Here is a 56,533-nt window from a genome sequence, read left to right as displayed (position 1 = left end):
ATCGAGCGCACGGTCCTGCGCGGGCGCCAGGTAGACGGCGGTCAGGCCGGCGAGCCGGACGGTGACGTGGAACGGCTGGTTGTTCCAGCCCTCCTCGACGGCGTCGAAGACCAGGTCGGCCTGGCTCGGCGTGCTGTGCTGGTCGTACCCACTCGTGTCGAGGATGACCCGCCACTGCCCGCCGAAGGGGACACCGACCCGCAGCCACTCCTTGGAGTCGCCGCCGAAGTTCACGACGCACGCGACGACGTCGCCCGACTCGCGGGCGGGGTCCTCGAAGCGGACGAACGAGTAGGTGTTGCCGCCGTTGTCGTCGGCGTCGAGCCACTCGAACCCGGCCGGCTCGGAGTCGAGGGTCCACAGTGCCGGGTGGGCGCGGTAGACCCGGTTGAGCTCCTTGACGAGGTTGTGGACCCGGTAGTGCGCCGGCTGGTCGAGCAGCCACCAGTCCAGGGACTTCCCGTCGGCCCACTCGCTCGGCTGGGCGAACTCGGTGCCCATGAAGAGCAGCTGCTTGCCGGGGTGGGCCCACATGTAGGCGAGGAACGCGCGGACCGTGGCGAGCTGGTCGGTCCGGTTGCCCGGGGCCTTGTTGACGAGAGAGCCCTTGCCGTGGACGACCTCGTCGTGGCTGATCGGCAGGACGTAGTTCTCGCTGAACGCGTACATCAGGGCGAAGGTCAGCAGGTGGTGGTGGTACTGGCGGTCGATGGGCCGCTCACCGAGGTAGCGCAACGAGTCGTTCATCCAGCCCATGTTCCACTTCAGCCCGAAGCCGAGGCCGCCCTCGCTCGTCGCCTTGGTGACGCCGGGCCAGGAGGTGGACTCCTCGGCGATGGTGACGATGCCGGGGACCCGCTTGTAGGCCGTGGCGTTGGTCTCCTGGAGCAGCCCGATGGCCTCGAGGTTCTCGCGTCCGCCGTGGACGTTGGGAAGCCACTCGCCGTCCTTGCGCGAGTAGTCGAGGTAGAGCATCGAGGCGACCGCGTCGACACGCAGGCCGTCGATGTGGAACTCCTCGAGCCAGTAGAGCGCGTTGGCGACGAGGAAGTTGCGCACCTCGAGCCGGCCGAAGTCGAAGATGTGGGTGCCCCAGTCGGGCTGGTCGCCGCGCCGCGGGTCCGGGTGCTCGTAGAGCGGCAGCCCGTCGAAGCGGGCCAGCGCCCACTCGTCGCGCGGGAAGTGGCCGGGCACCCAGTCGAGGATGACCCCGACCCCGGACTGGTGCAGCCGGTCGACGAGGTACTTGAAGTCGTCCGGGGTGCCGAAGCGCGACGTCGGCGCGTAGTAGCCGGTCACCTGGTAGCCCCACGACGGGCCGTACGGGTGCTCCATGACGGGCATGAGCTCGACGTGGGTGAAACCGAGGTCGACGACGTAGTTGACGAGGTGCTCGGCCATCTCGCGGTAGGTCAGCCCCTGCCGCCACGAGCCGAGGTGGACCTCGTAGACGCTCATCGGGCCGCTGTGCGGGTTGCTCGCGTTGCGGGTGTCCATCCACGCGGTGTCGGCCCATGTGTGCTCGGCCTCGTCGACGACGGAGCCGGTGCGGGGCGGGAGCTCGGTGCGGCGGGCCATCGGGTCGGCCTTGGTGCGCACGACGTCGTCGGCGCCGCGGATCTCGTACTTGTAGACGGAGCCGGCCCCGAGGCCCGGCACGAACAGCTCCCACACGCCGCTGGACCCGATGAGCCGCATCGGGTGGACCCGGCCGTCCCAGCCGTTGAAGTCACCGACGACGCGTACCGCCTTGGCGCGGGGCGCCCAGACCGCGAACGAGGTGCCGCGCACGGTCCCCATCGGACCGGTGTACTCGTGCACCCGGGCGCCAAGGACCTTCCAGAGCTCCTCGTGCCGGCCCTCGTTGACGAGGTGGAGGTCCATCTGACCGAGCGTCGGGGCGAACCGGTACGGGTCGTCCTGCAGGTGCTCGATGCCGTCGCCCCAGGCGACGAGCAGGCGGTAGTCCATCGTCGCGGTGGCACCGGCGCGCACGGCGGTCCAGACGCCCTCGGCCTCGTGCTCGAGGGTGAGCTCCTCACCGTCCTCGAAGCGCGCGCGCACCGAGGAGGCCATGGGTCGCAGGACGCGCACCCTCAGTCCGTCGTCCTCGAGGTGCTGGCCGAGGAGGTCGTGGGGCTGCTGGTGGCGGCCCTGGATGAGGGCGCTGATCGCGCCGCTGACTTCGTGCGCGGGTGTGGGGCTCACTCTGCGTCCTCCTGTGGTGCGGTCGTGGTGGTCTCGAACCCCGATGCCAGGCGCTCGATGGCGGCCAGCGGGATGTCGACCCACGACGGTCGGTTGCGGACTTCGTAGACGACCTCGTACATCGCCTTGTCGAGCTCGAAGGCGGCGAGGAGCGCAGGTCGGCTGCGCGGGTCCTCACCGGCGGTGGCGGCGTAGCCGTCGAGGAAGGCGGACTGGGCGCTGGTCACCCAGGCCCGTGCGGACACGTCCGGCGCGTCGCTCGCGTGCTCGACCGCGCCTCCGGCGTAGTCGAAGCTGCGCAGCATCCCCGCGATGTCGCGGATCCACTGGTCGGGCTGGGTGCGCTCGGACAGCGGCCGCAGCGGCTCGCCCTCGAAGTCGAGCAGGACCCACCCGCCATCGGGCGTGTGGAGCACCTGCCCGAGGTGGTAGTCGCCGTGGATCCGTTGCAGCGCAGGCCAGCCCACGTGCTCGGCGGCGTCGAAGATGGCCGAGACCGCGTCGTCGTGGTCGTGCAGCGCCGCCACCTCGGACCCGGCCGAGGCGTAGCGCTCACGCATGCCGTCGAGGATCTCGCGGGCAGTGTCGGCGCCGACCGGCGTGGTCCCGAGAGCGGTCGCGAGCATCGAGTGGACCTCCGCCGTCGCCTCGCCGAGCGCGCGGGCCGGACCGCTGAAGTCCTCGCCCGAGCGCAGCGCGGCCAGCGCGACGCGCCAGGCGTCCTCGACGCCGGGCAGGAACTCCTGCGCGAAGGCGAAGTGCCCGTATGCCGTGCGCTCGCCCTCCGTGCCCGCCTCACCGTCACCGTCCGGCTCGGGCCACTGCCCGGCGACCGACCCGACGACGGCGGGGACCCGGCGCGAGCCGGCCTCGACGAGCGCGGACTGGAGGACGACGTCGGGGTTCTCGCCGGCCGACAGCATCCGGAACACCTTGACGATGACCGGGACCGGCTCGCCGGTGGCGTCGACGCAGTCGAGGATGACCGAGGTGTTGGACTGCTCGCCGGAGAGGACCATGCTCGAGCGGACCGTCACGGCCCGGGTCCATGCGCGTCCCGGCTGCGCGACGACGGTGTCGTCGAAGGCATCGCTCGCGGCGGTGGACTCGGCGCGCACCCGGCCCTGGACGAGCTCGAGCAGCTGCGCGGCATACACGGGGTCGTGGGGTGCGTCGTAGACCCAGCGGCGGCCGAGCACAGAATGCTCCATGACGCCGACGAGGGCGTGCTCGAGCTCGGGCACCGCGGCGCCGCGGTAGGTGAGCGGCACCTGGTAGACGACCGGTGCGGGCCCGGAGTCGTCGGCGACGATGAGCGTCTCGACGCCCACCTCGCCGGCGGGGTCACCGAGTCTCCACGACGCGAGGCGACGCACCGAGGGCGAGGTGCCCTTGGCGGCATACCAGCGCTGTGAAGCCATCCACGCCTGGACGAGCTCGGGCTTCGTCGGCGTGATCGTGGCGCCCTTGTGCAGCTCAGCCACGGGTCTCCGCACCGACCCGGAGCCAGAAGAAGTCGCGGCTGCCCATCGTGAAGGTGACCCGCCCGTCCTCGGCGACCCACGGGAAGCCCGCGCCGCCGAAGAGGTCGAACAGCTCGCGCTGGCCCAGCTCCGGTGGCAGCTCGATGGTGCCGGCCTGGGGCTTGTCGGAGAGGTTGTTGACGCAGAGGAGGGTCTCGCCGGGGTGGTCCCGGTCGCCGCCCCAGGCGCGCGTGTAGGCGAGGATCGACTCGTTGTCCGTCGACGCGATGGTGAGGTCACCGAGCCCGAACGCCGGGTGCAGCCGCCGGACGTTGAGCATGCCGCGCAGCCAGTGCAGCAGCGAGTGGCCGGTCGCCATCTGCGCCTCGACGTTGACGCCGTTGTAGTTGTAGACGAGCGAGGAGATCACCGGCAGGTAGAGCTTGCCCGGGTCGGCCGCGGAGAAGCCTGCGTTGCGGTCGGGGGTCCACTGCATCGGCGTGCGCACTGCGTCACGGTCGTTGAGCCAGATGTTGTCGCCCATGCCGATCTCGTCGCCGTAGTAGAGGCACGGCGAGCCCGGCAGCGAGAGCACGAGCGCGTGGATGAGCTCGATCTCGGGGCGGGAGTTGTCGAGCAGGGGAGCGAGCCGGCGCCGGATGCCGACGTTGGCGCGCATGCGCGGGTCGGGGGCGTACCAGCCGTACATCACGGCGCGCTGCTCCGGGGTCACCATCTCGAGGGTGAGCTCGTCGTGGTTGCGCAGGAACGTGCCCCACTGGGTGCCCTTGGGGATGTCCGGGGTCGCGGCGAGGACGTCGATGATCGGCTGGGCCGTCTGCTCGCGCAGGGAGTAGTAGAGCATCGGCATGACGGGGAAGTGGAACGCCATCTGGCACTCCGGCGCCTCCTCGGTGCCGAAGTAGTCGACGACGTCGTTAGGGGGCTGGTTCGCCTCGGCGAGGAGGATCCGGCCGGGGTACTCCTCGTCGACCATCTTGCGCAGCCGGGCGAGGAACTCGTGCGTCTTGGGGTGGTTCTCGCCGTTGTGGCCCTCCTCCTCGTAGAGGTAGGGGACCGCGTCGAGGCGGAACCCGTCGATGCCCATGTCCATCCAGAAGCGGACGACCTCGAACATCGCCTCGTGGACGGCGGGGTTCTCGAAGTTGAGGTCCGGCTGGTGCCCGAAGAAGCGGTGCCAGAAGAACTGGCGCCGGATCGGGTCGAAGGTCCAGTTGGACGTCTCGGTGTCGATGAAGATGATGCGCGCGTCGGTGTACTTGTCGTCGGTGTCGGACCAGACGTAGAAGTCCCCGAAGGGACCCTCGGGGTCGCTGCGCGAGGCCTGGAACCACGCGTGCTGGTCGCTCGTGTGGTTCATGACGAAGTCGGTGATGATCCGGATGCCGCGTGCGTGCGCCTCGGTGACGAGCTGCTGGAACTCCGGCAGCGTCCCGAACTCCGGCAGCACCTGGGTGTAGTCGGCGATGTCGTAGCCGCCGTCACGCAGCGGGCTGGCGTAGAACGGGGGGAGCCACAGGCAGTCGACACCGAGCCACTGGAGGTAGTCCAGGCGGTTGATGACGCCTTGGAAGTCGCCGGCGCCGGAGCCGTTGGAGTCACCGAAGGCCCGCACGAGCACCTCGTAGAAGACCGCGGTCTTGAACCACTCGGGGTCGTGCTTGAGCCCCGGCTGGTGCAGTCCGAGTCCTTGGGTCGCCGTCACGGTTCTCAGTACCTCTTCAGCTCGATGATGTGGACCGGCTCGTGGTCGGGACCCAGATGGACCATGCTCTCGCGCAGGAAGTCCCACCACTGGTCGGTGATGAGGTCGTGCGCGCGGAACCCCTCGTCGGGGTGCAGCCCGAGGGCGGGCATGTCGAAGACGACGCGGCTCCAGCGGGTGCTGTGCGGGTCGAGGTTGGCGATGACGATGACGACGTCCTCGTGGGCCGGGGTGCCGGTGCGCGCGTCGGCGGGCACCACCCGGCGCTTGCTGAACGTCATGATGTTCTCGTCGTCGACGTGGTGGAAGGTCACGTTGCGCAGCCACTGCAGGGCGGGGTGGGCGCGGCGGATCTCGTTGAGCCGCCGCAGGTACCAGGCGAGGGACTGGCCCTCGCGTGAGCCCCCGGGCTCGAAGTCCTCCCAGCGGCGGTTCCGGTACTGGTACTTCTCGTTGTCGATCTGCTCCTCGGCGCCCGGTCGGGCGACGTGCTCCATGAGCTCGTAGCCGGCGTAGATGCCGTACGTGGGGACGAGCGTCCCGGCCAGCGCGGCGCGGAGCTTCCACGCCGCCGGGCCGCCGAACTGCATGTAGGGCGTGAGGATGTCGTGGGTCGTCGGCCAGAACGACGGGCGCATGTAGTGCGCGGTCTCGGTGGCCAGCTCCTCGACGTACTCCTGCAGCTCGGGCTTGGTGTTGCGCCACGCGTAGTACGTGTAGCTCTGCTGGAACCCGACCTTGCCGAGGGTGCGCATCATCGCCGGCTTCGTGAACGCCTCGCTCAGCCAGATGATCTCCGGGTGGTCGCGTGAGACGTCCTGGATGAGCCACTGCCAGAACTCGACCGGCTTGGTGTGCGGGTTGTCGACCCGGAACAGCGTGACCCCGTGGTCGATCCAGACCTGCACCATGCGGCGCACCTCGGCGTAGGCGCCGGCCGGGTCGTTGTCGAAGTTCATCGGATAGATGTCCTGGTACTTCTTCGGCGGGTTCTCCGCGAACGCGATGGTCCCGTCGGCGCGCGTCGTGAACCACTCGGGGTGCTCGGTGACCCACGGGTGGTCGGGCGAGCACTGGAGCGCGATGTCCATGGCGACCTCGAGCCCGAGCCCGCGCGCCTGCTCGACGAAGAAGTCGAAGTCGTCGAAGGTGCCGAGGTCGGGGTGGATGGCGTCGTGGCCGCCGTCTGGGGAGCCGATCGCGTACGGGCTGCCCGGGTCCTCGGCGCTCGCGTCGAGCGTGTTGTTGGGGCCCTTCTTGGCGGCCTGCCCGATCGGGTGGATCGGGGTGAGGTAGATGACGTCGAAGCCCATGCCCGCCACGGCCTTGAGGCGCTGGGCGGCCGTGCGCAGCGTCCCGGAGCGCCAGGTGTGCGTCTCCTCGTCGTAGACGGCGCCCTCGCTGCGGGGGAAGAACTCGTACCAGGCGCCGCACAGGGCGAGCTCCCGCTCGACGAGCAGGGGGTATGCCGTGCTGGCGCTCACGAGGTCGCGCACCGGGGTGCCCAGCAGCTCGTCGTGGACCGGTCCGTGGATGATGGCCGACAGGCGCACCTGCGGAGGTCGGGTCTCGTCGCGCAGGGCGGCGACCCCCTCGAGCAGGACCGCGGCCCCGGCGGGGGTGCGCTCGGGGGTCGCGGCGGCGCGCTCGAGGAAGAGCGCGCCCTCGGCGAGCATGAGGTCGGTGTCGACGTCGGCGCGGACCTTGATCGTGGCGTCGTGCTCCCACGTGCCGAACGGATCGGACCATCCCTCGACCCGGAACGTCCACATGCCGGGACGATCCGCACGGACCGTGGCCTCCCAGATGTTGAGCCCGACGTTGGTGCAGGCCATCGTCGCGACGTGGTCGACGCCGTCGGGATCCGTGAGGACGACGGACGCGCCGACGGCGTCGTGGCCCTCGCGCAGGACCGTCGCCGTGACGACGAAATCCTCTCCGACCACGGACTTCGTGGGTCGGGCACCTCCGTCGACGAGTGGCTCGACGTCGACGACGGGGATCCGGCCGATGGGGGACTGGGGAGCAGTGCTGAGCGGCGTCGCGGTCACAGGGCGACGCTACCGGTCAGCCGCCCTCGCGCACGACTTGTCGGGCTCGCGGAACTCGCGGGGGGTAAACGTTTTCGCGGAGGCGGCCACGTGACCTTAGGATGCGCCTCGTGAAGGCCATCCGTCGCTTCAGCGTCCGCCCCGTCCTCCCTGCCCGCATCGCCCCGCTCGGCGATCTCGCGATGAACCTGCGCTGGAGCTGGCACCCGCCCCTGCGCGACATCTTCGAGAGCATCGACCCCGAGCGCTGGGTGTCCGTCGGGGCCGACCCCGTCGCGATGCTCTCCGCCACGCCGGTCGAGGAGCTCGACGCGCTCGCCGCCGACGACGCCTTCGTGGCGCGCGTGAGCGCCGCCCAGCAGGCCTTCGAGCGCTACCTCGGGGAGGACCGCTGGTACCAGCAGTGGACGGAGGAGCAGGGTGAGGCCGGGGCGCCCTCGGCCATCGCCTACTTCAGCCCCGAGTTCGGCATCGCCGCGGCGCTGCCGCAGTACTCCGGGGGCCTCGGCATCCTCGCCGGCGACCACCTCAAGGCGGCCTCGGACATCGGCGTGCCGATCGTCGGCGTCGGCCTGTTCTACAAGACCGGCTACTTCCGGCAGAGCCTCAACCACGACGGCTGGCAGACCGAGACCTACCCCGTGCTCGACCCCGACGGCCTCCCCCTCTCGCTGCTGCGCGAGGAGGACGGCACGCCCTGTGTCATCACGATCAACCTCCCGGGCGGTCGTGAGCTGGGCGCCCACGTGTGGCGCGCCCAGGTCGGCCGCGTGCCGCTCCTCCTGCTCGACTCCGACATCCCCGGGAACGACGAGGGCGCCCGCGCCGTCACCGAGCGTCTCTACGGTGGCGGCGGTGAGCAGCGACTTCAGCAGGAGATGCTCCTCGGTGTCGGCGGCGTGCGCGCGCTGCGCCTCTGGTCGCGCCTCACCGGTGCCCCCACGCCGGACGTCTACCACTCCAACGAGGGCCACGCCGGCTTCCTGGCGATCGAGCGGATCAGCGAGCTCGTCACCGGCGAGGGCCTGCCCTTCGAGGCGGCCCTCGAGGCCGTGCGCGCCGCGACCGTCTTCACGACGCACACGCCCGTGCCCGCCGGCATCGACCGCTTCGAGCGTCGCCTCATCGAGATCTACTTCGGCGGCGACCTCGCTCCCGCCGGTGTCCCGATCGACAGCCTGCTCGAGCTCGGCAAGGAGACCTACGAGGGCGGTGACTCGTCCATGTTCAACATGGCCGTGCTCGGTCTGCGGATCGCCCAGCGCGCCAACGGGGTCTCCAAGCTGCACGGTGTCGTCAGCCGCGACATGTTCGACGGGCTGTGGCCGGGCTTCGACGCCGACGAGGTGCCGATCACGAGCATCACCAACGGTGTCCACGGCCCGACCTGGGTGGACCGCAAGGTCTATGAGATGGCGCGCAAGCACACCGACATCACCGACCTCGACACCCGGGCCTCCTGGGAGGCCATGGCCGACATCCCGCGAGACGTGGTGTGGGCCACCAAGCGCGAGCTGCGCCAGCAGCTCGTCACCGAGGCCCGGGCCCGCGTGCGCGCCTCGTGGGTCGAGCGCGGTGCGTCGCCGGCCGAGCTCGGCTGGACCAAGGACATCCTCGACCCCGACGTGCTGACGATCGGTTTCGCCCGTCGCGTGCCGACCTACAAGCGACTCACTCTCATGCTGCGCGACCCCGCACGGCTCAAGAAGCTGCTGCTCGACCCCGAGCGCCCGATCCAGATCGTCATCGCCGGCAAGTCCCACCCGGCCGACGAGACCGGCAAGCAGCTCATCCAGCAGATGGTGAAGTTCGCCGACGACCCCGAGGTCCGTCACCGGATCGCGTTCCTGCCCAACTACGACATCGCCATGGCCCAGCACCTCTACCCGGGCTGCGACGTCTGGCTCAACAACCCGCTGCGTCCGTTCGAGGCATCGGGCACGTCGGGCATGAAGGCCGCACTCAACGGCGCCCTCAACCTCTCGATCCTCGACGGCTGGTGGGACGAGTGGTTCGACGGCAACAACGGCTGGGCCATCCCCACCGCAGACGGGGTCGAGGACCCCGAGCGTCGTGACGACATCGAGGCCAACGCGCTCTACGACCTCATCGAGGGCCAGGTCGCGCCACGCTTCTACGACGTCGACGACGACAACCTGCCGCAGAACTGGCTCGCCATGGTCATGCACACCGTCACCACGCTCGGCCCCAAGGTGCGCGCCAGCCGCATGGTGCGCGAGTACACCGAGCGCCTCTACGTCCCCGCGGCGCGGTCCGGCTGGGCTCTGCGCGACGACGACTTCGCCGGCGCGCGCGAGCTCGCGGCATACAAGTCGAAGGTGCGCACGGGCTGGGACCAGGTGCACGTCGACCACGTCGAGTCCTCGGGTGTCGGGGACAGTCCCGAGATCGGCGAGACGCTGCACGTCGGCGCCTACGTCTCGCTCGGCGCGCTGTCGCCCGACGACGTCGAGGTGCAGATCGCGCACGGTCGGACCAACCACCGCGGGGACGACCTCCACGACGTCACGACGCTCGCGCTCGAGCACACCGAGACCTACGAGCAGGGGCGCCACAAGTTCGCCGGCGACCTCAAGCTCCAGACCAGCGGCGCGTTCGGCTACACGGTGCGAGTCCTCCCCAAGCACCCCGGGCTGGCCTCGGCCGCCTCGCTCGGCCTCGTCGCCAACGCCTGACCGAACCGACTGATGGCGCAGTCGCACCTGTGGCGCGTCTGCGGGTGAGCACTGGGTTTCTGCTGTGCCCGCGCGCCGGCTCAGGCACGGTTCGCGTCCTGCCTGAGCGCCCCGGCTTGTCCTGGGCCCGCTCGCTCGGCCTCGTTGCCAGCGCCTGACCCCCGACTGATGGCGCATACCGGGCGGCAAGGCTCCGGACTTCCCGACTGATTGCGCACTCCGGTCGGCGGGGGCGCCTGGTCCCAACCGACTGATTGCGCATTCCGGTCGCGCAGCGGGCTTCCAGCCCGCCGCGTCTCGGCCGGAATGCGCAATCAGTCGCACCCTGTGGCGCGAGCGGATGAGTATCGGGTGGCTGCATTTGCCCTCGGCGGTGACGGGTGAGGGGTGGGGTGCGGCGAAGATGGGCCTTTCGCCCAGAGACACGGGCGCGGACCGTGGCTATCGTGGCGGGATCACGGCCTCGGGGGCCTGTGGACAACTCGATGGGTACGAGTGCGGGTTCTGCTTCCATGAAGGTGGCGGGTGCACCTGCGAGACGGTGGCGGGCGACGGGGCGCGTCACACGGAGGAGGTCACATGGACGCGGTCCGGACGGTCGAGGCCGAGGTTCGTGAGCTGATTCGCCGTTCCGGGCTGGACCCGGCCCGCGAGCCGACCGCGGTGCAGCGGCTCGTGCGTGACGCCGTGGCCGACTACGACCAACGCTCGATGCACGGCGGCATGCCGGTGCTTGAAGACGTGGCCAGGGCCGAGAAGTCGGTCTGGGACACGGTCGCCGGCTTTGGTCCGTTGCAGCAGTACTTCGACGACCCCACGGTCGAGGAGCTTTGGATCAACGAGCCGACCCGCGTGTTCATCGCTCGCGGGGGTGTCGCCGAGCTGACGACGACCCTGCTGACCCACGACGAGGTCCGCGACCTGGTCGAACGCATGCTCAAGTCGTCCGGTCGGCGGGTGGATCTCTCGAGTCCTTTCGTCGATGCCGTGCTGCCCGATGGCTCCCGCCTGCACGTGGTGATCCCGGACATCACCAGGGAGCACTGGCACGTCAACGTGCGCAAGTTCATCGTCAAGGCGGACGACCTCGAGGACCTCGTGCGGCTCGGGACGCTCACCCGGCAGGCGGCGGCGTTCCTCGAGGCCGCCGTCGCGTCCGGTCTCAACGTGCTCGTCGCCGGCGGAACGCAGGCCGGGAAGACGACGATGCTGAACTGCTTGGCGGCGGCCATCCCCGCGCGGGAGCGGGTCGTGACCTGCGAGGAGGTCTTCGAGCTGAAGATCCCGCTGCGCGACGTCGCCTCGATGCAGTGCCGCCAGCCGTCGCTCGAGGGGACGGGGGAGGTGCCGCTGCGCCGGCTGGTCAAGGAAGCCCTGCGGATGAGGCCGTCCCGGATCATCGTCGGTGAGGTCCGCCAGGCCGAGAGTCTCGACCTCCTCATCGCGCTCAACTCGGGCCTGCCGGGCATGTGCACCATCCACGCCAACAGCGCCCGCGAGGCGATCACCAAGATGTGTACGTTGCCGCTGCTCGCCGGCGAGAACGTCGGTAGCCGGTTCGTCGTGCCCACCGTCGCCGGGTCGATCGACATCGTCGTGCACGAGGCGCTGGAGCGCGACGGCACCCGAAGGGTGCGGGAGATCGCCGCCGTGCCCGGTCGGGTCGAGGGCGACGTGGTCGAGATCGCCGACCTGTTCGTCCACCGTGGTGGCCAGCTCGCGAGGGCGGACGGGTACCCGCCGCACCGCGAACGGTTCGAGCGGGCGGGCTACGACCTGCCGGCGTTGCTGGCGCAGGGAGCGGCGTGACCGGCGTGGTCCCGGGCCTCATGTTCGGCACCGGTCTCTTCCTCGTCTGGTGGAGCTTCTGGGAGCGCGAGTCGGCTCCGCACCGACCGAAGGAGCCGCCGGCACTCGTCCGCGCCCTGCGGGACGACCTGGTGCAGGCCGGCTACCCGTCGGTCACACCGCGGGCGCTCCTCGTCGGCTGCCTCACGGCGTTCCTCCTGGTCTTCCTCGTCGTGCACGCCGTCGTCGGCGTTCCCGCGATCGGCTTCTGCTTCGCCGCGATGGCGGCGTGGGGTCCCTACGCGTGGGTGCGGATGCGCGCCCGTCGACGGAGAGGGCGGCTGCGCGACCTCTGGCCGGACGCCGTCGACAACATCACGTCGGCGGTCCGGGCCGGGATGTCGTTGCCCGAGGCGGTGTCGCAGCTGGGTCACCGCGGACCCGAGGAGCTGCGTCCGGCCTTCGCCGCGTTCGCCCAGGACTACCGCATCACCGGTCGGTTCCACGACTGTCTCGACCGGCTCAAGGAGCGGCTCAGCGACCCCGTCGCGGACCGCCTCATCGAGTCGCTGCGGATCGCCCGCGAGGTGGGCGGCAGCGACCTCGGTCGACTGCTGCGAACCCTGTCGGTGTTCCTGCGGGAGGACTCACGCACCCGTTCGGAGCTCGAGACCCGTCAGGCGTGGACGGTCAACGCGGCTCGGCTCGCGGTCGCCGCCCCGTGGATCGTCCTCGCCATGTTGTCGAGCAGGCCCGAGTCCGTGCAGGCGTACTCCTCGACCACCGGCGCCCTCGTGCTGCTGTCCGGGGCGGTCCTCACGGGCATCGCCTACTGGCTCATGGTCCGGATCGGACGCCTCCCCGAGGACGAGCGGGTGCTCCGATGACCGACCTCGTGCGGTCGGGCGCCATCCTCGGCTTCCTCGTCGGCGCGGGCCTCCTGCTGGTGTGGGTCGGTCTGCCCCGCCACCGCCAACCCGGTCTGGCCGACCGGGTCCTGCCCTATCTCACGGACACGCCGCGACCGTCGAGCCTGCTCGCCGGCGACCGCCCCAGCGCCGGGCCCGTCGCGACCCTGTTCGGTCCCGTCGTCCGGGAACTGTCCGACCACGTCGAACGCCTCATGGGTGGCGCCGCGTCGGTGCGCCGTCGGCTGCTGCGCGCCGGCCTGTCGCAGGACGTCGACCGCTTCCGCGCGCAGCAGGTCGTCTGGGGCGTGAGCGGCGGTCTGGTCCTGCTGGCCGTCGGCACCCTCTCGGCCGTCACCAGGGGCTCCAGCCCGTTCCTCGTCGTGCTCCTCACTGGTATCGGGGTGATCTCTGGTGTCACCGGTGCCGACTGGTTCCTCAGCCACCGCGCCACGAGGCGCGAGCAGCGCATGCTCGCCGAGTTCCCCACCGTCGCAGAGCTGCTCGCGCTGGCGGTCGGGGCCGGTGAGGGTGCGGTGGGCGCACTCGAACGCGTCTGCCGTCTCTCGCACGGTGCCCTGTCCGACGAGCTCCGCCGCTGCCTGGCCGACGCGAGAGCCGGGGCCAACCTCCCCATCGCCCTCCAGGGGCTGGCCGACCGCACCGGGCTGATCAGCCTGACCCGGTTCGTCGACGGGATCGTCATCGCCGTCGAGCGTGGCACCCCGCTGGCGGACGTCCTCCGCGCCCAGGCGCAGGACGTCAGGGAGGAAGGTCGCCGCTCGATCATGGAGGCCGGGGGCAGGAAGGAGATCGCGATGATGGTCCCGGTCGTCTTCCTCGTGCTCCCGGTCACCGTCCTCTTCGCCGTCTACCCGGGCTTCTCGTTCCTCAACTTCACGATGTGACACCACGGAAAGGGCCACCGCCATGCATCTCCTCCATCGCTTCCTCCTCCGGGCACAGCTCGCGGCCGTGGGCCTCCTCGTCGAGGCGGGTCGCCGCCGGGAGCGCGGCGACGTCCCCGGGTGGGTCCTCATCACCCTCATGACCGCCGGTCTCGTCGCGGTGCTGTGGACCGTGGCCGAGGACCAGCTGCAGGCGATGTTCCAGCGCGCCATGAACAGCGTCAGCCGCTGACGTGGCCGGGCTCGTCCGCGGGGGCGAGCGCGGGTCGGCCGTGGCGGAGTACGTCATGGTCTCGGGGCTCGTCGTGCTCCTGTTCATGGCGGTCTTCCAGCTCGGGCTCGTCCTGCACGTCCGCAACACCCTCATCTCGTGCGCGAGCGAGGGCGCCCGACTGGGGGCCCGAGCCGACGCGGAGCCCGGACTGGGCGCCGCCCGGACGCGCGAGCTCATCGAGGCGTCGCTGTCGGGCGGCTACGCCGACGACGTCACCGTCGGCACCGGCGTCGTCGGGGGAGTCCAGGTGGTCGAGGTACGGGTGCGTTCTCCCTTCCCGGTGATCGGGCTGCTCGGGCCCGACGGGCAGCTCGACGTCACCGGCCGCGCATTCCTGGAGCGGCAGTGACCGTGCCGCGGACGTGGGTGCTGGCGCGTCGCGAGGAGGGGAGCGCGATCGTCGAGTTCGTGTTCCTCGGCGTCCTCCTGCTCGTCCCGATGGTCTACCTCGTCATGTCCGTGGGCCGCGTCCAAGCCGGTTCGTATGCCGTGACCACCGCCGCGCGCGAGGCCGGGCGGGCGTTCGTGACGGCGGAGTCCGGGGAGGACGCCGCCGGACGCGCCGAGTCCGCGGCGGCGATCGCGTTCGGGGACCAGGGGTTCGCCGGACTGGGGTCGCTGCGGATCTCTTGCGCGGCCTCGCCCTGCCTCACCCCGGACGCGAGGGTCGAGACCACGGCCCGGGTCACGGTGCCGCTGCCCCTCGTCCCCGCCTTCGCCCGGGACGTCGTACCCCTGGAGATCCCGCTGTCCGCCAGCCACCTGTCCACGGTCGACCGGTTCCGAGCCGCCCCATGATCCGCGTCGCCGGTAGGGCACGAAACCGGTTGTGGCGCAACGGCTCCCGCCGCGACGAGGAGGGGCGCGTCGCCCTGCTCGTCCTCGTCTTCTCGATGGTCTGCATCCTTCTCGTCAGTGGGGTGGTCGCGGTGACGTCGGTCCACCTGTCGCGGATGAAGCTCCTGGACGTCGCCGACGGAGCAGCCCTCGCGGCCGCGAACGCCCTGGACGCCGCGGCATACAAGAGTGGTGTCGGTGAGGCGGTCCCGCTGAGCGACGCCACGGTCGCGCAGGTGGCCGGCGACTACGTCGGGAGTCGGCCGATGCCCTCCGGCATGACCTGGTGGGGACTCGCACGGGGCACCGGCACTCCCGACGGCGAGCTCGCCGTCGTGCACCTGTCGTGCGTCGCCGACGTCCCGCTGGTCGGCTGGCTGCTCGGCGACGGCGTCACCATCGACGTCGTCTCGCGGGCCCGCTCGAACCTCGAGTGACCGCCGGGGTGCAGATCGCGCAGGGCCTGACCCCCACCACGCGCTCGCGCACACCGAGAGTGATGAGCAGCCGCGCCAAGTTCGACGGCGACCTCGAAGTCCAGACCAGCGGTGCGTTCGGCGACAGGGTGTTCGTCGTGCCGATGCACCCCGGCCTGGCCTCGGCCGCCTCGCACGGCCACGTCGCCAACGTCCGGCCCGGTCGAGCAGCGAGCTAGGTTGAGCCGATGACCGCCCACCGTATGTGCTCCGACTGCACGCTGTGTCCGACCTACGTCCAGACCATGCCCAAGATCCCGGCTGTGCTGAGGGACGGCCCCTGCCCCGAGTGTGGGCATCAGCTCGGTCTCCATGAGGACGGTCAGGCTCGACGGATCGCGTCAGCCCTGATCCCCGGTGCCACCGTCTCGCGGGGACAGCCTCCCGCAGGCAGCCCACTTGCGAAGCTGCTGGACAGGCTCGGGTGACTCGCTTGACCCACTTCGCCGCTCGAACCTGGAGTGACCCGGCGCGGTGTCAGGGGCGCGCGCGACGTGGCCCCGCGTGCTGGACGCAGGTGCGCGCCGTGGGCCGCGCCTCGAGCCGTGGCACACCGATCGGCTCGTGGCAGACCTCGCACACCCCGTACGTCCCGGACTCCACCCTCGCGATGGCGGCGTCGATCTCCGCCAGGTGCTCGCGGGCCCGGTCGGTCAACGCCTGGAGCTGGGAGCGCTCGTAGGCGATCGTCTGCCCCTCGGGGTCGTGCTCGTCGTCGGCATTGGAGTCGCGCGACGCCGCGATGAGGGCGCCCATGTCCTCGGACATCCGCGCGATCCGGTCCTGCAGCGCGGTCCGCTCCTCGTCGAGGCGCGCCCCGGCGTCGTCCGGAGCAGTGGATGACGACATGGGCTCAAGTCAAGCAGGATCCGCGCGGACTCAGGTCGGGTCGGTCACGGCATACGTGCGCAGGCTGAGCGGGGCCATGGTGACGTCCTCACCGGCGAGGACGGTCTCACCGTGCTGCGGTCGCTCCCACACGCTGTCCCAGAGCAGCCGGTAGGCCGACAGCCCGGGTGCCGCCGGCAGGCGCACCTGACGTTCGTACAGGTCGCCGTGGAGCACGACGAGCACGGACTCGTGTCCGAGCCAGGCGCCGTTGACGAGCATCTGGAGCGAACGGTTCTCGGGCGATGACCAGTCGTCCATGGGGAGCCCGTTGGCGCCGAACCAAGCCAGGTCGATCGAGCCGTCCTCGTGCACCTCGCGCCCCTCGGCCCAGGTGCGCTGCCGCAGGGCGGGGTGCTCGCGCCGGATCCCGATGAGGTGCCGCGTCGTCGCGAGCAGGTCCTCCTGCCACGGCTCGAGGTCCCAGTCGAACCACGTCGTCTCGTTGTCCTGGTTGTAGGGGTTGTTGTTGCCGCCCTGGCTGCGCCCCAGCTCGTCGCCGGCGTTGATCATCGGGATGCCCGACGAGAGCAGCAGCGTGCCGAGGAGGTTGCGCATCGAGCGCCGCCGCAGCGCCAGCACCTGCTCGTCGTCGGTCGGTCCCTCGACCCCGTGGTTCCACGAGCGGTTGCCGTCCGACCCGTCGCGGTTGTCCTCGCCGTTGCGCTCGTTGTGCTTGGAGTCGTATGCCGTGAGGTCGGCGAGCGTGAACCCGTCGTGCGCAGCGATGAAGTTCACGGACGCCGTCGGCCCCCGGTCCCGAGTGCCGAAGAGGTCGCGCGAGCCCGCAAGCCGGGTGGCCAGGTCCTGCACTCCGTGCGGGACCTGCCCCGGCGTCGACGCCCGGTGGTCACCGAGCCAGAAGTCGCGCACCGAGTCGCGGAACCGGTCGTTCCACTCCGAGAACGGCGGCGGGAACTGGCCGGTGCGCCAGCCGTGCATCCCGACGTCCCACGGCTCGACGATGAGCTTGGTGCGCGAGAGGAGCGGGTCGGTGCGCAGCCCGACGAGGAACGGGTGGTCGGGGTCGAACTCGTCGGTGCGACCGCGCCCGAGGGCGACCGCGAGGTCGAAGCGGAAGCCGTCGACGTGGCACTCCTGCACCCAGTAGCGCAGCGAGTCCAGGGCGAGCCGGGACATCACCGGGTGGCGCAGGTCGAGCGTGTTCCCCGTGCCGGTGACGTCGATGTCGCGGCCGCGCTCGTCGAGCCGGTAGTAGGCCCGGTTGTCCAGGCCCCGGAACGACAGGGTGGCGCCGGTGACGTCCTGCTCGGCGGTGTGGTTGTAGACGACGTCGAGGATGACCTCGAGGCCGGCGGCGTGGAGGAGCTTGACCATGCCCTTGAACTCGTCAACGGCGCCCTGCGGGTCGTCGGCGGCGGCGTAGCCGGCGTGCGGGGCGAAGAAGCCGAGCGTGTTGTAGCCCCAGTGGTTGGTCAGGCCCTTCCGCACGAGCGCCGGCTCGGAGGCGAACGAGTGCACGGGGAGCAGCTCGACGGCGGAGACGCCGAGCCCGGTGAGGTGGGCGAGGGTCGCGGGATGGGCCATGCCGGCATACGTTCCGCGCAGCTCCTCGGGCACGCCCGGGAGCTGCCGGGTGAGGTTGCGGACGTGGGTCTCGTAGATCACCGACTCGCTGCGCGTCACGGCCGGGGGAGCGTCGTCGCCCCAGTCGAAGGAGTCGTCGACGACGACCGATCGCGGCATGTCGGCGGCGGAGTCGGAGTCGGACGGCGCGGAGCCGTCACCGCGCCAGCCGTGCTCGTCCACGACGTGCCCGTAGACGTTGGGTCCCCACCGGACCTCGCCCTCGATGGCCTTGGCGTAGGGGTCCATGAGCAGCTGCGCGGGGTTGTGTCGCAGGCCCTGATGCGGGTCCCAGGCGCCGCCGACACGGAAGCCGTAGCGCTGGCCGACACCCACGTCGGGGACGAAGCCGAACCACCACCCGAAGGCGTGGTCGAGCAGGGGCACGCGACGCTCCGTCGTCCCGGCGTCGTCACCCTCGTCGAACAGGCAGAGCTCGACCGAGTCGGCGTGGCCGGCGTAGACGCAGACCTCGATCCCGCCGTCGAGGACGGTGACGCCGGGCGGGGGTGGAAGGTCCGGCGCGACCCGCAGCGAGGGTGCGGTGGTGGCGGAGGTCGACGGCGACATGGGCGCAGCCTATTGACGCGTGCGCGCGGGGGCGCGCGGTGACCGGCTCCCGCGCGCGTCGGATCGCTCGCATGACAAGGTGGTGGCATGAGTGATCCCACCTCCCTCCCCAGCTTCCCGCCGCCCGCAGACGAGCACCCCCTGCGCGGTCGCGTCCTCGACGTCCTCGTCGACATGGGCGCCCAGCCCAACCTCGACACCGACGGCGACGTGGCCTACCAGGCCAACGAGCAGACGATCTTCGTGCGCGTCACCGAGGGCGAGCTCCCCGTCATGCGCATCTTCGGCCAGTGGACCCTCCCCGACGAGGTCGCCAGCGACACCGCGAAGGTCTCGGCCACGTGCAACGAGGTCAACCTCTCGCTCAACTGCGTCAAGACGGGGGTCGCCAACAACACCCTCGTCGTCACGAGCGAGCACCTCGTCGTCCCCGGCGCCGAGGTCGCGACGCTCGTCCAGGTGAGCACCTCGATCATCCTCTCCGCCGTGCAGCTGTGGCACGAGCGCGCCCTCGGCCTCGAGCCCGGCCAGGGCCAGGGCCAGTCCGGCCAGTCCGGCCAGCCGGAGGACGAGGCCGGCCCCGAGGCGAACGGCTCCACCCCGGGCCAGGGCAGCTGATGTCCCAGGTCGTGCGGCTGGAGGTCGAGGACGGGATCGGCGTCATCCACCTCGACCGCCCGCCGATGAACGCGCTCGACGCCGAGATGCAGCACGGTCTCATCGCCGCCTCGAAGGAGGCCGCCGAGCGCAAGGACGTCTCCGCGGTCATCGTCTACGGCGGGGCCAAGGTCTTCGCGGCCGGCGCCGACATCAAGCAGATGGCCGACATGACGTACACCGACATGGCCGACCACTCGAACCTGCTCCAGGACTTCACCCGCGCGCTGGCCCGCATCCCCAAGCCGACCGTCGCGGCCGTCACCGGTTACGCCCTCGGCGGCGGGTGCGAGGTCGCCCTCGCCTGCGACTTCCGGATCGCCGCGCGCGGCGCCAGGCTGGGCCAGCCGGAGATCCTCCTCGGCATCATCCCGGGGGCCGGCGGCACGCAGCGCCTGGCCCGTCTCGTCGGTCCGGCCAGGGCCAAGGACATCATCTTCACGGGCCGCTTCGTCGACGCCGACGAGGCGCTCGCGATCGGTCTCGTCGACGAGGTGGTCGACGTCGAGGACGGGTCGCACGACGGCGCCGACCCGGTGCTCGCCGCCGCGAAGCGGATGATGAAGCGGTATGCCGGTGGGCCGGCCTACGCGGTCCGCGCGGCCAAGGAGGCCATCGACGCGGGTCTCGAGGTCGACCTCCAGAGCGGGCTCGAGATCGAGCGGATGCTCTTCACGTCGCTGTTCGCCACCAAGGACCGCGAGACCGGGATGCGCTCCTTCGTCGAGAACGGTCCCGGCAAGGCGACGTTCGAGGGAGCCTGACCGGAGGCCCGGGCGACCGGGCCTCCGGGTCAGCCCGTGAGGACCTCGTCGAGGAACGTGCTCAGGCCCTCGACGTCCTCGTAGAGGTGCGAGGTGATCCCGAGGATCTCGGCGGTCGCGATGTTCTGGCGGGAGGCGTCGACGTAGGCGATCTCGCTGAACATGAGGTGGTGGCGCAGCGCTGCCCGGCTGAACGCGTCCGGGTCGGGCTTGGCCAGGCCGAGGTCGGTGCTGCTCACGACCCCGTCCACCTCGTCGACGAGGCCGAGCTGCTCGAGGTCCTCGTGCAGCCGGCTCGTGGCGTTGGTGAGCAGGATGACGCGGGCCATCGTGCGGGCCCGTCGCACCACCTCGAGGACCTCGGGGTCGACGCGACCCGCGGGGAGCATCCACTCGGTCACCGCCTCCCGCGCCACGTCGCCGTGCTCGACCGCGAGGGCCGCGACCACGGAGTCCCGCCACGTCCGGTCGTCGACCGCCCCGGTCAGTGCGGGGACGAAGCGGTCCGGGTCGTAGGCGGCCCGCGTCAGCACCCCGGGAGGCAGGCCGTAGGTCGTCTCGACCGTCGCGGTGTGGGACGAGTCCCAGAGGCGCAGCACCCCGTCGAGGTCGAGCAGCAGGACCTTGATCACAGCGGCCGATCTCCTCACCTCGGGTGCTCGGGTGTCCCCTCGATGCTCTCTCACTGGGGGATCGGTGTGTGGCTGGGCGTCAGGGCTGTTTCTGTGCCCACCGTCACGCCCGCAGGATTCTCCGGAGCGCAGGCACCCGGCATACGCTCGGGTGCAGTCGTGAGACCCACTGGATCCATCCCCGAGAGATGAGGACGAGGCACGCATGAACATCGTCGTCTGCGTCAAGTACGTGCCTGACGCACAGTCCGACCGTTCCTTCAACGAGGCCGACAGCACCACCGACCGCGCCGGCGTCGAGGGGCTCCTGTCCGAGCTCGACGAGTACGCCGTCGAGGAGGCACTCAAGCTCGCCGAGGCCGGCGAGGGCGAGGTCACCGTCCTCACCGTCGGTCCGGAGCGGGCCGTCGACGCGCTCAAGAAGGCGCTGCAGATGGGTGCCGACAAGGCCGTCCACGTCAGTGACGAAGCCATCCACGGCTCCGACGCGCCGGCCACGTCGCTGGTGCTCGCCGAGGCGATCAAGAAGGCCTCCGGAGGCAGCGCCCCGGACCTCGTCATCACCGGCATGTCCTCGACCGACGGCGTCATGGGCGTCGTGCCCGCGATGGTCGCCGAGCGCCTCGGCCTCCCGCAGGTCACCTACGCCTCCGAGCTGACCATCGACGGGCAGTCGGTGCGGATCCGTCGTGACGGTGACGTCGCGTCCGAGACCATCGAGTCGGCGCTCCCGGCGCTGGTCTCGGTCACCGACCAGATCAACGAGCCGCGCTACCCCTCGTTCAAGGGGATCATGGCCGCGAAGAAGAAGCCGGTCGAGACGTGGACCCTCGCGGACCTCGGGATCGACGCCGGACAGGTCGGGCTGGACGCCGCCTGGACCAGGGTCACCTCCTTCACCAAGCGCCCGCCGCGTGAGCAGGGCCAGCTCGTCACCGACGAGGGCGACGGTGGCACCAAGCTCGCCGAGTTCCTGTCCGCCCAGAAGTTCCTCTGAGGAGAATCACCCATGGCTGAAGTTCTCGTCCTCGTCGACCACGCCGGCGGCAAGGTCCGCAAGTCGACCGCCGAGCTGCTGACCCTGGCCCGTCGCCTCGGCGAGCCCTCCGCGGTGCACATCGGCCCCGGCGCCGAGACCGCGCAGGTCACCCTCGCCAAGTACGGCGCCGCCAAGGTCTACGTCTACGACGCCCCCGACGCCCTCGAGTACCTCGTCGCCCCGCAGGCCGAGATCCTCGCGTCGCTCGTCGAGAAGACCTCTCCCGTCGCGGTGCTCATCCCGAGCAACACCGCCGGCAAGGAGATCGCCGCCCGGCTCGCCATTCGCGCCGAGTCGGGCCTCATCACCGACGCCGTCGACGTCCGCGCCGGTGGCGAGGGAGTCGAGACGACGCAGTCGGTCTTCGCCGGCTCGTACTCCGTCACCTCCACCATCACCCAGGGCACGGCCATCGTCGCCGTCAAGCCCAACTCCGCCCCGATCGAGGGCTCGCCCGCGGCCGGCACCATCGAGAAGGTCGAGCTGACCCTCTCCGACGCCGCCAAGGCGGTCAAGGTCGTCGAGTCCAAGCCGAAGGCGGCGACCGGTCGCCCGGAGCTGACCGAGGCCGCGATCGTCGTCTCCGGCGGCCGTGGCACCGGTGGCGACTTCGGCCCCGTCGAGGAGTTCGCCGACAGCCTCGGTGCGGCCGTGGGCGCGAGCCGCGCCGCCGTCGACGCCGGCTGGTACCCGCACAGCAACCAGGTCGGCCAGACCGGCAAGCAGGTCTCGCCGCAGCTCTACGTCGCCGCCGGCATCTCCGGGGCGATCCAGCACCGCGCCGGCATGCAGACGTCCAAGACGATCGTCGCGATCAACAAGGACGAGGAGGCCCCGATCTTCGAGCTCGTCGACTTCGGTGTCGTCGGTGACCTCTTCACCGTCCTGCCGCAGGCGACCGAGGCCGTCAAGAAGGCCAAGGGCTGAGCAGGCCCCTCCGAGCGGAGGGAAACGCAAGGGTCCGGAGGCTTCGATAAGCCTCCGGACCCTCGTGGTTCGCCCAGGGGAAGCAACAGCCCGGGCGAACGTAGAATTCGCGGGTGAGCGCGTACCTGGACCATGCCGCGACGACCCCCATGCGGGCGTCGGCGCGCGACGCGTGGCTCGAGCAGTCCGAGCGCGGCGGGAACCCGTCGTCGCTGCACACCTCCGGGCGGGCCGCCCGGGCCGTCGTCGAGGAGTCCCGCGAGGAGATCGCCGGCGCTCTCGGCGCGCGACCCTCGGAGGTCGTCTTCACCTCGGGCGGCACCGAGGCCGACAACCTCGCGATCAAGGGCACGTATGCCGCCCGCCGCCACTCCGCGGACGCGCTCCGCATCGTCGTCAGCGGCATCGAGCACCACGCGGTCCTCGACCCGGTCCAGCACCTCGTCAAGCGCGGGGGCGCCGAGGTCACCTGGCTCGAGCCGGACCGGTGCGGGCACATCGCGGTCGACGACCTGCGCGCCGCGCTCGCCCCCGGCTCTGGGGCCGCGCCGGCGCTGGCGAGCGTCATGTGGGCCAACAACGAGGTGGGGACCGTCCAGCCGGTCGCCGATCTCGCCGCCGCCGCCCGGGAGGCCGGCGTGCCGTTCCACACCGACGCCGTGCAGGCGGTCGGCCAGCTGCCCGTCGACTTCGCGGCCAGCGGCGCGGACCTCATGACCGTCTCGGCCCACAAGGTCGGCGGCCCCGTCGGGGTCGGCGCCCTCCTCGCCCGGCGCGACGCCCGGATGGTCCCCCTCGTCCACGGCGGTGGGCAGGAGCGGCAGGTGCGGTCGGGCACCCTGGACGCGGCCGGCATACGCGCGTTCGCGGTGGCGCTCACGGAGGCCGTCGCGCAGCAGGAGGTCTCCGCGGCCCGGCTCACCGGCCTGCGCGACCGGCTCATCGCCGGCGCGCTCGAGCTCGACCTCGGCGTCACGGTGAGCGGCTGCTGGACCGAGGGCGAGCTGCTCGACCGGCTGCCCGGCAACGCCCACCTGCTCGTCCCCGGGTGCGAGGGCGACTCGCTGCTCTACCTGCTCGACGCCGCCGGGGTCGAGTGCTCGACGGGCTCCGCCTGCCAGGCCGGGGTCCCTCAGCCGAGCCACGTGCTGCTCGCCATGGGCTACGCCGAGGCGGAGGCGCGCGGTGCGCTGCGGCTCTCGTTCGGCCACACGTCCACCGATGCGGATGTCGACGCGTTCCTCGCCGCCCTGCCGGCGGTCGTCGAGCGCGCCCGACGAGCGAGCGGGGCCGCCTGATGCGCGTCGTCGCCGCGATGAGCGGGGGAGTGGACTCGGCCGTGGCGGCCGCGCGGATGCTCGACGCCGGGCACGAGGTCGTCGGCGTCCACCTCGCCCTGTCGCGCAGCGCCGCGACCCTGAGGGAGTCCGCGCGCGGGTGCTGCACGATCGAGGACGCGGGCGACGCGCGCCGGGTCGCCGACCGGCTCGGCATCCCGTTCTACGTCTGGGACATGGCCGAGCGGTTTCAGCGCGACGTCATGGACGACTTCGTCGCGGAGTACTCCGCCGGCCGCACACCCAACCCGTGCCTGCGCTGCAACGAGTCGATCAAGTTCGCCGCCCTGCTCGACCGCGCCGTCGCCCTCGGCTTCGACGCGGTGGCGACGGGGCACTACGCGCAGGTCGTCGAGCGGGTCGGTGCCGACGGGACCGTGGCGCGCGAGCTGCACCGGGCGGTCGACCCGGCCAAGGACCAGTCGTACGTGCTCGGGGTGCTCGGCGCCGACCAGATGGCGCGGGCGTTCTTCCCGCTCGGCGACACCGCCAAGCCGCAGATCCGCGAGGAGGCGGCCGCGCGCGGGTTCTCCGTGGCGAAGAAGCCGGACTCCTACGACATCTGCTTCATCCCCGACGGCGACACCCGCGGGTGGCTGGCCTCCCGGCTCGGGGAGCAGCCCGGCGACCTCGTCGACGTCGCGAGCGGCGAGGTCGTGGGCGCGCACGCGGGGGCCTACGGGTTCACGGTCGGGCAGCGACGCGGCCTCGGGCTCGACCGCTCGGCGCTCGACGGCGACCCCCGCTACGTCGTCGGCGTCGACGCCCCGACCAACCGCGTCCTCATCGGCACCCAGGACCTCCTCGGGGTCGACGTCATCCGGGCCGACCACGCCCGGTGGTGCGGCCCGGCGCCGACCGGCGAGGTCCGGCTGGGGGCGCAGGTGCGGGCGCACGGTGAGGAGTACGCCGCGGTGGTCCGCGTCGACGAGGACCTCGCGGAGGTCGTGCACGTCCGGCTCGACGAGCGCGTCCGGGGGGTCGCGCCCGGCCAGTCGGTCGTCCTCTACGACGGAACCAGGGTCGTCGGGTCGGCGACCATCGCGTCGACCGACCGATCGGGGCGACAGGGCCGGGGGGACACCGTGGGTGCGGGTCCCGGAACAGTTGAGCATTCAATTACGTTCGGATGAGGTGGAGGGTCCCGCACCGGGGACACGAGCGAAGGAGCCGTCATGCCTGCTGTGACCGTCGACAACATCCTCACCCTGCCGCGCGTCGTCGCGCCGGAGGCCACCGCCCCGAGCCGGCCCGTGCTCGGCGTGACCACGGCGCCGCAGGGTTTCGAGGGCGAGGGCTTCCCGGTGCGCCGTGCGTTCGGGGGTGTCGACCTCGCGGCCCTCGACCCGTTCATCCACATGGACCAGATGGGCGAGGTGGAGTACGCACCGGGCGAGCCCAAGGGCACCGCGTGGCACCCGCACCGCGGCTTCGAGACGGTGACCTACATCATCGACGGCAGCTTCGTGCACCGTGACTCGCACGGGGGTGGCGGACGCATCACGGACGGCGACACCCAGTGGATGACCGCGGGGTCCGGCCTGCTCCACATCGAGACCCCGCCGGAGTCGCTCGTCGTCAGTGGCGGCCTCTTCCACGGCCTCCAGCTGTGGGTCAACCTGCCGAGGACGATGAAGATGTCGCCGCCGCGCTACCAGGACATCCGCGGTGGCGAGGTCACGCTGCTCTCGAGCCCGGACGGCGGCGCGCTCCTCCGTGTCATCGCCGGCGACCTCGACGGCCACGCGGGCCCGGGCATCACGCACACCCCGATCAGCATCGTGCACGCGACCGTCGCGCCCGGCGCCCGCGTCCGGCTGCCCTGGAACCCGGGCTACAACGCGCTCGTCTACGCGCTCAGCGGTCGCGGCACCGTGGGCGCCGAACGCCGGCCACTGCGCATGGGCCAGCTGGCCGTCCTCGGGGCCGGAGACGTCATCGAGGTCGGTGCCGACGACAGCCAGGAGAGCCGCAGCCCCAGCCTCGACCTCTACGTCATGGGAGGGCGACCCATCCGCGAGCCGGTCGCCGCCTACGGCCCGTTCGTCATGAACACCCGCGCCGAGCTGGTGCAGGCGTTCGAGGACTTCCAGGCCGGCCGCCTAGGCACCATCCCGTCCGAGCCGCACCCCGGCCACGACGTCCTCTGACCGCCCTCCCGCCCGGCGGGCGGGGGCGGGTGGTTGCGTCCGCAGGGGTGGTCGGGTTCTCGACCAGGGTTGCGGACGCTGGCGTATGCCGGGTGTGTTGCGTCCGCAGAGGTGGTCGGGTTCTCGACCAGGGTTGCGGACGCTGGCGTATGCCGGGTGCCGGGGGAGCGCGGCGTCGCTAGGGGAGGAGGACGTGGGCGAGGGCGCGGACGGCGGCGTCGGCGTGGGTCTCGGGCAGGCCCGCGTAGCCGATGACGAGCCCGCGCCGGGTCGCCTCGACGCAGTAGGCCGAGAGCGGGTTGACGAGCACGCCCCGGCGCAGCAGCGCCATCGACACCTCGTGGTCGTCGACGTCGTCGGGCAGGAGCAGCACGAGGTGGAGGCCCGCGTCGACCCCGCTGAGCCGGTGGTCGGGGAGATGGCGAGCGAGGGCGGCCACGAGACGGCTGCGGCGGCCGGCATACGTCCGCGCCGCCCGGGCGTGGTGCGCGGACAGGGCGCCGCTCGCGATGAACTCGGCCACCGCGGCGCCGGTCATCTCGTTGACGAGGAGGCTGCGCCGGTCGAGCTCGAGCCGGATCGCCTCACGGAGGTGGCGGGGTGGGAGCAGCCACGAAACGCGCAGGGTCGGTACGAGGATCTTCGAGGCCGTGCCGATGTAGAGGACGTGGTCGTCGGCGCCCTCGAGCGACCGGAGCGCCGGCAGGGGGGAGACGTCGTAGCGGAACTCCCCGTCGTAGTCGTCCTCGATGACGAGCCCGCCGTCGCGCCGGGCCCAGTCGAGGAGGGCGGTGCGGCGGGCGACCGGCATCCGCGCGCCCAGCGGGTACTGGTGCGACGGCGTGACGTACGCCGCGGCGTCGGTGCGGCCGAGCAGGGCGGGGTCGAGGCCGTCGTCGTCCACGGCGACGGCTCGGATGCGAACACCGCTGTCCGAGAACGCCGTCCACGCCTCGACGTACCCCGGGTCCTCGAGGGCGACGGTCCGTCCGACGAGCCCCAGGGCCGTGGGCAGCGCCTGCAGGGTGGCGCTCACCCCGGGCGTGACGATCAGGTCGTCGGGGTCGACGGCGATCCCGCGGCTGCGGCGGATATGGTCGGCGAGGACGTGTCGCAGCCGACTGTGGTCCGGCGCCTGGTTGAGGTCGTTGGTCGGGACACCCGAGGCCGCGACCCGCCAGGCCCGCCGCCACGCCGCCCGGTCGAGGAAGCCGATGTCGGGACGCCCGGGCCGCAGGTCGAAGCGGGCCTCGCGCGGCGGGGGTCGCCGTGGTGGGGTCGGGCACGGCTCCATCGGCTCCACGGAGGACAGGGCGCCCGCCCGGGCCGCACGGTCGGCGAGCGGCGCGACCACCGCGCCCGACCCCGGCCGCGTCTCGATGAACCCGGCCGCCGACAGCTCGTCGTAGGCCGCGACGACGGGTCCGCGCGAGATCGTCAGCGCGGTCGCGAGCACCCGGGTCGAGGGGAGTGGGTCCCCGGGGCGCAACCGGCCCTCGCGCAGCTCGGTGACAACCGCGTCGGCGATGCGGTGCCGCAGCGGACGGTCGGAGGGATCGAGCCGCAGCGGGAGGCTGGCGGCGCGCGGGACCCGGGGCATCAGTCCAGAATACCGGTCCTGACGATCGGCCCATAGTGGATCTCGATGATGATCCAGTTGCGCCCCACCATGGAGCCGTGACCGACCTCAGCCTGCACCGACACAAGGAGCGCGGCTCCACCGAGCGCGCCGCCCTCGACGCCATCCTCGACGACGTCCTCGCCGGGACGCTGAGCACCGTCGTCGACGGGAGGCCGTGGGTGGTGCCCATGCTGTTCGCCCGCGACGGGGACCGCATCCTCCTGCACGGCTCGACCGGCGCCGGGGCCCTGCGCCACGTCGCCGCCGGTGCGCCGGCGGCCCTGGCCGTCATCGCGGTCGACGCGCTCGTCGTCGGGCCGACGACCTTCGACTCGTCCGCGAACTACCGGTCGGCGGTGGTGCACGGCCACCTCACGCCGCTCGGGGACGCGGACCGGGCCGTCGCGCTCGACGCGCTCTCGGAGCGGATCCTGCCCGGGCGCACGGCCGAGGTCCGTCCCATGACGCGGCAGGAGCAGTCCAAGACCCTGGCCATGGCCCTGCCCATCACCGAGGGTGGCTTCATGGTCAAGACCCGCACCGGCACGGCGAGCGCCCCGACCGAGCCCACCGACGCCTGGCACGGTCTCGTCGAGCTGCGGACCGTCGCCCTGACGCCCGAGCCCGCACCCACCTCGACCGCTCCCGAGGTGCCGCGGTCGGTGCGCGAGTTCGCGGGTGCGAGAGTTCTCGGGTGACCCACGTCTCCGGAGTCGGATCCTGGCCGGGCGAGTCGACCCGCGAGGCCGTCGTCGCCGTGCGCGACCTCCTCGGCGACGCCGACGGGCTCGGGGTGCCGCACCTCCCGGAGCTGCCGGCCCGCGGTCCCGGCGCCGACCTCATCGGCCGGTCCGCGGCGCTGCTCGCCGACCTCTCCGTCGACCTCCAGCCGTCCGGCTGGCGCTTCACCGACCGGCCCGGCCGCGACCTCGCGCGCGCCCGCTCGTTCCTGCGCCGTGACCTCGACGAGCTGGCCGAGGCCTACGACGGGTATGCCGGCCCGCTCAAGATCCAGGTCGCCGGCCCGTGGACCCTCGCCGCGTCGATCGAGCTCAACCGGGGCGAGCGCTCCCTCACCGACGAGGGCGCCCGCCGTGACGTCGTCGCCTCGCTCGCCGAGGGGGTCCGCCGCCACGTGCTCGAGGTGCAGCGGCTCGTCCCCGGCGCGGTGCTGACCGTCCAGCTCGACGAGCCCTCGGTCGTCGCCGTCCTCCGCGGGGAGCTGCCCACCGCGTCCGGCTACGGTCGCGTGCGGCCGGTGGACCGCGTGGAGGTGGCACGCGGCATACGGGAGGTGCGGGAGGCCCACGAGGGTGACGTCGTCCTGCACTCCTGCCACCCCGACGCCCCCGTGCAGGTGCTCGCCGCCACCGGCGCGAGCGCGCTCTCCCTCGACCTCACCGCGGCCTCGCCGCCACGCTGGGAGTCCATCGCCGCGGCCGTCGAGTCCGGCGTGCGGCTCTGGGCCGGCGTCGTGCCGGTCGCGGCCGTCGCGGACTCCGCCGGCGCGGTGCGCGACGCGGCGGCGCGCGTCGTCGACGGCTTCGCCCGGGTGGGACTTCCGGTGTCCTCGCTCGCCGACGTCACCGTCACCCCGGCCTGCGGGATGCCGGCGCTCACACCGCAGGGGGCCGCCGGCGTTCTCCGGGTGGCCATCGACACCGCGCGCGAGCTGACGGAGAAGGAGCTGGGCTGATGTCACCCGTTCCCCGCATCCCCTGGCAGGCGAAGTACCTCGCCCTCGTCTTCATCTGGGGGTCGAGCTTCCTGCTCATGAAGGTCGGGCTCGAGTCGCTGTCCGCGGTCCAGATCGCCGCACTGCGGCTGGTCACCGGAGCCGTGACCATCCTCGCCCTGCTGTTCCTGCGCGGCGGGTCGCTGCCGCGCGAGCGTTGGGTGTGGGGGCACCTCGTCGTCACCGGGCTGCTGCTCGGCACCATCCCGTTCACTCTGTTCGCGCTGTCCGAGACCAGGGTGAGCTCCGCGCTCGCCGGCATCGGCAACGCGACCACGCCCATCGCCACGGTGCTCGCGACGATGGCGTTCCTGCCCGGGGCCCGCGCGACCCGCTCGAAGGTCGTGGCCGTGGTCGTCGGGTTCGTCGGCGTCGTGACGATCATGCAGCCGTGGACGAGCGCCCGGCCCGACCTCGCGGGCTTCGGGATGGCCCTGCTCGGCGGTGCCTGCTACGGCGTCGGGTGGACCTACAACCGGCGCTTCCTCGCCCGCGCCGACCTCGGCGGGCTGAGCCAGCCCGCGGCGACCCTGCTCATGGGAACCGTGCTCATGGTCCCGGTGACCCTCGTGTGGGGCGCGGTCCAGCCCGGCGGGCTCGCCTCGATCTGGGCCTACGACCGGGCTCGGCTCGGGACCTCGCAGATCGAGGCCGGGAGCGCCGGTGGCGGCTGGGTCTGGCTGCCGCTGCTGTGCATCCTCGCGCTCGGGGTGGTCGGGACCGGTGCGGCCTACATCCTCCAGTTCGACGTCGTCCGTGGCGCGGGGCCGATCATCGGCTCGACGATCACCTACCTCATCCCGATCGTCTCGGTGCTCCTCGGCGTCCTCGTCCTCGGGGAGGCTCTCGGCCTGTTCGAGGTCGTCGGCTTCGTCATCGTCCTCGCCGCGGCCGCCGTGATCAACGCCCCGGCGCGGCGGGTGGCCACACCCGCACCCGAGGCGGCGCCGGCAGTCCCTCGCGCCTGACCCCGACACCCGGTGCGTTCCGGGCGGACCCGCGCCCGGCCGACCGGCGTCAGCCCGCTGCCGGGGGTCGCACCTCGCGGCGCAGGATCTTGCCGGTCGGGCCCTTGGGGAGCTCGTCGAGCAGCCACACGCTGCGGGGGCACTTGTAGGCGGCGATGCGCTCCTTGGTGAACGCGATGATGTCCTCGGCCGTGGCCGTCGACCCCTCGCGCAGCGCCACGCCGGCGCCCACCTGCTCGCCGTAGAGCTCGTCGGGGACGGCCACGACGGCGACCTCGAGGACGTCGGGGTGCTGGTAGATGACCTCCTCGACCTCGCGCGGGTACACGTTCATGCCGCCACGCAGGATCATGTCCTTCTTGCGGTCGACGATCGTGTAGTAGCCCTCCTCGTCGCGCGTGGCCATGTCGCCGGTGCGGAACCACCCGTCGGGAATGGCCTCGGCCGTCGCCTCCGGGTTGTCCCAGTAGCCCTTCATGACGTTGTCGCCGCGGATGGCGATCTCACCGACGGTGCCGTCCGGGACCTCCTTGCCGTCCTCGTCGATGACGCGCATCTCGCAGCCGGGGATGGCCAGACCGATGGTGCCCGGCTTGCGCTCGCGGGTGGGCATGTTGAAGGACGCGACGGGCGAGGTCTCGGAGAGGCCGTAGCCCTCGAGGATGACGCACCCGAACTTCTCCTCGAACGCCTTCATCACCTCGAGCGGCATGGCCGACCCACCGGAGGCGCAGGTGCGCAGCGAGGACGCGTCGAGGCTGTCGGCGTCCGGGTGGTTGAGGATCGCGGCATACATCGTCGGCACCCCCTGCATGATCGTCACCTTCTCGTCGCCGATGACCTTGATCGCGGCGGCCGGGTCGAAGCGGGGGATGAGCGCGAGCGAGGCCCCGACCCGCACGGCGGCGTTGAGCCCGACGACCAGGCCGAAGACGTGGAAGAGCGGGAGGCAGCCCATGATGACGTCGTCCGGGGTGACCTCCTGGATGTCCTCGGCGCAGCGCTTCGCGTTGAGGTTGACGTTGTCGTGGGTGAGCTCGGCGCCCTTGGGGCGGCCGGTCGTTCCCGAGGTGTAGAGGATGATCGCGGTGTCGTCGCCCTCGCGCTCGGCGGGCTCCCACAACGGTTCAGGGAGCGGCTCTCCGGTGTCCAGCGCGCCCTCGACCGGGCCCAGCGGTCCGCACTCGATGATCCTGGTCCCCGAGCTCTCGGCGCCCTTGGTGGCCTCGGCGACGAAGTCGGGCCAGACGAAGGCCACCTTGGCGCCCGAGTTGGTGAAGAAGAAGTCGATCTCCCCGGCCTTGAGCAGCGGGTTCATCGGGACGACGACGCCGCCCGCGAGCAGCGTCCCGAAGAACGCGACGGGGAACGCGGGGACGTTGGGGAGGATGAGCGCGACGCGGTCACCCGGCTCGATCCCGTTGGCGCGCAGGGCTCCGGCGAGCCTGGCCGCCATGCCGTGGAGCTGCTGGTAGGTGATGTCCTGCCCGCCCACCTTGAGCGCTGGTCGGTCCGGCATCGACGTGGCGGTGCGGACGAGGTTCGAGGCGAGGTTGGACTCTGCGCTGCCCATGGTGACTGGCTCCTTTGCCGTGGCGGGGTCGCCGCCATTCTGGTCCGTGGGACGGCTCCGTGGGGGGCGGTCAGCCTGAAAGACTCCTGTGCGTGCTCACCATCGACTCCTACCTCACCTTCTGCGACGAGGCCCTCGATGCGTATGCCGGCATCGTGCGTCAGCTCGGCGACCCCCTCGTCAACGCGACGGTCCTGGCCGTCGAGGGGTCCAACTCGGCGTTCGCCCTCGTCTCGCACGTCGTCGGCGTCATGGGCCGGTGGGGCCGCACGGTCAACCGTGGGATCGTCGTCCCTCGTGACCGGGACGCGGAGTTCACGGCGACCGGGACCGTCGACGCGGCGCTCGCGCTGCTGGACTCCGGCCGCGTCCGGCTGCACGAGGACGCCCTCGCGGCGGTCGTCGACGCGCCGCCCGCCAACCCGCCGGCCGGGCGCGACGACGGGTACGCCACGCAGGGCGAGGTGCTCATGCACGTCCACCAGGAGCTCGTCCAGCACCTCGGCCAGCTCGAGGTCACCCGCGACGTCCTCCTCGCCACCCCGCGACAGGACTGATCCGCTCTAGGATCGACGATCATGACGAGGATGTCGCCCGCGGGGACCACGACGGCCTTCCTGACCGTCAACGGGGTGAGCGTGCCCCTCGGGGACTCCGCCACCCCTCACACGACGACGCTCGACTGGCTGCGCGACCGGGGTCTCACCGGCAGCAAGGAGGGCTGCGCCGAGGGGGAGTGCGGCGCCTGCGCCGTCATGGTGGCCCGGCCCGGCACCGACGGGACGGCGACCGAGTGGGTCGCCGTGAACTCCTGCCTCGTGCCCGTCGCCGCGCTCGACGGTCAGGAGGTCGTCACGGTCGAAGGGCTCGGCACCCTCGACCGGCTGCACCCCGTGCAGCAGGAGCTCGCCGACCGAGGCGGGTCGCAGTGCGGGTACTGCACGCCGGGCTTCGTCTGCTCGATGGCGGCGGAATTCTACCGGGCCGGCCGCACCGGCGCCGGACCGGAGCACGCGTCCGAGCCGGACGTCACCGCCGACCACGAGCACGGTCCGAACGGGTTCGACCTGGCCGCGCTGTCGGGCAACCTGTGCCGGTGCACGGGGTACCGGCCCATCCGCGACGCGGCCTACGCCCTCGGCCTGCCGGACGAGTCCGACCCCTTCGCGAAGCGGCGCCACTCCGGGCCGACCCCGGCACGGTCCACCCGGCTCGTGGCCGACAGTGCCGAGTTCGTGCGCCCGTCCACCCTCGCGGAGACGGTGCAGCTGCTCGCCGACCACCCCGACGCGGTGCTCCTGTCCGGCTCCACCGACGTCGGTGTGGACCTCAACCTCAAGGGGTCCCGACCCCCGCTGCTCGTCGCCGTCGACCGGCTGCCCGAGCTGCGGGACCTCCGGGTCACCGACGACGAGGTCCGGATCGGCGCCGCCCTCACCCTCACCGAGATCGAGCGGGGTCTCGGCGGGCGGGTGCCGCTCCTCGCGCGGCTGTTCCCCCAGTTCGCCTCCCCCCTCATCCGCAACGGCGCCACGCTCGGCGGCAACCTGGGCACCGCGTCGCCGATCGGCGACTGCGCGCCGGCGCTGCTGGCACTCGACGCCTCGCTCGTGCTGTCCGGCCCGGGCGGCGAGCGCGTCGTGCCGCTGGCGGACTACTTCACCGGCTACCGCGAGAGCGTCCGGCAACCCGGCGAGCTCATCCGCGAGGTCCGGGTCCCCCTGCCCCTCTCCGCGCTCGTCGCCTTCCACAAGGTCGCCAAGCGGCGCTTCGACGACATCTCGAGCGTCGCCGTCGCCTTCGCCCTCGACGTCCTCGACGGCACCGTGACCAGGGCGAGGATCGGCCTCGGCGGCGTCGCGGCAACGCCGATCCGCGCTCTGCGCACCGAGGCAGCGCTCGAGGGACATCCCTGGACGCCCGAGACCGTGACCGCAGCCGCGAGCGTCCTTGCGACAGAGGGCACACCGCTGTCGGACCACCGGGCCAGCGACCGCTACCGCAGCGCCATGCTCGGCCAGTCGCTCCACAGGCTGCACGCCGAGCAGGGCACCACCTCGCAGGTCGCGCCGTGAGCCGGCTGTCCGAGCGTCCCGCCGCCGCCGTCGTCGTCGGGCAGACCGTGCGCCACGAGTCGGCGGCGCTGCACGTCACCGGCCGGGCGCTCTACACCGACGACCTGCACCCGCGCACGAAGGACGTGCTGCACGCGTGGCCGGTGCAGGCGTCCCAAGCGCGAGCCCGCGTGACCGGGCTCCGGGTGCAGCCGGCATACGCCGTGCCGGGTGTCGTTCGGGTGCTCACGGCCGAGGACGTCCCGGGCATCAACGACGCGGGCGTCAAGCACGATGAGCCGCTCTTCCCGAGTGAGGTCTGCTTCCACGGTCACGCGGTCTGCTGGGTGCTCGGCGAGAGCCTGGAGGCCGCACGGAGGGGGGCGCTCGCCGTCGAGGTCGACTACGAGCCGCTCCCGTCGATCATCACGCTGGCCGAGGCGATCGCGGCGGAGAGCTTCCAGGGGGCGCAGCCCACGGTCCAGCGGGGGGATGCGGAGGCGGCGCTCGCGCGGTCGTCCCACGTCTTCCACGGTGAGCTCGAGCTCGCCGGGCAGGAGCACTTCTACCTGGAGACGCACGCCGCCCTGGCGATCGTCGAGGACGATGGTCGCCTCTTCGTGCAGAGCAGCACCCAGCACCCGACCGAGACCCAGGAGATCGTGGCCCACGTCCTGGGGCTGCGCAACCACGAGGTCACCGTCCAGTGCCTGCGCATGGGCGGCGGCTTCGGTGGCAAGGAGATGCAGCCGCACGGGTATGCCGCGGTCGCGGCCCTCGGAGCCACGCTCACCGGGCGACCGGTCCGGCTGCGGCTCAACCGCACCCAGGACCTCACCATGTCCGGCAAGCGCCACGGGTTTCATGCGCGGTGGCGCGTCGGCTTCGACGACGCGGGCCTGCTGCAGGCCCTCGAGGCCACCCTGACCTCCGACGGCGGCTGGAGCCTGGACCTCTCCGAACCGGTGCTCGCCCGGGCCCTGTGCCACGTCGACAACAACTACTGGATCCCCGACGTCCGCGTCACCGGCAGGGTCGCCCGCACCCACAAGACGTCGCAGACCGCCTTCCGTGGCTTCGGCGGCCCGCAGGGGATGCTCGTCATCGAGGACGTCCTCGGCCGGTGCGCGCCCCTGCTCGGCATCGAGCCGCACGAGCTCCGTCGCCGCAACTTCTACGAGGACGGCCAGACCACGCCGTACGGGCAGGTGATCACCCAGGCCGAGCGCGTCCACCGCGCCTGGGACCAGGTGGCCGAGGGTGGGGACCTCGCCCGGCGCCGGGCCGAGATCGTCGAGTTCAACGCCGCCCACGAGCACACCAAGCGGGCGCTCGCCGTGACGCCGGTGAAGTTCGGGATCTCCTTCAACCTCACCGCCTTCAACCAGGCCGGTGCGCTCGTCCACGTCTACAAGGACGGGTCCGTCCTCGTCAACCACGGCGGAACCGAGATGGGACAGGGGCTGCACACCAAGATGCTGCAGGTCGCGGCGACGACGCTGGGCGTCCCGCTGGAGACGGTCCGGCTCGCACCGACCCGCACCGACAAGGTCCCCAACACCTCGGCGACCGCGGCGTCGTCGGGCGCCGACCTCAACGGCGGGGCGGTCAAGGACGCGTGCGAACAGATCCGTGAGCGACTCGCCCACGTGGCTGCGCAGCGGCTGGGGGTGCCCGCCCCGGACGTGCGCTTCGCGGGCGGGGTGGTCTCCGGCCTCGGGACCGAGCACACGCTGCCCTGGGCGGACCTCGTCCACTCGGCCTACTTCGCCCGCACCAAGCTCTTCGCGGCGGGCTACTACCGGACCGAGGGGCTGCACTGGAACTCCACGGTGATGCGGGGGAGCCCGTTCAAGTACTTCGCGCACGGGGTCGCGGCGACGGAGGTCGAGGTCGACGGGTTCACCGGTGCCCACCGCACCCTGCGCGTCGACATCGTGCACGACGTCGGCGACAGCCTCTCGCCGCTCGTCGACGTCGGCCAGATCGAGGGCGCCTATGTCCAGGGTGCCGGCTGGCTCACCCTGGAGGACCTGCGCTGGGACACCGGCGACGGTGAGCATCGTGGCCGCCTGGCCACGTCGTCCGCCAGCACGTACAAGCTGCCGAGCTTCTCCGAGATGCCGCCGGTGCTCAACGTCACGCTGCTCGAGCGCGCCCACGAGGAGGGCGCCGTCTACGGGTCCAAGGCGGTCGGCGAACCGCCGCTCATGCTGGCCTTCGCGGTGCGCGAGGCGCTGCGTCAGGCCTGTGCGGCCTTCGGGCCCGAGGGCACCAGCGTCGACCTGGCGAGCCCGGCGACACCCGAGGCCGTCTACTGGGCGCTGCAGGAGGCCCGGGCCGGGCACGACCCCGAGGTCGAGGCCGGACCCGGACCCACCCCGCCGGAGGCCGACCCGGCGGCGCCCACCCGGCACCCGGAGTCCGAGTCCGCCCTGCAGCACCTGTCGGAGGCCTGAGCCGTGCGCTGGTTGCGAGCCGTCGAGTGGCTGCGCACGGACGGCCAACCGGGTGTGCTCGTGACCCTGACGTCGGTGCGGGGCCACGCACCTCGCGAGGCGGGCGCCAAGATGGTCGTGGGTCGGACGCGGACGTGGGACACGATCGGAGGGGGCAACCTCGAGGCCGCCGCCGTCGACCGCGCCCGGCAGTTGCTCGACGAGGGCCGGACGGTCCCGGAGACGTTCATGTCGTCCCTGTCCGACAAGGCGCCGTTCCAGCACGGGATGCAGTGCTGCGGAGGGGAGGTCAGCGTGCTCCTCGAGCCGCTCCCGGTGGCACCCGTCGTCGCCATCTTCGGCATGGGCCACGTCGGCCACGAGCTGGCCCGCATCCTCGCCCGTCACGACCTCGACCTGCACCTCGTCGACAGCCGTCCCGAGGCGCTGGGTCCGGAGATGCTGGCACCGCTGGCCGACGCCGATGCGCGGGTTCACCCGCACTCCGTCCCGGTCCTGCCCGAGCTCGTCCTCGGGGAGCTTCCCCCTGGCACGCACGTGCTCGTCATGACGCACGACCACGCCGAGGACGCGGCCATCCTCGACGCGGCCCTGCGCACCGCGGGTCTCGGCTCCGTCGGCCTCATCGGTTCCAGCGCCAAGTGGGCGCGGCTGCGGCGCCGGCTCCTCACCGAGGGAGGCCTCGCCCAGAGCGACGTCGCGCGGGTCACCACCCCGATCGGGCTCCCGCAGCTCGCCGGCAAGGAACCGGCGACGATCGCCGTGGGCGTGGCCGCCGACCTGCTCATCCGGTTCGCGGCCGCGTCACCGGGACCCTCGCGGGTCGGCGAGAGCCCGGCCGACGGGAGAAGCCCCGCCGACGTCTAGGGTTTGTACAGGGTTTGGTCGTACCATGGGAGGGTGAACCACACTCTCGCCACGCCGACGATGGGGATGCTCGACGCGGTCCGGACCGCACCCTCCTTCCTGGCGGCGATCGACTTCATCGACCCGCTCGTGGCCTCCGTGCGCGACGACGGCGACGCGGCGACGGCGACGCTTCGCGACGCCATCGACGACGACACCGACCAGCTGACGGCGATCGCGGCGGTGCACGCAGCGGCAGCCGGGGGACCGGCCATGGCGGAGGCGCTCGTGGTGCCGCTGCTGACCTCCCGGGTGCCCTTCCTGCGAGAGCACGCCGCATGGGCACTGCGCCTCTCCACGCCGCTGGCGGCGGCCGTCGCCCCGCTGCGTGTGGCGATGGAGGAGGGTGGTTTCGTCGGGATGCTCGCCGAGGCCACGCTCGAGACGTGGGGCCTCGTCGAGGACGACGTCGTCGCGAACCCTCCTCGCCCGCGTCGGTCCGAGTCCGACCGGGACGGCCTGACGGTCGCCCAGCTGTTCCTCCACGCCGACATCGACGGGAGCCTGCGCAACGCCGGCAAGGGCGACACGGGCGGGATCGCGACCCTGCTCGTCCACCTCGGGGACGCCCTCGTCGCCGAGCCCGGGGTCTCGCGGGTGCTGACGCTGTCCCGCAGCCACCAGCAGGGGGAGCGGAGCCCCGACGACGCCACGGCCCCCGGTCACCACTACCTCGGTGTCCCCCTGCCGGGACCGGCGCGGCCCTCCGCCGACACCTGGCCCCTGCGGGTCGGAATCCGGCGCGGTCTCCGGCGCGCGCTCGCCGCCGCGGCACCGGTCGACGTCCTGCACCTGCGGATGGCGGACGTGGGGTCGTGGGCGGCCTCCGAGGTGGCCCACGAGCTGGGCATCCCGACGGTGCTGACCCTCGCTCCGGACCCGCACGCGCTCATCGCCGCGCGCGAGGCCTCCGGCACGCTCACCCGCGCCACCTTCGGCGCGGCGGACCAGGCGGAGCACCTCGTCTTCCGGGTACGACTCCTGCGCGACCTCGCGGACCAGGCGGCCCACCTCGTCGCCTTCCCCCGGCCACGGCTGGACCGGGACCTGCGCGAGCTCCTCCACCTCGACCCGGACGCGGGCGACCGGTCGCTCACGGTCGTCCCCGAGGGCATCGACCTCGCCCCGCTGGACCGCGCGGCCCGGGAGGTGGCGGACGCCGCTCGGGGCGATGCCGTCCCGGAAGCCACGGGCCAGGCACTCGCCGAGCTGGACACGCTGCTCGAGACCCTCCCCCCGGAACGACGGCACCTGCCCCTCGCGATCACGGTCGGGCGGCTTCACCGGGTCAAGGGCATGGCCTCCCTCGTCGAGGCGTGGGCGTCCGACCCCGCGGCCGTCCAGGGCTGCAACCTGCTCGTCGTCGGCGGCGACCTGGACGACCCGACCACCGACGAGGCGGAGGAGCTCACCCGCATCTGCGCGTGGGTCGCCCGCGTCGACGCGGCCGACCGAGGCCTGCTGCTGGCCGGTCACCGCCCGAACGGTGTGGTCGCCACGTGGCTGGCGGCGGTGAGGCTGGGACGGCCCGGGCTCAGTGCACCGGGTGGGGTGTACGTCTCCGCCAGCCTCAAGGAGGAGTTCGGCATCGCCATCCTCGAGGCGATGGCCTCGGGACTCGTCGTCGTCACCCCGCGGGAGGGCGGGCCGGCAACGTATGTCGAGCAGGGGGTGACCGGCCTGCTCGTCGACACGACCTCACCGACCGCCCTCGCGGGTGCGGTGGTCTCCGCGTTGGAGCTGGCTGCCGCTCCTGGCGCGGCGGGGCGCGCCGACCACGTCCGGAACCGGGTGGCCGAGGAGTTCGGCGTCGCCACCATGGCCTCGTCCCTCGCCGCGATCTACTCGGAGGTTTCCCGTGACGCTGCTCGTCATCAGTCCTGACTACGCCTCCCACCTGCTCCCGCTCGCCACGCTGGGCGCCGCCTGGGCCGACGCCGGTGAACGGGTCGTCGTCGCCACCGGCCCCGCGACGGACACCATCGTCCGCCGGTTCGGTTTCGAGAGGGAGCACCTCCAGCTCGGGAGAGGGTCCAACCCCGGGGTGATCCGCGCCTCGGACCAGCCTCGCGGGGAGGACGACGCGCTGCGTGGGTTCTTCGCGGCCACCCGCCTCGGGGCGGTCCCCACCCTCGCGTTCCAGGCGGCGGCCCGCGGGGACGACCTGCTGTGGGAGCCCCTGCGGGTCGCGCGCGAGGTGCACCGTGTCGTGGAGCGGGTGCGACCCGACCACGTCATCGTCGACCACCTCGCCTTCAGCGCCCGGCTGGGGCTGACGGGGACGGGCGTGCGTCACGCCGACGTGGTCCTGGGCCACCCCTCGGCACTGACCGTGGGCGACGAGGTCTACGGCTACCCCCCGGCCTGGCCCCGGCGACTGCAGCCGGGCCGCGACTCGCTCGCCGACCTGCGGCGCCAGTGCGAGGGCGTACGCGACGTGTTCACCGAGCAGTGGAACGACGTGATGGCCCTCCTCGACCCGGCGGCACCGGCCAGCGAGGACGCCTTCGCCGAGACGGGCGACACCCTGCTGCTCAACTATCCCGGAGAGCTCCACCCGGCCGAGCGGACCGCGCTGCTGGGCCGCCACGCCTTCCTCGGCTCCGCGGTCCGCACCGAGCAAGCCGACGCGGAGGTGGACGCCTGGCTGGCCCGCGGGGGAGCGTCGGTCGTCTACGTCAGCCTCGGCAGCTTCCTCTCCGTGCGCTCCGACGTGCTGGCCCGGGTCGCCGAGGCGCTGCGCGGCCTGGACGTCCGCGTGGCCCTGGCCGCCGGGTCCACGGACCCCGACGCGCTGGGCCCGATCCCGCCGTCCTGGCTGGTCCGCGCCGAGCTCCCGCAGGTCACGCTGCTTAGCCACGCCGTGCTGGCGGTCTCCCACGGGGGCAACAACAGCGTCACGGAGGCGCTGACCGCGGGCGTCCCCCTGCTGCTCCTGCCGTTGTCGACCGACCAGTTCGCCGGCGCCGCGGCGCTCGAGACGGCAGGCCTGGGGGAGGCCCTCGACCCCAACTCCGCCCCGGCGGAGGAGCTCCGGGCCGCGGCCGTCCGTCTGCTCGCGCTCGCACCGGAGGCGTCGCACTGCCTCGACCGGCTGTCCGAGGACCTCACGCGCACCCCGGGGGCCGAGCGTGCCCGCGCGGCGCTGCGCGCCGAGGACGACGCGTCCGCCGTGCCGCCGCAGCCGGGCTCCGTGCGCGCCCCCTGACCGCGGTCGATCCCCGCGCCGCGTGGATCACCGGGGGCCACCGTGTCGGTGGCGTGCGGCAGGATGAACGGGTGAGCGAGAGCGAGCCGATGACCGAGGGTGGGCCGGCCCCCGAGGAGGTCCGTCACGAGTGGGCCGACCTCGCCGAGCAGGCGACCACCCACCAGTTCGCCTACCACGTCAAGGACGCGCCGACGATCAGCGACGGCGAGTACGACGCGCTGATGAAGCGCCTCAACGCGCTCGAGGACGAGTGGCCCTCGCTGCGCACCCCCGAGAGCCCGACCCAGAGCGTGGGCGGTGCGGTCTTCTCGACCGACTTCGAGTCCGTCGATCACCTCGAGCGGATGCTCAGCCTCGACAACGCGTTCTCGCCCGAGGAGATGGTGGAGTGGAACGCGCGCGTGACGCGTGACGCGGGCTCGACCTTCCACTACCTGTGCGAGCTCAAGATCGACGGCCTCGCCATCAACCTGCTCTACGAGAAGGGCCGCCTCACCAGGGCGCTCACCCGCGGTGACGGCCGCACGGGCGAGGACGTGACCCTCAACGTGAGGACGGTGCGCGGCATACCGACCGTGCTCAAGGGAACCAAGAGCCACCCGGTGCCCGACCTCGTCGAGGTGCGCGGGGAGGTCTACTTCCCGATCGAGGCCTTCGGCGAGCTCAACGCGCAGCTCGTTGAGGCCGGCAAGCCCCCCTACGCAAACCCGCGCAACACGGCGGCAGGATCGTTGCGACAGAAGGACCCTCGCGTCACCGCGACCCGGGAGCTGCGCATGCTCGTGCACGGCCTCGGCAAGCGCGAGGGCTTCGCCCTCACCCGACAGAGCGAGGCGTATGCCGCGATGCAGGCCTGGGGTCTGCCCGTCTCGACCCATTTCCGGGTCGTCGACACCATCGAGGAGGTCAACGACTTCATCGTCTCGACCGGGGAGCACCGGCACGACGTCGAGCACGAGATCGACGGTGTCGTCGTCAAGGTCGACGAGGTCTCCGTGCAGCGCCAGCTCGGCGCCACGTCCCGCGCCCCCCGCTGGGCCATCGCGTTCAAGTACCCGCCCGAGGAGGTCAACACCACCCTCGTCGACATCCAGGTCAACGTCGGTCGCACCGGCAGGGTGACGCCCTTCGGCGTCATGAAGCCCGTCGTCGTCGCCGGCTCCACCGTCGAGCGGGCCACGCTGCACAACGCGACCGAGGTGGTGCGCAAGGGGGTGCTCATCGGTGACACCGTCGTGCTGCGCAAGGCGGGCGACGTCATCCCCGAGATCCTCGGGCCGGTGGTGGACCTGCGTGACGGCACCGAGCGCGCCTTCGTCATGCCCACCGAGTGCCCGTCCTGCGGCACGACGCTGGCGCCCGCGAGGGAGGGCGACAAGGACATCCGATGCCCCAACTCGCGCTCCTGCCCGTCGCAGCTCGCCGAGCGGCTGTCCGGCCTCGCGGGTCGCGGGGCCTTCGACATCGAGGCCCTCGGGTGGGAGGGTGCCGTCGCGCTGCTCGAGTCCGGCGTGCTGGCCGACGAGTCGACGCTCTTCGGTCTCACCGACGCCGACATCGCCCGGGTCCCGCTCTACACCCGCGCGGCGAAGAAGACCGACCCTCCCGAGTCGGTCGTCGACGGCAGGGTCCTGTCCGCCAACGGCGCCAAGCTCGTCGCCAACCTCGAGTCGGCCAAGAGCAAGCCGCTCTGGCGGGTCCTCGTCGCCCTCTCGATCCGGCACGTCGGGCCGACGGCGGCCCGTGCCCTCGCCCAGCACTTCGGGTCGATGGCGGCGATCCGGGCCGCGAGCGTCGAGGAGCTGTCCGGCGTCGAGGGCGTGGGCGGCGTCATCGCCGAGTCCGTCCGCGACTGGTTCGACCGCGAGGGCCACGAGTGGCACACCGACATCGTCGACCGCTGGGCCGCCGACGGCGTCGTCATGGAGGACGAGCGGGACGCGTCCGTCGAGCAGACCCTGGCCGGCCTCACCGTCGTCGTGACCGGGTCCCTCGAGGGCTTCAGCCGCGACGAGGCGAAGGAGGCGATCCTCGCCAGGGGCGGCAAGGCCTCCGGGTCGGTCTCCAAGAAGACCGACTACGTCGTCGTCGGGCCCGGAGCGGGGTCCAAGGAGGACAAGGCCCGCGAGCTCGGGCTCACCATCCTCGACGAGGCCGGGTTCGCCACCCTGCTCGAGACCGGCGTCGCCCCCGGCGAGGCGAGTGACGACGCGCTCGACGACGCGAGCGACGACGGCTGACCCGGCACGCGGGAGGCCGACGGCGGGGAAGGGGGTCAGCGGCGCGGGCCCATGCCGCCGCCCATGCCGCCTCCCGTGGCCACCCCGGCGGTGACGGTCGTCGCCCTGGTGTCACCGACCCAGACGTCGTAGCTGTCGCCGGCCGTGATGTCACCGGTGCTGACGACGATGTTCTCGGCGTCCTTGACCGCGGCGTAGGTCGCCACCACAGAGTCCCCGGAGCGGACGGTCACGGTGTCGCCGGCAGTGACCTGCACCGTCGCCTGGACGAAGCTCTGGCCCGAGTCGGCGTCAGTCAGGGGCCTCGGCCATCCCGCCACTCCCGGCGGCGACGAGCGTCCCTCCCGTGACGGAGATCGCGCCGTTGCTGTCCAGCGACCCGTTGCCGTTACCCGCGAGACCGGCGACCGTCGTGGTCCCGCCGCTGACGACGAGGTCACGCCGACGGTGGCGAGGGAGGAAGAGACCGAAGACGAGCAGGCTGATGGCGACGAGGTCGATGCCGATGAGCAGGGGGGACATGAGTGGACTCCTGGGTGTGAACCTGTGGTGGTTCACCCAGTGAGCCGGTGGGGGGTGTCCCGCCTCGGTGGAGCGACTGTGCCCTGCCTGTGAGGTGGTCCGCTCAGCGCCGCGGAGGGCCATGGCCCCAATTCACGGAGTCGCCGAAGTCGGTCTCGATGAGCCCGGCCGGGCGGCCGAAGCGCTGCTGCGTCCCGTGGGCCACCGTCGCCGCCTGGTCGGAGTCCTCCCCGAACGTTGCGGCGCTGGAGGACCTGATCTTGCCTGCGAGGTCCTCGTGGGCGGCGTGCACCGCGGCGATGACGAGAACGCCGAGGGCCTCGCCGCCGTCCGCGCACGCGGCATCGGTGATGGCGAGGTCCGCGACGGCGCCACCGCCGGTCACGCTCACGCGGACACCGTCGAGGTCGGCCTGCCCGGTGAGCCGGTCGATCGTCGCGCGCCACCGGAAGGCCGCCTGCGCCTGGGCCATGAGGCGTTGGAGGTCCCCGGCGGCCAGGGGGGTGTCCTCGAAGAGGTGCGGGTCCAGGGTGCTCATGTCACCACGTCCCTTCCGGGCGCTCGGGGGTCGTCGGGGGCGCGTCGTCCGGGTCGTGCAGCAGCGGGTTGTCGGCGACGACCTCGGCGTTGAGGGCCCCCGTCGTCGCCGAGTCGGCGCCCCACATCTGGGCCGAGGACTGCGCCACCCGGCTCCGCACGTCCTCGTGGGCGGCGGTGACGGCGGCCAGGATCGCCCGGGCCGCCTCACGGCCGCCGCGCTGGGCGACGACGTCGCTGACGGCGAGCCCCGTGAGGACCCCCTGCAGGTCCACCTCGGCGACGACGCGCCCGGCAGCGGAGGTTCCCCGTCCTCGCGTGCCGAGCACCTCGTCGCGCCAAGCGCCGACGCGGGCCGGGCGCTGCTCGGCCTCGCGGGTCTGGGCCTCGACCCGGGCGAGGATCTCTCGTTCGACGTCGTCGGTGCCGCTCATGGCATCATCCTGACATCCGTGCGGCCGATGGCCGCCGCCCGCCGTCCCGACGAATGAGGTTGACCCATGGCACCGGCCCCCGGTGGCTCGAACGGCATCTACTTCGTCTCCCTGGCGTTGTTCGGTGTGGTCTGGGCGCTGTTCGCCATCCCGTTCGCGTACCACTGCGTGCGCGCGGCCGGAGCCGGCAACGCGTGGCTCCCGTTCGAGCAGAAGCCCGGTGGCGGCTACACGTTCATGGCCCAGAACCGGTGGTTCGCGGTCTTCCGTGCGCCCACCCCGGAGCGGCGGACGACGACCGGACTCCTGGTCCGCTACGTCATCTGGCTCGCGGTCGTCGTCGCCCTCGCCGTCAGGCCGATCAGCAACCTCACCCACATCCTCACGACCTGAGGACCTCGAGGACCTGAGCCGCCGCGTCGGTCAGTCGTCGGGGTCCTGGGTCGAGCTCTGGCCCGACTGGGTCCCCGCGTTGACGACGGAGTCGCGCCACGGCAGGTCCCCCGGGATGTCACCCAGGCCGTCGAGCGGACTCTGGGCGTGGCTCGGGTTCGGTGGGGTCCACCCCTGCGGTGGCCGCCAGGGTCCGATCGGCGTCGGAGCGCCCGGGCCGCCCGAATGGAGCGGCTGGTAGAGGTTCGGGTTGGGGGTGATCCCGTCGAGGAAGCGCAGGATGTCGTCGCCGAACCCCTTGAGCGCCTTGAGCAGGCTGGCGAGCTTGGTGCCCGACGTCGTCAGCGCGGAGATGTAGCGCGAGCACTTGCCGACGACGGAGGCGATGCGGGTCCCGATCTGCGCGACCACCCAGGGGATGAGCGTGCCGAGCGAGAGCACGGTCTGCGCCACCCAGCTGAGGATCGCGCCGACGAGCGAGGAGAGGACGTCGCGCAGGAAACTGTGCACGAAGGAGACGATGGCCCCGACGACGACCATGGCCTCCTGGGCGCTCTCGCTGCTGCCCTTGAGCTGGCGCAGGGTCTCGATGCGCGCATCGGCCTGCGCCTTGTAGGACGAGATCGCGTCACCCGACATCCACCCGATGAGGCCGTCGAGCGAGGACTGCCACGACTCGGCGAGGGGTTCCATCCCGGCGGCGATGTTGCCCCAGCTCTCGCCCTTGGCGGCGACGGCCTCGGGGTTGCCCGTGACGTCGTCGAACCAGTCCTTGATGGGGTTGAGGTGGTCGATGGCCCAGCCGATGCCCGCGGCGAGCAGCGAGCCGAGCGGGTCGGCCACCGTGGCCGCGGCGTCGAGCACCGTGGACACCCCGGAGAGGGCAGCGTCGACCCAGTTCCCTTGGCACAGTGCGGTGATCGTCGACGAGCCGCTGTCGAGGATCCCCGCCCCCGCGAGGATGCTGCGCTCGGACGGCGACGCGGCAAAGCTCGGACCGATGCTGGCCCCGCCTCCTCCGCCCCCTCCGGAGCCGCCACCCGGTCCGGCGACGGGGATCGTCGGCTTCAGCAGGAACGCGGCCATGTCGTCGTCGGCGTCGTAGCGGTCGGCCATGTGGTCCAGGCCGTTCTCGACCTGACCGGTGCCGGTGTGGGTCGCCGAGATCGCCTGCCAGACCGAGTCGACCGAGCCGGAGACGGCCGTGGGCAGGCCGAGCAGCTTGAGCAGCTCGCCGTACGCCTCGCTGTCCGGGTACCCGGCGTCGCTCATCGCGCGCAGGTTGGACTGGATGCCCCCCACCGCGTTGGCGTGCTGCCGGATCTGTCCGGTGTCCACCTGGAATGTCATGTGTGCGTGCTCTCCTCTGGCCCCCGGCCTCTCCGCGGTCCCCCGTCGGTCGGACCATACTTGCGTGGTGCCCACCTCTCAATGGGGAGGACTCCCCGTCCCCGTCGCCGTTCGTCCACCGCGGTGGATGCGATGGCTCGGGCCGCCGCTCCTCCTGGCCGCGTGGCTCGCAGCCCTGTCGCCCGTGCTCCTCGCGATCCGGGAGGGGGACTGGCAGGCCCCGGTGCGGGACTCGGGACTCGGCGCCGTCGGCGCGAGTGTCGGCTGGGTCGTCGTCACGGTCCTGCTCGTGACCATCCCCTTGGCCGTCCGGGTCCTCCTCACCTACCGCACGGTGCTGGACGCCGGGGGTGTGGACGCTCCCTTCGGTCGTGGGCGGCACGCCCTGGCGGACCTCGACCGCGTGCGCTGGGTGCCGCAGGGCGGACCCGTCAACGCCGCCCACCGCCCCGAACGCTTCGAGGTGAGCGCCTCGGGCGCCGGGCTCGTCGCGCGGGTGACCCGCCAGGAGGCGGACTGGGAGTCCGCGCTCGCCGTGCTGCGCCACTGGTCGAGGGTGCGTCCGGAGATCGTCGCGGACGAGCAGACCGCTCAGGTCCTCGCCGACGCCGGGCCATAGACTGCGACCCATGGCTGACCTCACCCGCGACGACGTGGCCCACCTCGCCGGTCTCGCCCGCATCGACCTCTCCGACGCCGAGCTCGACAAGATGGTCGGCGAGCTCGGGGTCATCCTCGAGTCGGTCGCGACCGTCCAGCAGTCACCGATCGAGGGTGTCGAGCCGATGAGCCACCCGATGCCCATCGTCAACGTCACGCGTCCCGACGTCATCCGCCCCAGCCTCGCGCCGGAGGACGCGCTCGCGGCGGCGCCCGAGTCCGAGCACCAGCGCTTCTCCGTCCCGCGCATCCTCGATGAGGACTGAGACGCGACGTATGCCGTGAGGTGAGCTCCCGGCATACGACCGCCTTTGCAGCACCACGCCCTCCCGCAGCGACCACGCAAGGACCGATGTGACCACCGACCTGACCCGCGCCAGCGCCGCCGACCTCGTCGCCCTCCTCTCCCGGGGGGAGACGTCGTCGGTCGAGCTGACCACGGCGCTGCTCGACCGGACCGAGGCGGTCGACGGCGACGTCCACGCCTACCTCCACGTCGACCGAGACGGCGCGCTCGCCAGCGCCCGCGACGTCGACGAGCGGCGCGGCCGTGGCGAGGACCTGCACCGGCTCGCGGGGGTCCCGATCGCCGTCAAGGACGTCATGGCGACGAGGGGCATGCCGACGACCTGCGGCAGCAGGATCCTCGAGGGGTGGATCCCGCCCTACGACGCGACCGTCGTGAGCCGGCTGCGCGCGGCCGGGATGCCGATCCTCGGCAAGACCAACATGGACGAGTTCGCCATGGGGTCCTCGACCGAGCACTCGGCGTACGGCCCCACGCGCAACCCGTGGGACCTCGACCGGATCCCCGGTGGCTCCGGCGGTGGCTCCAGCGCCGTCGTCGCCTCGTTCCAGGCGCCGCTGGCGATCGGCACCGACACCGGTGGCTCGATCCGCCAGCCGGCCGCGGTCACCGGCACGGTCGGGACCAAGCCGACGTACGGGGGCGTCTCCCGCTACGGCCTCGTCGCGCTCGCGTCGTCCCTCGACCAGGCCGGCCCGTGCACGCGCACCGTCCTCGACGCGGCGCTGCTGCACGAGGTCATCGGCGGCCACGACCCGATGGACTCCACCTCGATCGACGCGCCGGTCCCGGCCGTCGTCGAGGCCGCCCGCCGTGCCGACGTCTCGGGCATGCGGATCGGCATCGTGCGCGAGCTCACCGGCGAGGGCTTCCAGGCCGGCGTCCAGGCCCGTTTCGACGAGTCGGTCCAGCACCTCGTCGACGCCGGGGCCGAGGTCGTCGAGGTCTCCTGCCCGAGCTTCACCGCGGCGCTCGCGGCGTACTACCTCATCCTGCCGTCGGAGGCGTCGAGCAACCTCGCCAAGTTCGACGCCATGCGCTACGGCCTGCGCGTCCTGCCGGAGGGCATCGACGACCCGAGCGCCGAGCAGGTCATGGCGGCGACGCGCGACGCGGGCTTCGGCGACGAGGTCAAGCGCCGGATCATCCTCGGCACCTACGCCCTGTCCTCGGGCTACTACGACGCCTACTACGGCTCGGCGCAGAAGGTGCGGCGGCTCATCGCCGACGACTTCACCCGCGCGTTCGAGACCGCCGACGTGCTCGTGTCGCCGACGGCTCCCACGACCGCCTTCCGGTTCGGAGACAAGCTCGACGACCCGATGGCCATGTACCTCAACGACATCGCGACGATCCCCGCCAACCTCGCCGGGGTGCCGGGCATGTCGCTGCCGAGCGGGCTCGCCGACGAGGACGGGCTGCCGGCCGGCTTCCAGATCCTCGCGCCGGCCGCCGCCGACGAACGCCTGTATGCCGTGGGCGCGGCTCTCGAGCAGCGCCTCCTGTCCTCGTGGGGCGGGCCGCTGCTCGACCGTGCCCCCGACCTCGCCCAGCTCACCGTTGCGTCAGCGTCAACGGCTGCTAGAGCGACCACTACCGCTGACGTTGCCAAGAAGGATGCCTGAGATGAGCGCCACCACGACCGACGCGGTCATCTCCTACGACGAGGTGCTCGAGCGCTACGACCCGGTCATGGGCCTCGAGGTGCACGTCGAGCTCGGCACCCTGACGAAGATGTTCTGCGGGTGCGCGACCGAGTTCGGCGCGGAGCCCAACTCGCAGGTCTGCCCGGTGTGCCTGGGCCTGCCCGGTGCGCTGCCGGTCGTCAACGAGAAGGCGGTCGAGTCGGCGATCCGCATCGGCCTCGCGCTCAACTGCGAGATCGCGCAGTGGTGCCGCTTCGCCCGGAAGAACTACTTCTACCCGGACATGCCGAAGAACTTCCAGACCTCGCAGTACGACGAGCCCATCGCGTTCGAGGGCTTCCTCGAGGTCGATCTCGACGACGGCACGACGTACCGCGTCGAGATCGAGCGCGCCCACATGGAGGAGGACACCGGCAAGTCGCTGCACGTCGGTGGCTCGACCGGGCGCATCCACGGCGCGACGCACTCGCTCGTCGACTACAACCGTGCCGGCATCCCCCTCATCGAGATCGTCACCAAGCCGCTGCGCGGTGCGGGGGAGCGCGCGCCCGAGATCGCCCGCGCCTACGTCGCCGCCCTGCGCGACCTGCTCAAGGCGCTGGACGTCTCGGACGTCAAGATGGAGCAGGGCTCGATGCGCTGCGACGTCAACCTCTCGCTCATGCCCAAGGGCACCCAGGAGCTCGGCACCCGCTCGGAAACCAAGAACGTCAACTCGCTCCGCTCGGTCGAGCGGGCCGTCCGCTACGAGATGTGCCGTCACGGCGCGATCCTCGACGGCGGCGGCAAGGTGGTCCAGGAGACGCGTCACTGGCACGAGGACACCGGGGTGACGACGTCGGGGCGCGAGAAGTCCGACGCCGACGACTACCGGTACTTCCCGGAGCCGGACCTCGTGCCCGTCGCGCCCACGCGCGAGACCGTGGAGGCCCTGCGCGCGACCCTGCCGGAGCCGCCCGCGCAGCGCCGCAAGCGACTCCAGTCCGACTGGGGCTTCGCCGACCTCGAGATGCGTGACGTCATCAACGCCGGGCTGCTCGAGCTCATCGGCGAGACCGTCGAGGCCGGTGCCACCCCGGCTGGCGCCCGCAAGTGGTGGTCGGGCGAGATCGCCCGCCGCGCGAACGCCGCCGCGGTCGACGTGTCCACGTACGCCGCCGAGCACGCGATCACGCCGGCCCAGGTCGTCGAGCTCGAGTCGCTCGTGACGTCCGGTCGGCTCAACGACTCGATGGCGCGCCAGGTCCTCGAGGGGGTCCTCGACGGCGAGGGCACCCCGACCGCCGTCGCCGACGCTCGTGGGCTCGCGCTCGTCCAGGACGACTCCGCCCTCGAGGCCGCCGTCGACGCGGTCATCGCCGCCAACGGCGACGTCGCCCAGAAGGTGCGCGACGGCAAGGTCCAGGCCGCCGGCGCCCTCATCGGTCAGGTGATGAAGGCGATGAAGGGCCAGGCCGACGCCGGCAAGGCCCGCGAGCTCATCCTCGCCAAGCTCACCCCCTGACCGACTTATTGCGCATTCCGGCCCCGCGACACCGACTTGTTGCGCATTCCGTACAACGGAATGCGCAACAAGTCGGTGCGTAGGGCCGGAATGCGCAATAAGTCGGGGGGCCCGGGTGGGGTCAGCGGCGGCCGCCGCCGAGGAGGCCGCCGAGGACGTCGAGGATGGAGCCTCCACTGGACTGCTGGGTCTCCTGGCGGGTCTGCTCCGGAGCCGGAATCCGCGATGCCGTGCCGCCCCCGAGGGCGCCGCCGAGGACGTCCTGGAGCATCGAGTCGAGCGACCCGGGCCCACCCTGGCTGCCCCCGCCGGTGGGCGCCGGGGCCTGCTGGGTCGTGCCGCCCCCGAGGCCGCCCCCGCCGCCCCTGAGCACCTTGTTGGCGAGGTAGGACAGGACGATCGGCGCGAGGATGGGGATGAGCCGCTTGACGAGACCGCCGCCGACGCCGCTGCCGCCGAGGGCCGAGTACACCTGGTCCTCGTTCGGGCCGAAGATGTTCGAGGCGATCTTCTGGCCGTCGTTCTCGTCGACCTGTCCGAGGTCGACGCCGCCCTCGAGGAGGTCGTCGTCGTGCTGTCCGAGCGCCTCGACGATCGAGCTCGCACCACCCGGGTCCTGGGCGTTGGCGTGCAGGCCGCCGAGCAGGGCCGGCAGCGCCGCCTGGGCGGCCTGCTGCACCTCCTGCGGGTCGGCGCCGACCTGCCGCGCGAGCTGGTCGATGGGCAGGCTCTGGAGGATGTCGTCGATCGCAGCCATCGTGGGGCCACCTCTCGTCAGGTCGGTGGGCCCTCGCGGCCACCGCTGTCCTCAACGTACTCACGGTGGCCGCCGGCCGGTGGCTAACGGGGAGGGGCCCGGTCGGCCTCAGCCCACCGGCACCCGCACGACCCGGTCGTCGCCGGCGCGCGGGTCTCCCCGGAAGGTGTTGTTCGACAGGATCCACAGGGTGCCGTCGGGGGCGGCGACCACGTCGCGCACCCGGCCGTACCGCTCCCGGAACAGCCGGACCGGCTCCCCCTGGCGCCGCGGACCGTCGACGCCGACCTTCCACAGGGACTCGCCGCGAAGGGCCGCGAGGTACACGGCGCCGTCGGCACCGACGGCGATGCCGCTCGGGGACGCGTCGGACGTCGCCCACTGGGCGATGGGCGCCACGAACTCGTCGCTGCTGTCGTCGGTCCCCTCGGCCTCCGGCCAGCCGTAGTTGCCCCCGGGGGTGATGACGTTGAGCTCGTCCCACGTGTTCTGCCCGAACTCGCTCGCGTACATCGTGCCGTCGCCGCCCCACGCGAGTCCCTGGACGTTGCGGTGCCCGAGGCTCCACACCGGGCTCGCGCCGAACGGGTTGCCGCGAGCAGCCTTCCCGTCGGCCGTCACCCGCAAGATCTTGCCGCCGAGGTTGCCACGGTCCTGCGCACGCTCGGGCTGGGCGGCGTCGCCCGTGCCGACGTAGAGGAAACCGTCCGGTCCCCACGCGATCCGGCCGCCGTTGTGGTTTCCCGCCTTGGGTATGCCGGTGAGCACCGGTGCCATCTCGCCGAACCCGTAGGCGTCGAGGGTCGTCCGGACCACGCGGTTGTCGCGGTCCGCGGTGAAGTAGAGGTGCACCACCCGGTCGGTCGCGAAGGACGGGGAGACCGCGACGCCGAGCAGACCGCCCTCCCCACCGGCGTCGACGCCGTCGACCTCGCCGACGGTGCTGCGCCGTCCCTCGGGTGTGACGCGCACGACCTCGGCCTCGTCGCGCAGGGTGACGAGGGCGTCGCCGTCGGGCAGGAACGCGATGGACCACGGCACATCCAGTCCGGTGACGACGTCCGAGGGCGGGCCGGCCGGGACCGGGGGGCTCGCGGTCGGCGAGCCCGAGGGCGACCCCGAGGCCGACCCCGAGGCGGACGCCGAGCCGGACGCCGTGGGGGACGCGGGCGCCGACGACGTCGTGGCGGCCGACGGTGTGGGGTCCTCGTCGGGCGAGCCCGAGCATGCGGCGACGGCGAACGACAGTCCGAGCGCGAGGAGGGCGGGCAGCGGCAGGGGACGGGACGGCATACCCGATCGTCTCCCGAAGGCAGGGCGATGGCCACGGCGAAGGGGGAGACTCACAGCTTGGCCGTCGACTGCCGGGGCTCCGGCAGGGTCGCCTAGGGTCGGGACATGCTCGTCGTCTCCTTCCCGGACCCTGCCCTTCGCGACGCCGTCGGAGAGGTCCCGGGCGTCGAGAGCGTCCTGTGGGACCCCGCCGGTGAGGCGGAGCCCGACCCGCGGATCGAGGTCGTCGTCGCTCCCTACCTCGGCGCCGCCGAGGCCCTCGCGGCGGTGCAGCAGCTGGACGGCTGCCGCCTCGTGCAGCTCCAGTCGGCGGGCTTCGACGGCGTGCTCGAGGTCGTGCCGGAGGACGTCGCCGTGGCGAACGCGGCCGGGGTCTACGACGCGGCGACCGCCGAGCTCGCGGTCGGGATGGTGATCGCGTCACTGCGCGGCATCCCCGACGCGGTGCGGTCCGGTGACGAGCGGCGGTGGGCGCCGCTCGGACAGCGCCCCTCGCTCGCCGACCGGCGGGTGCTCATCGTCGGGTACGGATCGGTCGGGTCGGCGATCGCGCGACGACTCGGCCACTTCGAGGTGTCCCTCACCGCCGTCGCCTCGCGGGCCCGCGTCGGTGACGACCTCGTCGGGCCGGTGCGCTCGGTCGACGACCTGGCGGAGCTGCTGCCCGTGCACGACGTCGTCATCGTCATCACCCCCCTCACGGCGGCGACACGTCACCTCGTCGACGACGCCTTCCTGTCGGCCATGCCCGACGGCGCGCTGCTCGTCAACGTCGCCCGCGGCCCGGTCGCGGACACCGACGCCCTGGTGCGTCACGCGGGGCGCCTCCGGCTCGCCCTCGACGTCACCGACCCGGAGCCGCTGCCCGACGGCCACCCGCTCTGGGGCGCTCCGGACGTCCTCATCACGCCGCACGCCGGCGGCAACACGACGGCGCTCCTGCCGCGCATGTCGGCCCTGCTGCGCGGGCAGCTGTCCCGCGTGGCCGCCGGAGAGGAACCGCGCCACCTCGTCAGGCCGATTGTCAAGACCTGACAACGGGACCCGGCAGGAGCAAGATCGAGCCATGACCGTTGCTGCCGAGGACCGGACGCTCGTGCTCGTGCGCCATGCCAAGGCCGAGCAGGGCGGTGCCGAGGCGGACCACGATCGAGAGCTGACCTCCCGGGGTCACCGTGACGCCCGGGCCGCCGGGACGTGGCTGACCGCGCACGGCATCGGCGTGGACGAGGTGCTCTGCTCGACGGCGGCCCGGGCGCAACAGACCTGCGAGGACGTGTGGAGCGCGGGATGCTCCGAGGCCGACATCCACCACGACCACCGGATCTACAACGCCTCTGCCGAGCGGCTGCTCGACATCGCCCGCGAGGCCGACTCCGACGCGAACGTCGTCATGGTCGTCGGGCACGCTCCCGGCATCCCCGCTCTCGCCTCGATGCTCGCGGAGGGGGACGGCAGCGAGCAGGCCCACGACCTCATGAGCCGGGGCTTCCCGACGGCGGGGGTGGCGGTGCTGCGCTTCTCGGGCCACTGGAGCGACCTCGCGCCCGGGGTGGCCCGGCTCGACCGCTTCCACGTCGCCCGCGCGGACGGCTGACTCGCGTCACGTCGCGTGTCGTCGCGCGTCCCGGTCAGGTGACGGCGCGCATCGCCTCGATGGCGCCACGCAGGTAGCGCTCGACGACCGCCCGACCGTCGTGGTCGAGCGAGCCGTCGATCTCGGCCAGCTTGGCGAACATCGGCGCGAGCAGCGTGAACACCTCGCGGCGACCCGACTCGGTGACGACCACCTCGGTCCGGCGGCCGTCAGCGGCGTGGGGCCGGCGCTCGGCGTGGCCGCGGGCGACGAGCCGGTCCACGACCCCCGAGGAGGCCGCGGACGTCACCCCGAGCGCCTTGGCGAGCTCGACCGGTCCCATGGGGGAGGCGACGAGGTGGCGCAGGGAGTGCAGCTCAGAGACCGAGAGCCCCGCCCTGCGGGCCACGTCGTGCGGCACCTGCGCCGCGAGGTCGACGAGCTCCTGGAGGGCGTCGAGCGACGAGGACTGTCGGTACGCGGGGACGACGGAGGTCACCGTCGTCGGCTCGACCGCGGAGCGCGGCGCACGGTTTGCGTGAACCTGCCGGGATTCCGTAATATCACTCACCTACTTAGTCACTTGGTGAATCACCCACCGATCAACACTACCAAGGAGTGCCCGCATGGCCAGCCTCGCTCGCCTCATCACCCGGCGGTGGGTCGCCGGGCTGCTCGCCCTCTTCGCCCTGCTCGCCGCGGGCGCCACCATCGGTGTGGTCGGCCAGGCCGAGCTGGGCCCGACGGCCACCGCCTCGCTCCCGCTGGACTCCGACAGCAGGGCGGCGGCCGAGCTGAGCGCCGAGCTTCCCGAGGCCGAGGGCTCCGCGGCCCTGGTGCTCTACAGCAGCGACGAGCCGCTGGGCGCCGACGCGCTCGCGTTCGTCGAGGAGCGGGCGCGCACCCTGCCGGGGGTGACCGGGGCGCCGCCGGTGGTCGCCGAGGACGGCACCGCGGCGACGGTGTTCGTGCCGGTCGTCGCCAACGATGCCACCCAGACCGCGGACGTCGTGGCCGAGCTGCGCACGGCTGCCAAGGCGGACCTGCCCGACGGGCTCGTCGCCCAGGTCACCGGGCCGGCCGCGATCCAGGCCGACCTGGCCGCGGTGTTCGACGGCGCCAACTTCCGTCTCCTCGGCGCCACGGCGGGCGTCGTCGCCCTCCTCCTCATCATCACCTATCGCAGCCCCGTGCTCTGGCTCGTCCCGCTCACCGTGGTCGGCGTGGCCGACCAGCTCGCGGCCGTGCTCGCCACCCGAACCCTCGCCGCCTTCGACGTCCAGTGGGACGAGTCGACCATCGGCATCCTCTCGGTGCTCGTCTTCGGTGCCGGGACCGACTACGCGCTCCTGCTCATCTCGCGCTATCGCGACGAGCTGCGCGTGCACGCCGACCGCCGCGCCGCGATGGCCAAGGCGCTCACGCGCACGGCGGAGGCCGTCCTCTCCAGCGCCTCGACCGTCGTCATCGGCCTGCTGACCCTGCTCCTGTCCGCCTTCCCGACGACGCGGGGGCTCGGGCTCGCCTGCGCGGTCGGTGTCGTCGTCGCCGCCGCCTTCGTGCTCATCGTGCTGCCGGCCGCCCTCGTCGTCTTCGGTCGCTGGATCTTCTGGCCCAAGGTGCCCCTGGAGGGGCAGGCCAGCCTGGCCGACTCGAAGTCCCTGTGGCGGCGGATCGGCGACACGGTCGCCGGGCGTCCTGCCGTCTTCGCGACGGTCACCGTCGCGCTGCTCGCCCTCGCCGCGACCGGCATGACCCAGATCCGCACCGGGCTCGACGGGGCCGACCAGTTCCTCAGCAAGCCCGAGGCGATCTCCGCCGGGGAGCGCCTGGCGGAGTCCTTCCCCGCCGGGTCGGCCGACCCCACGACCGTCGTCTCGCGCGGCACCGACCCGGCTGCGCTCAGCTCCACGGTGTCCGGCGTCGACGGGGTCTCCTCGACCCGGGAGGTGGCGAGCGCCGGTGGCGTGAGCGAGATCCAGGCCGTGCTCGACGCCGAGCCGGGCTCCGACGAGGCCGCAGACGCCGTGACGGCGATCCGGGCCGCCGTCGCCGACACCCCTGACACGCACGTCGGCGGAACGGAGGCCGAGGCTCTCGACGCGGCCGAGGCGTCCACCCGCGACCGGTTCCTCATCTTCCCGCTGATCCTAGGGCTCGTCCTCGTCGCCCTCGGGCTGCTGCTCCGGTCGGTGGTCGCGCCGCTCATCCTCGTCTCCACCGTCGTCGCGACCTACCTGTCGAGCCTGGGGCTCTCGTGGGTGCTGTTCACCCAGGTGCTCGGCTTCGACCGGCTCGACGACGGGGTGCCGCTGCTGGCCTTCGTCTTCCTCGTGGCGCTCGGTGTGGACTACAACATCTTCCTCGTCACCCGGGCGGCGGAGGAGGCTCGCGGTCACGGTGCCAGGGAGGGCATGCTCCGTGCCCTCTCGGCCACCGGTGGCGTCATCACGAGCGCGGGCATCCTGCTCGCCGCGGTGTTCGCGGTGCTCGGTGTGCTCCCGCTCGTCGTCCTCGCGCAGCTCGGCGTCATCATCTGCGTCGGCGTCCTGCTCGACACCCTCGTCGTGCGCACCGTCCTCGTGCCGGCCATCGCCCTCGTCCTCGGCGACCGGTTCTGGTGGCCACGTCGCGTCGGTGGACCCGACCGGTCGGATCGCGCCCCCCGTGGCGCGGCCGATCCGGAGCCGGAGCTGGTCGCAGCTCAGAGATGAGATCGGCGTCCCAGCCCATGGACGCCCGTCCTAGAGTTGGCGCATGAGCGACGCCCCCGACATCAAGCCCCGCAGCCGCGACGTCACCGACGGCCTCGAGAAGTCCGCGGCCCGGGGCATGCTGCGAGCCGTCGGGATGGGCGACGACGACTGGGTCAAGCCCCAGATCGGCGTCGCGAGCTCGTGG

General features: G+C 72.3%; 52 protein-coding genes (2 of these 52 only partly in view). 35 read left to right on the top strand and 17 right to left on the bottom strand.

Annotated features, from left to right (window positions below):
• The 4 genes in view from glgB to AC3EU2_RS02120 are tightly spaced (at most 5 nt apart) and all read right to left on the bottom strand, a layout consistent with a single transcriptional unit that may run on beyond the window.
• A protein-coding gene (gene glgB, locus AC3EU2_RS02135; protein WP_488178101.1) for a 1,4-alpha-glucan branching protein GlgB crosses the window boundary here: on the bottom strand, window positions 1-2,208 show its 5' portion. 33 nt of this gene lie to the left of the window's left edge; 2,208 of the gene's 2,241 nt are visible here — the first part of the coding sequence; the start codon lies at window positions 2,206-2,208; its stop codon lies off the left edge, out of view.
• The gene (locus tag AC3EU2_RS02130; protein ID WP_488178100.1) at window positions 2,205-3,692 is read right to left on the bottom strand and encodes a maltokinase N-terminal cap-like domain-containing protein; all 1,488 of its coding nucleotides are present in this window, start codon (window positions 3,690-3,692) and stop codon (window positions 2,205-2,207) included. The genes glgB and AC3EU2_RS02130 overlap by 4 nt, the downstream gene beginning before the upstream one ends.
• Window positions 3,685-5,397, bottom strand: a complete 1,713-nt coding sequence (gene treS / locus AC3EU2_RS02125; RefSeq protein WP_488178099.1) for a maltose alpha-D-glucosyltransferase — start codon at window positions 5,395-5,397, stop codon at window positions 3,685-3,687. The genes AC3EU2_RS02130 and treS overlap by 8 nt, the downstream gene beginning before the upstream one ends.
• Window positions 5,398-5,402: 5 nt before the next feature.
• On the bottom strand, window positions 5,403-7,448 hold the full coding sequence (locus AC3EU2_RS02120) for an alpha-1,4-glucan--maltose-1-phosphate maltosyltransferase (protein WP_488178098.1): 2,046 nt from the start codon (window positions 7,446-7,448) through the stop codon (window positions 5,403-5,405).
• A 110-nt stretch (window positions 7,449-7,558) separates the two neighbouring features.
• Here AC3EU2_RS02120 and glgP point away from each other — a divergent pair, with 110 nt between their 5' ends.
• From glgP to AC3EU2_RS02075, 9 genes are all read left to right on the top strand, one after another.
• The gene (glgP, locus tag AC3EU2_RS02115) at window positions 7,559-10,144 is read left to right on the top strand and encodes an alpha-glucan family phosphorylase (RefSeq protein ID WP_488178097.1); all 2,586 of its coding nucleotides are present in this window, start codon (window positions 7,559-7,561) and stop codon (window positions 10,142-10,144) included.
• Window positions 10,145-10,723: 579 nt separating this feature from the next.
• Window positions 10,724-11,953 (top strand): TadA family conjugal transfer-associated ATPase, encoded by a 1,230-nt coding sequence (locus AC3EU2_RS02110; protein WP_488178096.1) that lies wholly within the window; start codon window positions 10,724-10,726, stop codon window positions 11,951-11,953.
• On the top strand, window positions 11,950-12,819 hold the full coding sequence (locus tag AC3EU2_RS02105; RefSeq protein WP_488178095.1) for a type II secretion system F family protein: 870 nt from the start codon (window positions 11,950-11,952) through the stop codon (window positions 12,817-12,819). The genes AC3EU2_RS02110 and AC3EU2_RS02105 overlap by 4 nt, the downstream gene beginning before the upstream one ends.
• Window positions 12,816-13,748 carry a type II secretion system F family protein gene (locus AC3EU2_RS02100; RefSeq protein ID WP_488178094.1) on the top strand — a complete coding sequence of 311 codons (933 nt, stop codon included), beginning with the start codon at window positions 12,816-12,818 and terminating at the stop codon, window positions 13,746-13,748. The genes AC3EU2_RS02105 and AC3EU2_RS02100 overlap by 4 nt, the downstream gene beginning before the upstream one ends.
• 22 nt (window positions 13,749-13,770) lie before the next feature.
• Window positions 13,771-13,980: a hypothetical protein gene (locus AC3EU2_RS02095; RefSeq protein WP_488178093.1), complete on the top strand. Its 210-nt coding sequence runs from the start codon at window positions 13,771-13,773 to the stop codon at window positions 13,978-13,980.
• Between the two features lies 1 nt (window position 13,981).
• On the top strand, window positions 13,982-14,371 hold the full coding sequence (locus tag AC3EU2_RS02090; protein WP_488178092.1) for a TadE family protein: 390 nt from the start codon (window positions 13,982-13,984) through the stop codon (window positions 14,369-14,371).
• Complete coding sequence (locus tag AC3EU2_RS02085; protein WP_488178091.1) at window positions 14,368-14,820, top strand: TadE/TadG family type IV pilus assembly protein; 453 nt, start codon at window positions 14,368-14,370, stop codon at window positions 14,818-14,820. Before AC3EU2_RS02090 ends, AC3EU2_RS02085 begins: the two co-directional genes overlap by 4 nt.
• A complete protein-coding gene (locus tag AC3EU2_RS02080; protein ID WP_488178090.1) occupies window positions 14,817-15,296 on the top strand; it encodes a pilus assembly protein TadG-related protein in 480 nt (159 codons plus the stop codon). Before AC3EU2_RS02085 ends, AC3EU2_RS02080 begins: the two co-directional genes overlap by 4 nt.
• A gap of 62 nt (window positions 15,297-15,358) precedes the next feature.
• Window positions 15,359-15,514, top strand: a complete 156-nt coding sequence (locus tag AC3EU2_RS02075) for a hypothetical protein (RefSeq protein ID WP_488178089.1) — start codon at window positions 15,359-15,361, stop codon at window positions 15,512-15,514.
• Between the two features lie 298 nt (window positions 15,515-15,812).
• Here AC3EU2_RS02075 and AC3EU2_RS02070 read toward each other — a convergent pair whose 3' ends face one another.
• Window positions 15,813-16,184 carry a TraR/DksA family transcriptional regulator gene (locus AC3EU2_RS02070; protein ID WP_488178088.1) on the bottom strand — a complete coding sequence of 124 codons (372 nt, stop codon included), beginning with the start codon at window positions 16,182-16,184 and terminating at the stop codon, window positions 15,813-15,815.
• 30 nt (window positions 16,185-16,214) lie between these two features.
• Window positions 16,215-18,380 carry a glycogen debranching protein GlgX gene (gene glgX, locus AC3EU2_RS02065; protein WP_488178087.1) on the bottom strand — a complete coding sequence of 722 codons (2,166 nt, stop codon included), beginning with the start codon at window positions 18,378-18,380 and terminating at the stop codon, window positions 16,215-16,217.
• A gap of 87 nt (window positions 18,381-18,467) precedes the next feature.
• Here glgX and AC3EU2_RS02060 point away from each other — a divergent pair, with 87 nt between their 5' ends.
• A complete protein-coding gene (locus tag AC3EU2_RS02060) occupies window positions 18,468-18,998 on the top strand; it encodes a T3SS (YopN, CesT) and YbjN peptide-binding chaperone 1 (RefSeq protein ID WP_488178086.1) in 531 nt (176 codons plus the stop codon).
• Entirely contained in the window at window positions 18,998-19,801 is an 804-nt protein-coding gene (locus tag AC3EU2_RS02055; RefSeq protein WP_488178085.1) for an enoyl-CoA hydratase/isomerase family protein, read from the top strand. Before AC3EU2_RS02060 ends, AC3EU2_RS02055 begins: the two co-directional genes overlap by 1 nt.
• A gap of 29 nt (window positions 19,802-19,830) precedes the next feature.
• On the opposite strand, the gene AC3EU2_RS02050 is transcribed toward AC3EU2_RS02055, so the two are convergent.
• Entirely contained in the window at window positions 19,831-20,433 is a 603-nt protein-coding gene (locus AC3EU2_RS02050) for an HAD family hydrolase (RefSeq protein WP_488178084.1), read from the bottom strand.
• Window positions 20,434-20,638: 205 nt separating this feature from the next.
• Between AC3EU2_RS02050 and AC3EU2_RS02045 the strand changes: the two genes are divergently transcribed.
• From AC3EU2_RS02045 to AC3EU2_RS02025, 5 genes are all read left to right on the top strand, one after another.
• Complete coding sequence (locus AC3EU2_RS02045) at window positions 20,639-21,430, top strand: electron transfer flavoprotein subunit beta/FixA family protein (RefSeq protein WP_488178083.1); 792 nt, start codon at window positions 20,639-20,641, stop codon at window positions 21,428-21,430.
• Between the two features lie 12 nt (window positions 21,431-21,442).
• Window positions 21,443-22,399, top strand: a complete 957-nt coding sequence (locus AC3EU2_RS02040) for an electron transfer flavoprotein subunit alpha/FixB family protein (protein ID WP_488178082.1) — start codon at window positions 21,443-21,445, stop codon at window positions 22,397-22,399.
• Between the two features lie 113 nt (window positions 22,400-22,512).
• Window positions 22,513-23,697: a cysteine desulfurase family protein gene (locus AC3EU2_RS02035; RefSeq protein WP_488178081.1), complete on the top strand. Its 1,185-nt coding sequence runs from the start codon at window positions 22,513-22,515 to the stop codon at window positions 23,695-23,697.
• Window positions 23,697-24,869 (top strand): tRNA 2-thiouridine(34) synthase MnmA, encoded by a 1,173-nt coding sequence (gene mnmA, locus AC3EU2_RS02030; RefSeq protein WP_488178080.1) that lies wholly within the window; start codon window positions 23,697-23,699, stop codon window positions 24,867-24,869. The genes AC3EU2_RS02035 and mnmA overlap by 1 nt, the downstream gene beginning before the upstream one ends.
• A gap of 42 nt (window positions 24,870-24,911) precedes the next feature.
• Window positions 24,912-25,886, top strand: coding sequence for a pirin family protein (locus AC3EU2_RS02025; protein WP_488178079.1), 975 nt, complete (start codon window positions 24,912-24,914; stop codon window positions 25,884-25,886).
• A 178-nt stretch (window positions 25,887-26,064) separates the two neighbouring features.
• Here AC3EU2_RS02025 and pdxR read toward each other — a convergent pair whose 3' ends face one another.
• A complete protein-coding gene (gene pdxR / locus AC3EU2_RS02020; RefSeq protein ID WP_488178078.1) occupies window positions 26,065-27,486 on the bottom strand; it encodes a MocR-like pyridoxine biosynthesis transcription factor PdxR in 1,422 nt (473 codons plus the stop codon).
• Window positions 27,487-27,563: 77 nt separating this feature from the next.
• On the opposite strand from pdxR, the gene AC3EU2_RS02015 reads away from it, so the two are divergent.
• The 3 genes from AC3EU2_RS02015 to AC3EU2_RS02005 are packed head-to-tail and all read left to right on the top strand — an operon-like array spanning window position 27,564 to window position 30,210.
• The gene (locus tag AC3EU2_RS02015; RefSeq protein ID WP_488178077.1) at window positions 27,564-28,205 is read left to right on the top strand and encodes a pyridoxamine 5'-phosphate oxidase family protein; all 642 of its coding nucleotides are present in this window, start codon (window positions 27,564-27,566) and stop codon (window positions 28,203-28,205) included.
• Complete coding sequence (locus AC3EU2_RS02010; protein WP_488178076.1) at window positions 28,202-29,203, top strand: uroporphyrinogen decarboxylase/cobalamine-independent methonine synthase family protein; 1,002 nt, start codon at window positions 28,202-28,204, stop codon at window positions 29,201-29,203. Before AC3EU2_RS02015 ends, AC3EU2_RS02010 begins: the two co-directional genes overlap by 4 nt.
• Window positions 29,203-30,210: a DMT family transporter gene (locus AC3EU2_RS02005; RefSeq protein WP_488178075.1), complete on the top strand. Its 1,008-nt coding sequence runs from the start codon at window positions 29,203-29,205 to the stop codon at window positions 30,208-30,210. The genes AC3EU2_RS02010 and AC3EU2_RS02005 overlap by 1 nt, the downstream gene beginning before the upstream one ends.
• Before the next feature lie 49 nt (window positions 30,211-30,259).
• Here the strand turns inward: AC3EU2_RS02005 and AC3EU2_RS02000 are convergent, their stop codons facing one another.
• Window positions 30,260-31,783 carry a long-chain-fatty-acid--CoA ligase gene (locus AC3EU2_RS02000; RefSeq protein ID WP_488178074.1) on the bottom strand — a complete coding sequence of 508 codons (1,524 nt, stop codon included), beginning with the start codon at window positions 31,781-31,783 and terminating at the stop codon, window positions 30,260-30,262.
• 92 nt (window positions 31,784-31,875) lie between these two features.
• Here AC3EU2_RS02000 and AC3EU2_RS01995 point away from each other — a divergent pair, with 92 nt between their 5' ends.
• The 7 genes from AC3EU2_RS01995 to ligA all read left to right on the top strand — a co-directional run bounded on the left by AC3EU2_RS01995 (window position 31,876) and on the right by ligA (window position 42,653).
• The gene (locus tag AC3EU2_RS01995) at window positions 31,876-32,340 is read left to right on the top strand and encodes a mycothiol transferase (protein WP_488178073.1); all 465 of its coding nucleotides are present in this window, start codon (window positions 31,876-31,878) and stop codon (window positions 32,338-32,340) included.
• Between the two features lie 30 nt (window positions 32,341-32,370).
• A complete protein-coding gene (locus tag AC3EU2_RS01990) occupies window positions 32,371-33,858 on the top strand; it encodes a xanthine dehydrogenase small subunit (protein WP_488179424.1) in 1,488 nt (495 codons plus the stop codon).
• Window positions 33,855-36,296 (top strand): xanthine dehydrogenase molybdopterin binding subunit, encoded by a 2,442-nt coding sequence (gene xdhB / locus AC3EU2_RS01985; RefSeq protein ID WP_488178072.1) that lies wholly within the window; start codon window positions 33,855-33,857, stop codon window positions 36,294-36,296. The genes AC3EU2_RS01990 and xdhB overlap by 4 nt, the downstream gene beginning before the upstream one ends.
• Before the next feature lie 3 nt (window positions 36,297-36,299).
• The gene (gene xdhC / locus AC3EU2_RS01980; RefSeq protein WP_488178071.1) at window positions 36,300-37,163 is read left to right on the top strand and encodes a xanthine dehydrogenase accessory protein XdhC; all 864 of its coding nucleotides are present in this window, start codon (window positions 36,300-36,302) and stop codon (window positions 37,161-37,163) included.
• Window positions 37,164-37,196: 33 nt separating this feature from the next.
• On the top strand, window positions 37,197-39,086 hold the full coding sequence (locus tag AC3EU2_RS01975) for a glycosyltransferase (RefSeq protein ID WP_488178070.1): 1,890 nt from the start codon (window positions 37,197-37,199) through the stop codon (window positions 39,084-39,086).
• Complete coding sequence (locus tag AC3EU2_RS01970; protein WP_488178069.1) at window positions 39,061-40,410, top strand: nucleotide disphospho-sugar-binding domain-containing protein; 1,350 nt, start codon at window positions 39,061-39,063, stop codon at window positions 40,408-40,410. Before AC3EU2_RS01975 ends, AC3EU2_RS01970 begins: the two co-directional genes overlap by 26 nt.
• Window positions 40,411-40,499: 89 nt before the next feature.
• Window positions 40,500-42,653, top strand: a complete 2,154-nt coding sequence (gene ligA, locus AC3EU2_RS01965) for an NAD-dependent DNA ligase LigA (protein WP_488179422.1) — start codon at window positions 40,500-40,502, stop codon at window positions 42,651-42,653.
• A 35-nt stretch (window positions 42,654-42,688) separates the two neighbouring features.
• Here the strand turns inward: ligA and AC3EU2_RS01960 are convergent, their stop codons facing one another.
• The 4 genes from AC3EU2_RS01960 to AC3EU2_RS01945 all read right to left on the bottom strand — a co-directional run bounded on the left by AC3EU2_RS01960 (window position 42,689) and on the right by AC3EU2_RS01945 (window position 44,146).
• Window positions 42,689-42,859, bottom strand: coding sequence for a hypothetical protein (locus tag AC3EU2_RS01960; protein ID WP_488178068.1), 171 nt, complete (start codon window positions 42,857-42,859; stop codon window positions 42,689-42,691).
• Between the two features lie 85 nt (window positions 42,860-42,944).
• Window positions 42,945-43,175: a hypothetical protein gene (locus AC3EU2_RS01955; RefSeq protein WP_488178067.1), complete on the bottom strand. Its 231-nt coding sequence runs from the start codon at window positions 43,173-43,175 to the stop codon at window positions 42,945-42,947.
• Between the two features lie 103 nt (window positions 43,176-43,278).
• Window positions 43,279-43,713 (bottom strand): YbaB/EbfC family nucleoid-associated protein, encoded by a 435-nt coding sequence (locus tag AC3EU2_RS01950; protein WP_488178066.1) that lies wholly within the window; start codon window positions 43,711-43,713, stop codon window positions 43,279-43,281.
• A gap of 1 nt (window position 43,714) precedes the next feature.
• Window positions 43,715-44,146 (bottom strand): hypothetical protein, encoded by a 432-nt coding sequence (locus tag AC3EU2_RS01945; RefSeq protein ID WP_488178065.1) that lies wholly within the window; start codon window positions 44,144-44,146, stop codon window positions 43,715-43,717.
• 66 nt (window positions 44,147-44,212) lie between these two features.
• On the opposite strand from AC3EU2_RS01945, the gene AC3EU2_RS01940 reads away from it, so the two are divergent.
• The gene (locus AC3EU2_RS01940) at window positions 44,213-44,539 is read left to right on the top strand and encodes a hypothetical protein (protein ID WP_488178064.1); all 327 of its coding nucleotides are present in this window, start codon (window positions 44,213-44,215) and stop codon (window positions 44,537-44,539) included.
• 30 nt (window positions 44,540-44,569) lie between these two features.
• Here the strand turns inward: AC3EU2_RS01940 and AC3EU2_RS01935 are convergent, their stop codons facing one another.
• Window positions 44,570-45,889, bottom strand: coding sequence for a hypothetical protein (locus AC3EU2_RS01935; protein ID WP_488178063.1), 1,320 nt, complete (start codon window positions 45,887-45,889; stop codon window positions 44,570-44,572).
• Between the two features lie 127 nt (window positions 45,890-46,016).
• On the opposite strand from AC3EU2_RS01935, the gene AC3EU2_RS01930 reads away from it, so the two are divergent.
• From AC3EU2_RS01930 to gatB, 4 genes are all read left to right on the top strand, one after another.
• A complete protein-coding gene (locus AC3EU2_RS01930) occupies window positions 46,017-46,508 on the top strand; it encodes a hypothetical protein (protein WP_488178062.1) in 492 nt (163 codons plus the stop codon).
• A gap of 10 nt (window positions 46,509-46,518) precedes the next feature.
• Window positions 46,519-46,815 (top strand): Asp-tRNA(Asn)/Glu-tRNA(Gln) amidotransferase subunit GatC, encoded by a 297-nt coding sequence (gene gatC, locus AC3EU2_RS01925; RefSeq protein ID WP_488178061.1) that lies wholly within the window; start codon window positions 46,519-46,521, stop codon window positions 46,813-46,815.
• A gap of 88 nt (window positions 46,816-46,903) precedes the next feature.
• Window positions 46,904-48,481 carry an Asp-tRNA(Asn)/Glu-tRNA(Gln) amidotransferase subunit GatA gene (gene gatA, locus AC3EU2_RS01920; protein WP_488178060.1) on the top strand — a complete coding sequence of 526 codons (1,578 nt, stop codon included), beginning with the start codon at window positions 46,904-46,906 and terminating at the stop codon, window positions 48,479-48,481.
• Between the two features lies 1 nt (window position 48,482).
• Window positions 48,483-50,006 carry an Asp-tRNA(Asn)/Glu-tRNA(Gln) amidotransferase subunit GatB gene (gene gatB / locus AC3EU2_RS01915; RefSeq protein WP_488178059.1) on the top strand — a complete coding sequence of 508 codons (1,524 nt, stop codon included), beginning with the start codon at window positions 48,483-48,485 and terminating at the stop codon, window positions 50,004-50,006.
• Window positions 50,007-50,127: 121 nt separating this feature from the next.
• Here the strand turns inward: gatB and AC3EU2_RS01910 are convergent, their stop codons facing one another.
• Window positions 50,128-50,763 carry a DUF937 domain-containing protein gene (locus tag AC3EU2_RS01910; protein ID WP_488178058.1) on the bottom strand — a complete coding sequence of 212 codons (636 nt, stop codon included), beginning with the start codon at window positions 50,761-50,763 and terminating at the stop codon, window positions 50,128-50,130.
• Window positions 50,764-50,871: 108 nt separating this feature from the next.
• Complete coding sequence (locus AC3EU2_RS01905) at window positions 50,872-52,056, bottom strand: PQQ-dependent sugar dehydrogenase (RefSeq protein WP_488178057.1); 1,185 nt, start codon at window positions 52,054-52,056, stop codon at window positions 50,872-50,874.
• Window positions 52,057-52,161: 105 nt separating this feature from the next.
• Here AC3EU2_RS01905 and AC3EU2_RS01900 point away from each other — a divergent pair, with 105 nt between their 5' ends.
• Window positions 52,162-53,091 (top strand): 2-hydroxyacid dehydrogenase, encoded by a 930-nt coding sequence (locus AC3EU2_RS01900; protein WP_488178056.1) that lies wholly within the window; start codon window positions 52,162-52,164, stop codon window positions 53,089-53,091.
• Window positions 53,092-53,122: 31 nt separating this feature from the next.
• Window positions 53,123-53,653, top strand: a complete 531-nt coding sequence (locus AC3EU2_RS01895; RefSeq protein WP_488178054.1) for a SixA phosphatase family protein — start codon at window positions 53,123-53,125, stop codon at window positions 53,651-53,653.
• Window positions 53,654-53,687: 34 nt separating this feature from the next.
• Here the strand turns inward: AC3EU2_RS01895 and AC3EU2_RS01890 are convergent, their stop codons facing one another.
• Window positions 53,688-54,131: a MarR family winged helix-turn-helix transcriptional regulator gene (locus AC3EU2_RS01890; protein ID WP_488178053.1), complete on the bottom strand. Its 444-nt coding sequence runs from the start codon at window positions 54,129-54,131 to the stop codon at window positions 53,688-53,690.
• A gap of 127 nt (window positions 54,132-54,258) precedes the next feature.
• Between AC3EU2_RS01890 and AC3EU2_RS01885 the strand changes: the two genes are divergently transcribed.
• Window positions 54,259-56,346: an MMPL family transporter gene (locus AC3EU2_RS01885; RefSeq protein ID WP_488178052.1), complete on the top strand. Its 2,088-nt coding sequence runs from the start codon at window positions 54,259-54,261 to the stop codon at window positions 56,344-56,346.
• A 43-nt stretch (window positions 56,347-56,389) separates the two neighbouring features.
• Window positions 56,390-56,533: the beginning of a dihydroxy-acid dehydratase gene (gene ilvD / locus AC3EU2_RS01880; protein ID WP_488178051.1), read on the top strand. It continues 1,557 nt past the right edge of the window; the window shows 144 of its 1,701 coding nt (coding positions 1-144); the start codon lies at window positions 56,390-56,392; its stop codon lies off the right edge, out of view.

Source organism: Knoellia sp. B-D-2, assembly GCF_057714695.1.
Note: the sequence above shows the minus strand (reverse complement) of the source record. Positions and strands in the feature narration are given on the sequence as shown.

Bases quoted from the DNA above. Each gene is read 5' to 3' on its own strand.
- AC3EU2_RS01905 (WP_488178057.1), bottom strand. From the start codon at position 52,056: ATGCCGTCCCGTCCCCTGCCGCTGCCCGCCCTCCTCGCGCTCGGACTG.
- AC3EU2_RS02100 (WP_488178094.1), top strand. From the start codon at position 12,816: ATGACCGACCTCGTGCGGTCGGGCGCCATCCTCGGCTTCCTCGTCGGC.
- AC3EU2_RS02005 (WP_488178075.1), top strand. From the start codon at position 29,203: ATGTCACCCGTTCCCCGCATCCCCTGGCAGGCGAAGTACCTCGCCCTC.
- AC3EU2_RS02060 (WP_488178086.1), top strand. From the start codon at position 18,468: ATGAGTGATCCCACCTCCCTCCCCAGCTTCCCGCCGCCCGCAGACGAG.
- AC3EU2_RS02000 (WP_488178074.1), bottom strand. From the start codon at position 31,783: ATGGGCAGCGCAGAGTCCAACCTCGCCTCGAACCTCGTCCGCACCGCC.
- gatB (WP_488178059.1), top strand. From the start codon at position 48,483: ATGAGCGCCACCACGACCGACGCGGTCATCTCCTACGACGAGGTGCTC.
- AC3EU2_RS02110 (WP_488178096.1), top strand. From the start codon at position 10,724: ATGGACGCGGTCCGGACGGTCGAGGCCGAGGTTCGTGAGCTGATTCGC.
- AC3EU2_RS01930 (WP_488178062.1), top strand. From the start codon at position 46,017: ATGCGATGGCTCGGGCCGCCGCTCCTCCTGGCCGCGTGGCTCGCAGCC.
- AC3EU2_RS02025 (WP_488178079.1), top strand. From the start codon at position 24,912: ATGCCTGCTGTGACCGTCGACAACATCCTCACCCTGCCGCGCGTCGTC.
- AC3EU2_RS02075 (WP_488178089.1), top strand. From the start codon at position 15,359: ATGAGCAGCCGCGCCAAGTTCGACGGCGACCTCGAAGTCCAGACCAGC.
- AC3EU2_RS02095 (WP_488178093.1), top strand. From the start codon at position 13,771: ATGCATCTCCTCCATCGCTTCCTCCTCCGGGCACAGCTCGCGGCCGTG.
- AC3EU2_RS02070 (WP_488178088.1), bottom strand. From the start codon at position 16,184: ATGTCGTCATCCACTGCTCCGGACGACGCCGGGGCGCGCCTCGACGAG.
- AC3EU2_RS02055 (WP_488178085.1), top strand. From the start codon at position 18,998: ATGTCCCAGGTCGTGCGGCTGGAGGTCGAGGACGGGATCGGCGTCATC.
- ligA (WP_488179422.1), top strand. From the start codon at position 40,500: ATGACCGAGGGTGGGCCGGCCCCCGAGGAGGTCCGTCACGAGTGGGCC.
- AC3EU2_RS01990 (WP_488179424.1), top strand. From the start codon at position 32,371: ATGTCGCCCGCGGGGACCACGACGGCCTTCCTGACCGTCAACGGGGTG.
- AC3EU2_RS01955 (WP_488178067.1), bottom strand. From the start codon at position 43,175: ATGTCCCCCCTGCTCATCGGCATCGACCTCGTCGCCATCAGCCTGCTC.
- AC3EU2_RS02080 (WP_488178090.1), top strand. From the start codon at position 14,817: ATGATCCGCGTCGCCGGTAGGGCACGAAACCGGTTGTGGCGCAACGGC.
- glgX (WP_488178087.1), bottom strand. From the start codon at position 18,380: ATGTCGCCGTCGACCTCCGCCACCACCGCACCCTCGCTGCGGGTCGCG.
- AC3EU2_RS01885 (WP_488178052.1), top strand. From the start codon at position 54,259: ATGGCCAGCCTCGCTCGCCTCATCACCCGGCGGTGGGTCGCCGGGCTG.
- AC3EU2_RS01935 (WP_488178063.1), bottom strand. From the start codon at position 45,889: ATGACATTCCAGGTGGACACCGGACAGATCCGGCAGCACGCCAACGCG.
- AC3EU2_RS02040 (WP_488178082.1), top strand. From the start codon at position 21,443: ATGGCTGAAGTTCTCGTCCTCGTCGACCACGCCGGCGGCAAGGTCCGC.
- mnmA (WP_488178080.1), top strand. From the start codon at position 23,697: ATGCGCGTCGTCGCCGCGATGAGCGGGGGAGTGGACTCGGCCGTGGCG.
- AC3EU2_RS01950 (WP_488178066.1), bottom strand. From the start codon at position 43,713: ATGAGCACCCTGGACCCGCACCTCTTCGAGGACACCCCCCTGGCCGCC.
- AC3EU2_RS01910 (WP_488178058.1), bottom strand. From the start codon at position 50,763: ATGGCTGCGATCGACGACATCCTCCAGAGCCTGCCCATCGACCAGCTC.
- AC3EU2_RS02045 (WP_488178083.1), top strand. From the start codon at position 20,639: ATGAACATCGTCGTCTGCGTCAAGTACGTGCCTGACGCACAGTCCGAC.
- AC3EU2_RS01940 (WP_488178064.1), top strand. From the start codon at position 44,213: ATGGCACCGGCCCCCGGTGGCTCGAACGGCATCTACTTCGTCTCCCTG.
- gatC (WP_488178061.1), top strand. From the start codon at position 46,519: ATGGCTGACCTCACCCGCGACGACGTGGCCCACCTCGCCGGTCTCGCC.
- AC3EU2_RS01945 (WP_488178065.1), bottom strand. From the start codon at position 44,146: ATGAGCGGCACCGACGACGTCGAACGAGAGATCCTCGCCCGGGTCGAG.
- pdxR (WP_488178078.1), bottom strand. From the start codon at position 27,486: ATGCCCCGGGTCCCGCGCGCCGCCAGCCTCCCGCTGCGGCTCGATCCC.
- AC3EU2_RS01895 (WP_488178054.1), top strand. From the start codon at position 53,123: ATGACCGTTGCTGCCGAGGACCGGACGCTCGTGCTCGTGCGCCATGCC.
- AC3EU2_RS01900 (WP_488178056.1), top strand. From the start codon at position 52,162: ATGCTCGTCGTCTCCTTCCCGGACCCTGCCCTTCGCGACGCCGTCGGA.